Origin of the sequence: Bradyrhizobium guangxiense, from assembly GCF_004114915.1 — a bacterium.
GTDB lineage: Bacteria > Pseudomonadota > Alphaproteobacteria > Rhizobiales > Xanthobacteraceae > Bradyrhizobium > Bradyrhizobium guangxiense.
The window spans coordinates 6,876,197-6,932,949 of record NZ_CP022219.1 but is presented as its reverse complement, the minus strand read 5'-3'; the positions used below and the strand labels follow the sequence as shown (position 1 = coordinate 6,932,949).

Annotated in this window: 52 protein-coding genes, 2 tRNA genes and 1 riboswitch (2 of these 55 running past the window's edge); of the genes, 31 read left to right on the top strand and 23 right to left on the bottom strand. The window is 65.3% G+C overall.

Annotation, left to right across the window (positions count from 1 at the left end; genetic code table 11):
- A protein-coding gene (locus X268_RS33210) for a polysaccharide deacetylase family protein (protein WP_128928853.1) crosses the window boundary here: on the top strand, positions 1-284 show its 3' end. The gene continues 772 nt to the left of window position 1, outside the view; the window shows 284 of its 1,056 coding nt (coding positions 773-1,056); its start codon lies beyond the left edge, outside the window; its stop codon occupies positions 282-284.
- A gap of 136 nt (positions 285-420) precedes the next feature.
- Here the strand turns inward: X268_RS33210 and X268_RS33205 are convergent.
- From X268_RS33205 to X268_RS33190, 4 genes are all read right to left on the bottom strand, one after another.
- Positions 421-496, bottom strand: a tRNA-Thr gene (locus X268_RS33205).
- Between the two features lie 100 nt (positions 497-596).
- The gene (locus X268_RS33200) at positions 597-2,399 is read right to left on the bottom strand and encodes a heme biosynthesis protein HemY (protein ID WP_128928852.1); all 1,803 of its coding nucleotides are present in this window, start codon (positions 2,397-2,399) and stop codon (positions 597-599) included.
- A 36-nt stretch (positions 2,400-2,435) separates the two neighbouring features.
- A complete protein-coding gene (locus X268_RS33195) occupies positions 2,436-3,644 on the bottom strand; it encodes a COG4223 family protein (RefSeq protein ID WP_128928851.1) in 1,209 nt (402 codons plus the stop codon).
- A gap of 65 nt (positions 3,645-3,709) precedes the next feature.
- Positions 3,710-4,456, bottom strand: a complete 747-nt coding sequence (locus X268_RS33190; RefSeq protein ID WP_128928850.1) for a uroporphyrinogen-III synthase — start codon at positions 4,454-4,456, stop codon at positions 3,710-3,712.
- 156 nt (positions 4,457-4,612) lie between these two features.
- Here X268_RS33190 and tsaD point away from each other — a divergent pair, with 156 nt between their 5' ends.
- From tsaD to X268_RS33175, 3 genes are read left to right on the top strand one after another with little or no spacing between them, the layout of a single operon-like run.
- Positions 4,613-5,680: a tRNA (adenosine(37)-N6)-threonylcarbamoyltransferase complex transferase subunit TsaD gene (tsaD, locus tag X268_RS33185; protein WP_208764481.1), complete on the top strand. Its 1,068-nt coding sequence runs from the start codon at positions 4,613-4,615 to the stop codon at positions 5,678-5,680.
- Position 5,681: 1 nt separating this feature from the next.
- On the top strand, positions 5,682-6,662 hold the full coding sequence (locus tag X268_RS33180) for an NAD(P)H-dependent glycerol-3-phosphate dehydrogenase (RefSeq protein ID WP_128928849.1): 981 nt from the start codon (positions 5,682-5,684) through the stop codon (positions 6,660-6,662).
- Between the two features lie 2 nt (positions 6,663-6,664).
- Positions 6,665-7,078, top strand: coding sequence for an EVE domain-containing protein (locus X268_RS33175; RefSeq protein ID WP_128928848.1), 414 nt, complete (start codon positions 6,665-6,667; stop codon positions 7,076-7,078).
- A gap of 4 nt (positions 7,079-7,082) precedes the next feature.
- On the opposite strand, the gene X268_RS33170 is transcribed toward X268_RS33175, so the two are convergent.
- On the bottom strand, positions 7,083-8,162 hold the full coding sequence (locus X268_RS33170) for an adenylate/guanylate cyclase domain-containing protein (RefSeq protein ID WP_164938211.1): 1,080 nt from the start codon (positions 8,160-8,162) through the stop codon (positions 7,083-7,085).
- 101 nt (positions 8,163-8,263) lie between these two features.
- Here X268_RS33170 and X268_RS33165 point away from each other — a divergent pair, with 101 nt between their 5' ends.
- Positions 8,264-8,719: an SRPBCC family protein gene (locus X268_RS33165; RefSeq protein WP_128928846.1), complete on the top strand. Its 456-nt coding sequence runs from the start codon at positions 8,264-8,266 to the stop codon at positions 8,717-8,719.
- A 121-nt stretch (positions 8,720-8,840) separates the two neighbouring features.
- Here the strand turns inward: X268_RS33165 and X268_RS33160 are convergent, their stop codons facing one another.
- Positions 8,841-10,010: a DNA topoisomerase IB gene (locus tag X268_RS33160; protein WP_128928845.1), complete on the bottom strand. Its 1,170-nt coding sequence runs from the start codon at positions 10,008-10,010 to the stop codon at positions 8,841-8,843.
- A gap of 400 nt (positions 10,011-10,410) precedes the next feature.
- On the opposite strand from X268_RS33160, the gene acs reads away from it, so the two are divergent.
- Both acs and X268_RS33150 read left to right on the top strand, forming a co-directional pair.
- On the top strand, positions 10,411-12,357 hold the full coding sequence (gene acs / locus X268_RS33155; RefSeq protein WP_128928844.1) for an acetate--CoA ligase: 1,947 nt from the start codon (positions 10,411-10,413) through the stop codon (positions 12,355-12,357).
- Positions 12,358-12,768: 411 nt separating this feature from the next.
- The gene (locus X268_RS33150) at positions 12,769-13,284 is read left to right on the top strand and encodes a L,D-transpeptidase (RefSeq protein WP_128928843.1); all 516 of its coding nucleotides are present in this window, start codon (positions 12,769-12,771) and stop codon (positions 13,282-13,284) included.
- 55 nt (positions 13,285-13,339) lie between these two features.
- Here X268_RS33150 and X268_RS33145 read toward each other — a convergent pair whose 3' ends face one another.
- Both X268_RS33145 and X268_RS33140 read right to left on the bottom strand, forming a co-directional pair.
- Positions 13,340-13,930, bottom strand: coding sequence for a thermonuclease family protein (locus tag X268_RS33145; protein ID WP_128928842.1), 591 nt, complete (start codon positions 13,928-13,930; stop codon positions 13,340-13,342).
- 168 nt (positions 13,931-14,098) lie between these two features.
- Complete coding sequence (locus X268_RS33140; RefSeq protein WP_128928841.1) at positions 14,099-14,998, bottom strand: methyltransferase domain-containing protein; 900 nt, start codon at positions 14,996-14,998, stop codon at positions 14,099-14,101.
- A gap of 62 nt (positions 14,999-15,060) precedes the next feature.
- On the opposite strand from X268_RS33140, the gene X268_RS33135 reads away from it, so the two are divergent.
- The 3 genes from X268_RS33135 to cysN are packed head-to-tail and all read left to right on the top strand — an operon-like array spanning position 15,061 to position 18,595.
- Positions 15,061-15,732: a hypothetical protein gene (locus X268_RS33135; protein ID WP_347341905.1), complete on the top strand. Its 672-nt coding sequence runs from the start codon at positions 15,061-15,063 to the stop codon at positions 15,730-15,732.
- A complete protein-coding gene (gene cysD, locus X268_RS33130) occupies positions 15,729-16,700 on the top strand; it encodes a sulfate adenylyltransferase subunit CysD (RefSeq protein ID WP_430648243.1) in 972 nt (323 codons plus the stop codon). Before X268_RS33135 ends, cysD begins: the two co-directional genes overlap by 4 nt.
- Positions 16,700-18,595 (top strand): sulfate adenylyltransferase subunit CysN, encoded by a 1,896-nt coding sequence (cysN, locus tag X268_RS33125; protein WP_128928840.1) that lies wholly within the window; start codon positions 16,700-16,702, stop codon positions 18,593-18,595. Before cysD ends, cysN begins: the two co-directional genes overlap by 1 nt.
- A gap of 52 nt (positions 18,596-18,647) precedes the next feature.
- On the opposite strand, the gene X268_RS33120 is transcribed toward cysN, so the two are convergent.
- A complete protein-coding gene (locus tag X268_RS33120; RefSeq protein ID WP_128928839.1) occupies positions 18,648-18,851 on the bottom strand; it encodes a DUF1674 domain-containing protein in 204 nt (67 codons plus the stop codon).
- A 188-nt stretch (positions 18,852-19,039) separates the two neighbouring features.
- Between X268_RS33120 and X268_RS33115 the strand changes: the two genes are divergently transcribed.
- The 3 genes from X268_RS33115 (at position 19,040) to purH (ending at position 24,019) form a co-directional block, all read left to right on the top strand.
- Entirely contained in the window at positions 19,040-20,386 is a 1,347-nt protein-coding gene (locus X268_RS33115) for an RsmB/NOP family class I SAM-dependent RNA methyltransferase (protein WP_128928838.1), read from the top strand.
- Between the two features lie 156 nt (positions 20,387-20,542).
- Entirely contained in the window at positions 20,543-22,261 is a 1,719-nt protein-coding gene (locus X268_RS33110; protein ID WP_164938059.1) for a heparinase II/III family protein, read from the top strand.
- Between the two features lie 59 nt (positions 22,262-22,320).
- A riboswitch (ZMP/ZTP riboswitch) is annotated at positions 22,321-22,402 on the top strand.
- Positions 22,403-22,426: 24 nt separating this feature from the next.
- Complete coding sequence (gene purH / locus X268_RS33105; RefSeq protein ID WP_128928836.1) at positions 22,427-24,019, top strand: bifunctional phosphoribosylaminoimidazolecarboxamide formyltransferase/IMP cyclohydrolase; 1,593 nt, start codon at positions 22,427-22,429, stop codon at positions 24,017-24,019.
- A gap of 115 nt (positions 24,020-24,134) precedes the next feature.
- On the opposite strand, the gene X268_RS33100 is transcribed toward purH, so the two are convergent.
- Complete coding sequence (locus tag X268_RS33100) at positions 24,135-25,523, bottom strand: MFS transporter (RefSeq protein ID WP_128928835.1); 1,389 nt, start codon at positions 25,521-25,523, stop codon at positions 24,135-24,137.
- Positions 25,524-25,623: 100 nt separating this feature from the next.
- Here X268_RS33100 and ggt point away from each other — a divergent pair, with 100 nt between their 5' ends.
- Both ggt and X268_RS33090 read left to right on the top strand, forming a co-directional pair.
- Entirely contained in the window at positions 25,624-27,375 is a 1,752-nt protein-coding gene (gene ggt, locus X268_RS33095) for a gamma-glutamyltransferase (RefSeq protein WP_128928834.1), read from the top strand.
- A gap of 200 nt (positions 27,376-27,575) precedes the next feature.
- A complete protein-coding gene (locus X268_RS33090) occupies positions 27,576-28,871 on the top strand; it encodes an MFS transporter (protein WP_128928833.1) in 1,296 nt (431 codons plus the stop codon).
- 94 nt (positions 28,872-28,965) lie between these two features.
- On the opposite strand, the gene X268_RS33085 is transcribed toward X268_RS33090, so the two are convergent.
- On the bottom strand, positions 28,966-29,631 hold the full coding sequence (locus tag X268_RS33085) for a glutathione S-transferase family protein (protein WP_128928832.1): 666 nt from the start codon (positions 29,629-29,631) through the stop codon (positions 28,966-28,968).
- A 152-nt stretch (positions 29,632-29,783) separates the two neighbouring features.
- Between X268_RS33085 and X268_RS33080 the strand changes: the two genes are divergently transcribed.
- The 4 genes from X268_RS33080 (at position 29,784) to panE (ending at position 33,542) form a co-directional block, all read left to right on the top strand.
- Positions 29,784-30,380 carry a DUF2239 family protein gene (locus X268_RS33080; RefSeq protein ID WP_128928831.1) on the top strand — a complete coding sequence of 199 codons (597 nt, stop codon included), beginning with the start codon at positions 29,784-29,786 and terminating at the stop codon, positions 30,378-30,380.
- 66 nt (positions 30,381-30,446) lie between these two features.
- On the top strand, positions 30,447-31,811 hold the full coding sequence (locus tag X268_RS33075) for an MATE family efflux transporter (RefSeq protein WP_128928830.1): 1,365 nt from the start codon (positions 30,447-30,449) through the stop codon (positions 31,809-31,811).
- A 90-nt stretch (positions 31,812-31,901) separates the two neighbouring features.
- Positions 31,902-32,516, top strand: a complete 615-nt coding sequence (locus tag X268_RS33070; protein WP_128928829.1) for a 2-hydroxychromene-2-carboxylate isomerase — start codon at positions 31,902-31,904, stop codon at positions 32,514-32,516.
- A gap of 102 nt (positions 32,517-32,618) precedes the next feature.
- A complete protein-coding gene (panE, locus tag X268_RS33065; protein ID WP_128928828.1) occupies positions 32,619-33,542 on the top strand; it encodes a 2-dehydropantoate 2-reductase in 924 nt (307 codons plus the stop codon).
- Between the two features lie 209 nt (positions 33,543-33,751).
- On the opposite strand, the gene X268_RS33060 is transcribed toward panE, so the two are convergent.
- The 4 genes from X268_RS33060 to X268_RS33040 all read right to left on the bottom strand — a co-directional run bounded on the left by X268_RS33060 (position 33,752) and on the right by X268_RS33040 (position 37,348).
- Positions 33,752-34,330 carry a c-type cytochrome gene (locus X268_RS33060; RefSeq protein WP_128928827.1) on the bottom strand — a complete coding sequence of 193 codons (579 nt, stop codon included), beginning with the start codon at positions 34,328-34,330 and terminating at the stop codon, positions 33,752-33,754.
- A gap of 224 nt (positions 34,331-34,554) precedes the next feature.
- On the bottom strand, positions 34,555-35,829 hold the full coding sequence (locus X268_RS33055; protein ID WP_128928826.1) for a PQQ-dependent sugar dehydrogenase: 1,275 nt from the start codon (positions 35,827-35,829) through the stop codon (positions 34,555-34,557).
- Between the two features lie 384 nt (positions 35,830-36,213).
- Positions 36,214-37,197, bottom strand: coding sequence for an NAD-dependent epimerase/dehydratase family protein (locus X268_RS33045; protein WP_164938057.1), 984 nt, complete (start codon positions 37,195-37,197; stop codon positions 36,214-36,216).
- A 76-nt stretch (positions 37,198-37,273) separates the two neighbouring features.
- Positions 37,274-37,348: transfer RNA gene (locus tag X268_RS33040), tRNA-Gly, on the bottom strand.
- A gap of 274 nt (positions 37,349-37,622) precedes the next feature.
- Between X268_RS33040 and trxA the strand changes: the two genes are divergently transcribed.
- Both trxA and X268_RS33030 read left to right on the top strand, forming a co-directional pair.
- On the top strand, positions 37,623-38,546 hold the full coding sequence (trxA, locus tag X268_RS33035) for a thioredoxin (RefSeq protein ID WP_164938056.1): 924 nt from the start codon (positions 37,623-37,625) through the stop codon (positions 38,544-38,546).
- A gap of 104 nt (positions 38,547-38,650) precedes the next feature.
- Positions 38,651-39,328, top strand: coding sequence for an LON peptidase substrate-binding domain-containing protein (locus X268_RS33030; RefSeq protein WP_128928824.1), 678 nt, complete (start codon positions 38,651-38,653; stop codon positions 39,326-39,328).
- Between the two features lie 120 nt (positions 39,329-39,448).
- Here the strand turns inward: X268_RS33030 and X268_RS33025 are convergent, their stop codons facing one another.
- The 6 genes from X268_RS33025 to X268_RS33000 all read right to left on the bottom strand — a co-directional run bounded on the left by X268_RS33025 (position 39,449) and on the right by X268_RS33000 (position 45,311).
- Complete coding sequence (locus X268_RS33025; RefSeq protein ID WP_128928823.1) at positions 39,449-41,950, bottom strand: EAL domain-containing protein; 2,502 nt, start codon at positions 41,948-41,950, stop codon at positions 39,449-39,451.
- Between the two features lie 202 nt (positions 41,951-42,152).
- Positions 42,153-42,746 (bottom strand): cytochrome b/b6 domain-containing protein, encoded by a 594-nt coding sequence (locus tag X268_RS33020; protein WP_208764405.1) that lies wholly within the window; start codon positions 42,744-42,746, stop codon positions 42,153-42,155.
- 52 nt (positions 42,747-42,798) lie between these two features.
- Positions 42,799-43,077, bottom strand: a complete 279-nt coding sequence (locus X268_RS33015; protein WP_164938055.1) for a PepSY domain-containing protein — start codon at positions 43,075-43,077, stop codon at positions 42,799-42,801.
- Between the two features lie 176 nt (positions 43,078-43,253).
- Positions 43,254-44,081, bottom strand: coding sequence for an SDR family oxidoreductase (locus X268_RS33010; protein ID WP_128928820.1), 828 nt, complete (start codon positions 44,079-44,081; stop codon positions 43,254-43,256).
- A gap of 45 nt (positions 44,082-44,126) precedes the next feature.
- Complete coding sequence (locus X268_RS33005) at positions 44,127-44,930, bottom strand: crotonase/enoyl-CoA hydratase family protein (protein ID WP_128928819.1); 804 nt, start codon at positions 44,928-44,930, stop codon at positions 44,127-44,129.
- Positions 44,931-44,960: 30 nt separating this feature from the next.
- Positions 44,961-45,311, bottom strand: coding sequence for a hypothetical protein (locus tag X268_RS33000; RefSeq protein ID WP_128928818.1), 351 nt, complete (start codon positions 45,309-45,311; stop codon positions 44,961-44,963).
- 101 nt (positions 45,312-45,412) lie between these two features.
- On the opposite strand from X268_RS33000, the gene X268_RS32995 reads away from it, so the two are divergent.
- A complete protein-coding gene (locus X268_RS32995; protein ID WP_128928817.1) occupies positions 45,413-45,943 on the top strand; it encodes a TetR/AcrR family transcriptional regulator in 531 nt (176 codons plus the stop codon).
- A gap of 123 nt (positions 45,944-46,066) precedes the next feature.
- Positions 46,067-46,264 carry a Trm112 family protein gene (locus X268_RS32990; RefSeq protein WP_007598651.1) on the top strand — a complete coding sequence of 66 codons (198 nt, stop codon included), beginning with the start codon at positions 46,067-46,069 and terminating at the stop codon, positions 46,262-46,264.
- A 47-nt stretch (positions 46,265-46,311) separates the two neighbouring features.
- On the opposite strand, the gene X268_RS32985 is transcribed toward X268_RS32990, so the two are convergent.
- Positions 46,312-47,532: a ubiquinone biosynthesis hydroxylase gene (locus tag X268_RS32985; RefSeq protein ID WP_128928816.1), complete on the bottom strand. Its 1,221-nt coding sequence runs from the start codon at positions 47,530-47,532 to the stop codon at positions 46,312-46,314.
- A 223-nt stretch (positions 47,533-47,755) separates the two neighbouring features.
- Here X268_RS32985 and tesB point away from each other — a divergent pair, with 223 nt between their 5' ends.
- On the top strand, positions 47,756-48,619 hold the full coding sequence (tesB, locus tag X268_RS32980; protein ID WP_128928815.1) for an acyl-CoA thioesterase II: 864 nt from the start codon (positions 47,756-47,758) through the stop codon (positions 48,617-48,619).
- A gap of 37 nt (positions 48,620-48,656) precedes the next feature.
- Here the strand turns inward: tesB and X268_RS32975 are convergent, their stop codons facing one another.
- Positions 48,657-49,538, bottom strand: a complete 882-nt coding sequence (locus tag X268_RS32975; protein WP_128928814.1) for a DUF4339 domain-containing protein — start codon at positions 49,536-49,538, stop codon at positions 48,657-48,659.
- A 246-nt stretch (positions 49,539-49,784) separates the two neighbouring features.
- On the opposite strand from X268_RS32975, the gene X268_RS32970 reads away from it, so the two are divergent.
- From X268_RS32970 to X268_RS32940, 7 genes are all read left to right on the top strand, one after another.
- A complete protein-coding gene (locus X268_RS32970) occupies positions 49,785-50,123 on the top strand; it encodes a P-II family nitrogen regulator (protein ID WP_128928813.1) in 339 nt (112 codons plus the stop codon).
- Between the two features lie 73 nt (positions 50,124-50,196).
- Positions 50,197-51,498: an ammonium transporter gene (locus X268_RS32965; RefSeq protein WP_128928812.1), complete on the top strand. Its 1,302-nt coding sequence runs from the start codon at positions 50,197-50,199 to the stop codon at positions 51,496-51,498.
- Positions 51,499-51,810: 312 nt separating this feature from the next.
- Positions 51,811-52,149, top strand: a complete 339-nt coding sequence (locus X268_RS32960) for a P-II family nitrogen regulator (RefSeq protein ID WP_008142813.1) — start codon at positions 51,811-51,813, stop codon at positions 52,147-52,149.
- Between the two features lie 37 nt (positions 52,150-52,186).
- The gene (locus X268_RS32955; RefSeq protein WP_128928811.1) at positions 52,187-53,635 is read left to right on the top strand and encodes an ammonium transporter; all 1,449 of its coding nucleotides are present in this window, start codon (positions 52,187-52,189) and stop codon (positions 53,633-53,635) included.
- A 203-nt stretch (positions 53,636-53,838) separates the two neighbouring features.
- A complete protein-coding gene (locus tag X268_RS32950; RefSeq protein ID WP_128928810.1) occupies positions 53,839-54,243 on the top strand; it encodes a GFA family protein in 405 nt (134 codons plus the stop codon).
- 260 nt (positions 54,244-54,503) lie between these two features.
- Positions 54,504-55,718 (top strand): aminotransferase class I/II-fold pyridoxal phosphate-dependent enzyme, encoded by a 1,215-nt coding sequence (locus tag X268_RS32945; protein WP_128928809.1) that lies wholly within the window; start codon positions 54,504-54,506, stop codon positions 55,716-55,718.
- Positions 55,719-55,726: 8 nt separating this feature from the next.
- Positions 55,727-56,753 carry the beginning of a DNA translocase FtsK gene (locus tag X268_RS32940; protein WP_128928808.1) on the top strand. Its footprint extends 1,454 nt past the window's final position, so only the first 1,027 of its 2,481 coding nucleotides appear in the window; it begins with the start codon at positions 55,727-55,729; the stop codon falls past the right edge of the window.

Sequence of the window (56,753 nt, the reverse complement as noted above, 5' to 3'; positions counted from 1 at the left end):
GCGCCACGCCGGAGAAGATCATCGAGACGGTGATGACGCGGCTCGACAAGCTCGGCAAGGGCATCATCCTGATGCACGATTTCCAGAAGAATACCGGCATCGCGCTGCCGACGCTGCTCGCGCGGCTGAAGGCCGGCGGCTACAAGATCGTGCAGATGAAGGCCAAGACGACGCTGCAGACGCTGCCGGAATATGACGAGGCGCTGATGAAGGACATGAAGGTGCCGACCGCGAGCACCACCACGCGTCCGATCTCGAGCGTGGTGCAGACCGTGTCGCAGTAAGCTCGATCACAGCTTCAAGAATGCGCATGGCCGGGCTTCTGCCCGGCCATTTGCTTTGCGCGCGTGGCTTACCAATAGATGCCGTGGGCAGTGCAGGCAAAGCGTTCGATGATGGCGATGGGAACAACGTGAGCGCTGGTGCCGCAAGAGGGATTCGAACCCCCGACCCCGTCATTACGAATGACGTGCTCTACCGACTGAGCTATTGCGGCGAACCCTGCCGGAGCCTGAGCGATGCCGGCCCCGATACGCGCGCTCCTGATATCGGGCATGGCCCGAATTGGCAAGGACAAGCCGGGTTCGAAATGCGGTTCACGCGCCCCAGCGGGACCAGAATCCGCGCCAGCCGCCGGCCTGGGCCTTGGCATGGGCCCTGGGCGTGCCGATTTGTTCCGTAAATTCATCGCTCGGACCCTCGTCATCGATCCCGGGATCGTCGGGGGCCCGGACGATCGGGATGACCGCGGGAATCGGCGCAGACGCGGGCTTACCGAGGTCGGCCCGGGTCCGGAACACCGGCGTGGCCGCCGGCGGCGATGATTCGGCGGGCTCGGAGGCCGGTTCGACGGGCGTTACCGCGGGCTCGTCCCTGGGGACTTCCTGGATGATGTCTTTGGCGGCTGCTTCCTTGGCAGATTCCTGGGCAGATTCCTTGGCCTCAGGAGGCGAATTGTCCTGGGCGGCCGGCATTGGGGCTGGGGCCGTCACCGGCGGTTCCGCCGGGGCATCGCTCGGAGCCGCCGTCACACGCTTCGGCGGCGGCGCCGCCAGCATGGCTTCCTCGAAGGCCGAGGATTCGATCGTGGTGCCCTTGTCCGAGGGCAGGCTGGCGACCGGTGTCTGCCACTGGAACGCATCGAGCCGGCCGGTGACCGGGGAGACCGGGCGCCAGCGATCGCTGACATAACCGTCCGCAGTCCAGGCCGGATCGTGACGGGCGCGCACCGCGCGCAAGGTCCAGGCGCGGGCACGGCCGCTATCGCCATGCTCGGCGCGCTCGATCTCGGCCATCAGCAGCGCGACGCGCTGGGTGGGATCGCCGACATAGGGCGCAAGCACCTCGCGCGCGCGGGCGAACTCGGAAGCGTCGATCGCGGCCCGCGCAATCGCGAGCTGGCCCTCGATATGGCCGGGCTTGTCGGCCGGCGTCTTGGCGGCGAGCGTCTCGACCCGCTGCAGGCGCTGCCGCGCGGAATCGCCGAGCTTCACATGCGCATAGGCTTCCGCAAGGTCGGGATGCGGGTTGGCCAGCCAGGCGGCCTCGACCAGCTTCATGGCGCGGCGCACCTGATGCGCCTCGCTCTCGAATTTCGCAGCAAGCACCGCGGCCGGCACCAGGGTCGGCGCCAGCTTGACCGCTTCCATCACGCTCTCGCGCGCGACGTCGCGGTCCATGGTCTGCAGTTCCAGCGCGCGCGCCGTGAGCAGCACCCCGCGCTGGCGGCGATAGGCCTGCTTGTCGATCAGGCCCGCGGACAGATTCGAATCGAGGATCGCAAGCGCGCCGCCCCAGTCGCCGCGCGCGCAGCGGAAGCCGAGCACCGCATGCGAGGCCCAGGTCGAGGACGGCGACAGCTTGATCGCTTCCTCGGCGATCATCACGGCGCCGACCGCATCGTCGGCGCGCTGTGCCTCGATGAACAGGCCGCGCAGGCCGAGCAGGCGCGTGTCCTCGCGTTCGGCCATGGCGCGGAAGACGCGCTGTGCCTCGTCGCGATTGCCTTCGAGCTGAGCCGACTGCGCATGCAGGAGCAGCGCGAGCGGATCATTCGGTGCGTGCCGCCTCGCCGCCTCGGCGTGACGGCGGGCAAGCGCGGTGTCGCCATGACCGATCGCGAGCAGGCCGTGGGTGATGGCGTGGCGGCCGCGGGCGTGGCGCTTGTCCTGGCGGCGGCGCCGCAGACGCCCCGGCGTGCGCCAGATCGTCGTCACGATGCTCCAGACCAGCACCACGGCCGCAGCAAACAGGCCAAGCAGGAACACGAATCTGGGAAGCGTCGTCGAGATGCGGAAACCGCCCGCGGTCAGGACGAGATCGCCAGGCTGGTCGGCGACCCAGGCCGCGCCGGCCGCCGCCAGTGCAATCAGGACGAGGAAGAGGACGATGCGAAGCATGACGATCCCTATTACGCGCCGATTGTTGCGCGAATCTTATTGAGCAGATTTGGCCGGATCAGATTTGGCGAGATCCGCCATCGCATCGTCGGCGAATTTGCGGGACGCGGCGAGCGCGGCGTCGCGGGCATCGGCCTTGTCGAGCCAGGCCTGCGCCGGCGCGCGATCAGCCTCCGCCAGCGTCTTGAGCTCGCGCCGCGCCTCCACGAAATCGTTGCGGAGCGCCGCCGCCGTCACCCGCGCGACGATGGCACCGCGATCGTTGCCGACCCCATCGGTCCGCTCGATGCGGACGAGTTTCGACGCGCCAGCCTGAAGACGCTCGACGATGCCGGCATTGGCGGCCGGGGCTTCCGCCGGCGGCGACAGTTTCGGCACGATGTTGAGGAGCTCGCGGCTCAATGCGACCGGCGTCGGGATGCCCGACGATGCAAACGCATCGAGCGGTTTCAGCGCATCGGGCTTGGCGGCGAACGAACGCGCTGCGGATAGCTGCGACTGATAGGGGTCGCCATGACGAACGGCGACGTCGAGCAGGGCGGCCGCAACGACGTGACGCAGCGGCCTGTCATCTGCCGCCTTGGCTTCGGCGATCTTCTCGCCCTGCTGCACGAGCTCGGCGCGCTCCGCCTTGCTGGCGCGCTCGAGCTGCGCGATGCGGTCGTTGAGAGCGGCCAGATCAGGCCCGGCAGCGCGCGGCGCTGATTTGGTATCGTTCAGGGCGCTCGCGGTCTTGTCGGACTGCGCGCGCAGATTGGCGATGTCGCTGCGCAAGCTGCCGACGGACTTTTCCAGCGCATCGATCCGCGCGGCCATGGCCGGATCGACGACGGGCTTGCCGGCTTTGGCTTCGACCGCCGCAACACGGCCGCTCAGCGCGTCGACCGTCGCGCTGGTGACTTGCGGCGCGGCCGGCGGCGCCTGCACGGCAGGCCAGCCCAGCATCCAGCCCACTGCAATCACGACCGCCGCCGCCACGGCACCGGAGAACGGCGCCACGACCCAGGGCGAAATCGGTGACGCGGGAGCCTGCGCTTCGACACGCTCCGGCTCTGCGTCCATCGGATCGGATTTTGCCTGCTCAGGCTCGGCGCGCTCCGACTCCGGCTGGGCCTCGGGCTCGACCGTCGCCTCCTGCGGCTGGGTCGAGACTTCGGTGGCTTCGAGATCGATGGTGGGCGGCGTGCGCTTGGCACGACCAGCGTCGGGCGCCAATCCTGCGTCTTCAGGCTTGTCGTCGGCCATCGTGACGGTTCCTCACACTTCCATACCAGGGGTGGACCAGATTGCGTCGGATTCGGCCCGACCTCTTACGCCAAACGGGTCCGCAAAGCACGCTCCAAGGTGACAAACAAGGCATTTTCGTCCGGTGTCGCGGCGACCAGAACCTGTGACGCGCCGGCCTCGCGCAGCGCGCTCGCAACCGCTTCCGACAGGCAGCATTGCGGTATCGCCAGCGCCGAAATCTCCACGCCTTCGTCCCGCGCCGCATCCAGGAACGCGCGGGCGCTGCGTCGGGAGTAGTGCAGCACCGCCTCGACCCCGTGGGCGGCGAAGCCCTCGCAAACCTCGCGCGGCAGATGCGTGACCGGCGCCATGCGATAGGTCGTCTGCGTGACCACGGAGAAGCCCTCCGCATCAAGCTCGCCGCCGAGGTCACGCGACAGATCCGCGCCCGCGAGATACAGCAGCGTGCTTTTCTTCTTCAGCACCTTGTCGCGCGCGCTCTGCATCACCGTGTCGCGCAGGGACGCGGCATCGCCGCCGGCGACGATCACCTTGGCAAAGCCGGCGTCACGCGCCGCCGCGGCCGTATGCTCGCCGACCGCGAACAACGGCAGCTGCAGCAGACCAAGGTCGCGCAATTGCGGTGCGGCGGCCCGGATCGCGTTGGCCGACGTGACGAGGATGGCACCGTACGGAGCTGCACCCGTGTCATGGAAGGCAACCGGCTCGAACTTGAGCGCCGGGGCAAGCAGCACCGCATGCCCCCGCGCGCGCAGACTTGCCGCCGTCGCTTCATTGTCGGGATGCGGCCGTGTGACAAGAATGGACATCGCTGGTGTTCCCGAACCACGTGGCGTGACGCAAGACCGGGACGGGGTGCGCGTGACGATTGCGCAATCTGGCCCCGGAATGCTACCGGACGTACCAGAACTCTGCTTTACGGATGAGCGCAAGGGCGCAAATTGGATAACAATTCGCCAATGCTGGTGCTGGGCATCGAAACCACCTGCGACGAGACCGCCGCGGCCGTGATCGAGCGCGCGTGCGACGGCAGCGGCAAGATCCTGTCCAACATCGTGCGGTCGCAGATCGAGGAGCACGCCCGCTTCGGCGGCGTGGTGCCGGAGATCGCCGCCCGCGCCCATGTCGACCTGCTCGACGGCATCGTCGATCGCGCCATGCGCGAGGCCGGCATCGGCTTCGGTGAGCTCGGCGGCGTCGCGGCCGCCGCGGGGCCGGGCCTGATCGGCGGCGTCATCGTCGGGCTCACCACCGCGAAGGCAATCGCGATGGTGCACGACACGCCGCTGGTTGCGGTGAACCATCTGGAGGCGCACGCGCTGACGCCGCGCCTCACCGATGGAATCGAATTTCCCTATTGCCTGTTTCTCGCCTCCGGCGGCCATACCCAGATCGTCGCGGTCACCGGCGTCGGACAATATGCGCGGCTCGGCACCACCGTTGACGACGCGATCGGCGAGGCCTTCGACAAGGTCGCGAAGATGCTGGGCCTGCCCTACCCCGGTGGACCGCAGGTCGAGCGTGCGGCGGCAAGCGGCGATGCCACGCGCTTTGCGTTTCCGCGCCCGATGCAGGGGCGCCCCGATGCCAATTTCTCGCTGTCGGGATTGAAGACTGCGGTGCGGACCGAGGCGAGCCGTCTGGCTGAGATCACGCCGCAGGACATCAGCGATCTCTGCGCGAGCTTCCAGGCCGCCGTGCTCGATTCGACGGCCGACCGGTTGAGCGTCGGTCTCAGGCTGTTCCACGAAAGATTCGGCGCGCCGCGCGCCCTGGTCGCGGCCGGCGGCGTCGCCGCCAATCAGGCGATCCGCGGCGCTCTCGACGAGGTCGCGCAGCAGGCCGGTACGCAATTGATCATGCCGCCGCCGGCGCTCTGCACCGACAACGGCGCAATGATCGCCTGGGCCGGTGCCGAGCGCCTTGCGCTCGGCATGACCGACACGATGGATGCGCAGCCGCGCGCGCGCTGGCTGCTCGACGCCAATGCGTCGGCGCCGGCAGGCTACGGCAAGACGCGGGCGGGATACTAGAATGTCCGGATTCCAATCCGTCGCGGTGATCGGCGCGGGTGCCTGGGGCACGGCGCTGGCGACCGTGGCAGCACGGGCAGGACGCGCCGTGACGCTGTGGGCGCGCAATGCCGAGCACGCCGCGCGGATCGCATCGACCCGCGACAACCCGCGGCTGGCTGGTATGCGGATCGCCTCCGAGATCGTTGTCACGAGCGATCTCGCCGAGGCGTCGCGCGCGGAGATGCTGCTGATCGCGACGCCGGCGCAGCATCTGCGCGGCGCGGTCAACATGCTCGCCTCGCATCTGGCAGGGCCCGCGCCGATCATTGCCTGCGCCAAGGGCATCGAGCACGGCACCCACAAATTCATGACCGACGTGATTGCGGAAGCCGCACCGGGCGCGCAGCCGGCGATCCTGTCGGGACCGAGCTTCGCCGATGACGTCGCGCGCGGCCTGCCGACGGCGGTGACGCTGGCGGCGAAGGACGAAGCGCTGGCCAGCGGCCTGGTTCGGGCGCTGGGCTCGGCGACGTTCCGGCCCTATCACACGACGGATGTCCGCGGCGTCGAGATCGGCGGCGCCGCCAAGAACGTACTGGCGATCGCGGTCGGCATTGCGGTCGGGCGCAACCTCGGTGCCTCGGCGCAGGCCGCGCTGACGACCCGGGGCTTTGCCGAGCTGACGCGCCTCGGCCGCGCGCTCGGCGCGCGCAGCGAGACGCTCACCGGCCTGTCCGGTCTTGGCGATCTCATTCTGACCTGCTCGAGCCCGCAATCGCGCAACTTTGCGCTCGGCCTCGCCCTCGGGCGCGGCGAGCAGCCGTCCGCCGGCAAGCTTGCCGAAGGCGAATTCACCGCGCCGGTATTGATCGAACTCGCAGCTTCGCAAAACATCGAGATGCCGGTATCAGAAGCGGTCGCGTCGATCCTGAGCGGCCGCAGCACGATCGACGGCGCGATCTCGGGGCTGTTGACGCGGCCCTTCAAGGCAGAGGAATGAGCATGGCGTACTGGCTGGGGAAATCCGAACCATCGGTGTGGTCCTGGGACCAGCAGGTGGCGAAGGGCGCCAAGGGCGAGGCCTGGACCGGCGTGCGTAACTACACCGCGCGCCAGAACCTCGTCGCCATGAAGAAGGGCGACAAGGCGTTCTATTATCATTCCAACGAGGGCAAGGAGATCGTCGGCATCGCCGAGATCATCAAGGAAGCCTATCCCGATCCGACCGACAAGACGGGCAAGTTCGTCTGCGTCGACATCAAGGCCGACAAGCCCTTGAAGACGCCGGTGACGATGGCCTCGATCAAGGCCGAGAAGAAACTTGTCGACATGGCGCTGGTGAAATATTCGCGCCTCTCGGTGCAGCCGGTGACGGAGGAGGAGTGGAAGCTCGTCTGCAAGATGGGCGGGATGTAGTTTCTTACGTTTCCGGCAAAGCAAACACCTCACACGGCGCAGCAATCCCGCGCAGCGGATGCGATCCGAGCGCGACCAGTGGCATCTCCGTCTCGGCGGCAAGCGCGCCAGAGACCAGCACCGTCCTGCCGAGCGGCTTGCACAATCCCTCGAGCCGGCTGGCGAGGGTGACGGCGGGGCCGATCGCGGTGAAGTCCAGCCGATTGGCCGCGCCGATATTGCCCCAAAGCATCTCGCCGAGATGCAGCGCGGCGCCGAACGCGAGCGGCGGCAGGCCCTTGGCAGCGCGCTCCGCGTTGAGATAGGCCATCCCGGCCTCGGCTGCGCCTGCAGCACGCAGAGCGGCCTCGCAGGCGCGGCGCGGCGAGGCCTCGAGCACTGGAAAGATCGCGAGCACGCCGTCGCCGATGAATTTCAGCACTTCGCCGCCGAAGGCGTGGACGGCCCCGGCGATGCGATCGAACCAGGCGTCGAGCGCGGCAATGACCTCGCCAGGCGGTGAGGTGTCCGACAGAAGCGTGAAATTGCGCAAATCCGCATAGAGCAGCGCGGCCTGAATGGTCTCGCCGAGATCGCGCCGCAACGGCGCCGCCAGCACCCGCTCCGCACTGCGCTTGCCGAGATAGGCGTCGAGCGTTGCCCGTAACGTGGCGCGCGCGGCGAGCGCGGCAAGCGGCGTTGCGGCAAAACGCGCCGCCTGGCGCAATTGCTCGATGTCGTCCGCGGTGAACGGATGCGGCCCGATCCAGCCGAGCAGCGGCCCATCTTGCCGCCCCACGATGTCTTCGTGCACCTCGCCGCGCGCGATGTCGCGCAACCAGCGGCGACCGGCATCGTTCGGCGGATCCGGCGCCAGCCCGCCCGGGGCAAAGCCGAGCGCTTCGATCACCTGGCCATTGTCGGCACGCCACAGCCAGGTCCGCTTCGCGATCAACGGATGCGGCACCTCCAGCGTCAGGGCGCCCGCTGCGAGCGGGACGCCATCGGCGACGAGATGAGCGCCGAGTTCCGCAAGCAGGCGGTCCGCTCCGGGACAATCCGAGGCGGCATCGACGAGCCAGGCGAGGGTCGGGGACAGCTGCATGGCCCGATGATGACGAAGCAGGGCCGTCTTTGTCACGGGCAATCCTTGACGGAGCGCAGGGCCGCCGCCATGTCCCATCGTCAGACCAGGGATGATCGCCGATGACCGAACCGTTCATAGTGCGACGCGAGACCCAGATCGCGGCCCCGCGCGCCACCGTCTTCGCCTATCTCACCGATCCCGAGAAAATTCTGAGCTGGATGGGGTCCGAAGCGACCACGGAACTGCACCCGGGCGGGCTCTATCTGCTGAAGGGTGTCGGCCCGCGCGCCGCCGCCGCCCGTGGCGCCTTCCGCGAGGTCGTGCCGGTGCATCGCCTGGCCTACACGTTCGGCTGGGAGGGCGGTCAGGAAGTGCCGCCCGGCTCGAGCCTGATCGAGATCGATCTGATCGAGCGCGACGGCGGCACGCTGCTGCGCATGACCCATAGCGGCCTGCCCAATGCGGAACAGGTGGCGGCACATGCCAAGGGATGGGCGCACTATCTGGAACGGCTCACGAGCGCAGCCGCTGGCAGCGATCCCGGTCCCGACAGGGGTGTGTCCGCGAAGACGTAGCTCTCGTGGGGGGGACAAAGGCGCACTTGCGCGTACCCACCATCTATCTCGGCGCCTTAACAGAATTGGTGGGCGCGGCGCTTCGTGCCCTTTGCCCACCCCACGGCAGCGCGACGTGTCGTTACACCGCCGCGGTGGCCACCACCTGCGCCAGCAGCTGCTCGCGCCGCGCCTGCGAGCGCTGGCCCTTCATGGTAGCTGCGAAGCGCTCGAGGATGCCTTCCTCGAAGGCAGTAACGATGGTGTCGTGGACGTAGCTCTTGCGGCAGATCGCCGGCGTGTTGGAGAGCTTGTCGGCGGCGGCGCGGATCGCGTCCAATACCTGCTTCTTGCGGCCGCGCTGGCTGGTTGCCGGCGTGATCCGCGACAAGGATTCCACGACCACGGCAGAGGCCATCAGCGTACGAAAATCCTTCAGCGAGATCTTGATGCCGGCGATCTCGCGCAAGAACGCGTTCACCTGCGTGGTGTTGACCGCGCGCACGATGCCGTAGGCATCGCGGTACTGGAACATGCGCTTGCCGGGCACGCCCTGCAAAATACCGATGGCACGCACCAGCTTGGCCGCGTCGCACTCCTTGCGCACGGCCTTGCCGCCCTTCGCCTTGAAGGTCAGCACGAAGCTGTCCTCTTCGAGCGTGACATTGGCCTTCAGCAAAGTGGTCGCGCCGCGGGTGCCGTTGAGGCGGGCATAGGATTCGTTGCCGGGACGGATCGCGGTGCGGGCAATCAGCTCGATGACGGCCGAGAGCGCGAATTCACGCGTCGGCTCGTCGCCCGACAGAAACGCCGAGACCTTGCGCCGGATTTTTGGCAGCGCGCCGACGAGCTTCTCCAGGCGATGCGCCTTGCGGTGCTCGCGGACCTTCTCCCAATCGGCGTGATAGCGATATTGCAGCCGGCCCGCGGCATCGCGGCCCACGGCCTGGAGATGCGAGTTCGGATCGGCCGAGTAGCGCACTTCGCGATAGGCCGGCGGCACCGCCATGGCGTGCAGCCGGCGGATGGTGCGGGCGTCGCGGATATGCGCGCCGTTGGGACGGACGAAGGAATAGCCCTTGCCGCGCTTGATGCGCCGAATGGTCAGCTCGTTCTGATCGCCGAGCCGCAGGCCGAGCTCCTTGGCGAGCGCCTCGACCGTCGCCGCCGGCGCCGTGTCGAAGACCTTTTTCGGGCTCGGACGCCGGAAAGGGGCCGGTTTCGGCCATTGTCCGAGGGCTTTGGCCAGTGCAATGGCGGCAGGATCGGCTGAAGCGGGCCGCATCGTCCCGAAATTCCGCTGATCCATCATAACCTTACGCCTTAGCCCTGTTGGTATCGATCAATGCCGCTGTTCTGATTTTTGTTCCGAGGGGTCTCTTTGGACCCGGGTTGGCCATTTAGGGTGTTCCGAACCGCATTGCGAGTCCCGAATCGGTGAAAGGCGGTTCCTAAATACCTCCCACGACGCATGGGCGCCCTGCTCGGGCCTGTTCCGGTGATTTGGGTAAAGAGCCGAAAGCGTCCCGCTCCGCCTGTTTCAGATTTGCGACAGCCGACTCGCGTGGCTTGATCCTCCGCATGGCCGGCAGCCCGCCGAAGGTCCAGCTTGTGCTCCTTGTCGGGCCCGGTTAGCCCGACGCATAATCAGTCAATGATCAAGTCGGCTCGCCAATCGCTAGCGTGGGGCCTGCCGTATGTGGAGGGAAAGCATGTCCGAGAAGATCTACGACGTCCCCGCGGAATGGGCGAAGCGCGCCTGGGTCGACCAGGCCAAGTACAAGGAGATGTACGCTCGCTCGATCTCGGACCCGAACGGTTTCTGGGCGGAGCAGGCCAAGCGCATCGACTGGATGCACGCGCCGACAAAAATCGAGAACGTCTCGTTCGCGCCGGGCAACATCTCGATCAAATGGTTCGAGGACGGTGTGCTCAACGTCGCCTACAACTGCATCGACCGGCATCTCGCCAAGCGCGCCAACCAGACCGCGATCATCTGGGAAGGCGACGATCCCTCGCAGTCCAAGCACATCACCTATCAGGAGCTGCACGACGAGGTCTGCAAGATGGCCAACATCCTGCGCACCCGTAACGTGAAGAAGGGCGATCGCGTCACCATCTCCCTGCCGATGATTCCGGAAGCGGCTTATGCGATGCTCGCCTGCGCACGCATCGGCGCGATCCACTCCGTGGTGTTCGCGGGCTTCTCGCCCGACAGCCTCGCCCAGCGCATCAATGACTGCCAATCGAAGGTCATCATCACCGCGGACGAAGGCCTGCGTGGCGGCAAGAAAGTGCCGTTGAAGGCCAATGTCGACGCGGCGCTCGCCAAGGCCGACGGCGTCGACTGGGTCGTCGTGGTCAAGCGCACTGGCGGCAAGATCGACATGAACCCGACGCGCGACCTCTGGTACCACGAGGCGGCGGCGATGGTGACGACGGAATGCCCGGTCGAGCACATGCACGCCGAGGACCCGCTGTTCATCCTCTACACCTCAGGTTCGACCGGCCAGCCCAAGGGCGTGCTGCACACCACGGGCGGCTATCTCGTGTTCGCCTCGATGACGCATCAATACGTCTTCGACTATCACGACGGCGACATCTACTGGTGCACCGCGGACGTCGGCTGGGTCACCGGTCACAGCTACATCCTCTACGGGCCGCTGGCGAACGGTGCGACCACCCTGATGTTCGAGGGCGTGCCGAATTACCCCGATAATTCCAGGTTCTGGAGCGTCATCGACAAGCACAAGGTCAACATCTTCTACACCGCACCGACCGCGATCCGTGCGCTGATGCGGGGCGGCGAGGAGCCGGTGAAGAAGACCTCGCGCGCCTCGCTCCGCCTGCTCGGCTCGGTCGGCGAGCCCATCAACCCGGAAGCATGGGAGTGGTATCACCGTGTCGTCGGCGACGACCGCTGCCCGATCGTCGACACCTGGTGGCAGACCGAGACCGGCGGCATCCTGATCACGCCGCTGCCGGGCGCGACCAAGCTGAAGCCCGGCTCAGCCACCCAGCCGTTCTTCGGCGTGGTTCCCGAGATCGTCGACGCCGACGGCAAGGTGCTGGAAGGTGAGACCACCGGCAATCTGTGCCTGACCCGCTCGTGGCCGGGCCAGATGCGCACGGTCTACGGCGATCACGCCCGCTTCGAGCAAACCTATTTCTCGACCTACAAGGGCAAGTATTTCACCGGCGACGGCTGCCGGCGCGATGCCGACGGCTATTACTGGATCACCGGTCGCGTCGACGACGTCATCAACGTGTCCGGCCACCGCATGGGCACCGCGGAAGTCGAGAGCGCGCTGGTCGCGCATGACAAGGTGTCGGAGGCCGCAGTGGTCGGCTTCCCGCACGACATCAAGGGCCAGGGCATCTACGCCTATGTCACGCTGATGGCCGGCGTGCAGCCGACCGAGGACCTGCGCAAGGAGCTCGTCGCCTGGGTGCGCAAGGAGATCGGCCCGATCGCCTCGCCCGACCAGATCCAGTTCGCACCGGGCCTGCCCAAGACCCGCTCCGGCAAGATCATGCGCCGCATTCTGCGCAAGATTGCCGAGGACGAGCCGGGCAGCCTGGGCGACCCCTCGACACTGGCCGATCCCGCCGTGGTCGACGATCTCGTCAGGAACCGGCAGAACCGCAAGCAGGCGTAACGCTCTGATCTCATGCCCCGGACGCAGCGCAGCACGCGAGTGATGCGCTGCCGAGCCGGGGACCTGCGATCGACGGAAAGAAAGAACTGGGTCCGGATCGGCGCTCCGTTTCGCTGCCCTTGTCCGGGACACGAGGCGCGTGTCGCGCTCCCTCTCAACAACAGCCATTCACACCCTCACACTCTTGTCAGCGCACGCGGTGGCGCGGTCGCATCTTTCCCCGGTGAGTGTTGTTTTCGGGTCATTTACTTTATTTCGAACATTTCCTTTGTTGCCCCTGCTGGCTGGCCCCTGGCGCCCGCGCGTGGAAACCATCCGGTTAACGGGCGCGGTTAGGATTGTCGGGACGAGCGGGCAATTGCCGGTTCTGCGTAGATTTTGGACGACCCGTTCGGGGCAAGGGGAAGATTGATGGCGATGAGGATTGCTGTGGCGCTGGCCGCAACCATCGGGGCGGGGATCTTGATGTCGACGGCGGCCGAGGCGCGGCCGGAAATGGTGGGGACGCATCTGGCCGACTATTCACCGGGCACCATCGTGGTCAAGACCAGCGAACGACGGCTCTATCTCATCATCGGCAACGGCCAGGCCGTGCGTTATCCGGTCGGCGTCGGCAAGTCCGGCAAGCAATGGGCCGGCACCACGCGCATCGACGGCAAGTACCGCACCCCGGCCTGGTCGCCGCCCGCCGAGGTGAAACGCGACAAGCCGAGCATTCCGGACGTCATTCCGGGCGGCTCGCCGCGCAATCCGATGGGCGTTGCGGCGATGACGCTGGCCGGCGGCGAATACGCCATCCACGGCACCAACGTGCCGGGCTCGATCGGCGGCTTTGTTTCCTACGGCTGCATCCGCATGCTCAACGACGACATCACCGATCTCTACGGCCGCGTCTCCGTCGGCACCACGGTGGTCGTGACGCGCTGATCGCCGCGACCAGGCAAGACAACAAACGGCCGCGTCTTTGAGCGCGGCTTTTTTGTTACCAGAAGCGCCAGCCGCGTGCGCACCAGCCGTCGCGATGGCCACCATTATAGCTTCGCGCAAAACCGCCGGCGAGCAGCGCTGCCGAAACGTTCGCGGTTCGCCGGGTCGCGACGTCGGCGAGAACGCGGCCGTATTTGTCGGGACCGAGATTGGTGATGGTGACGCCGCCCTGACCGAGCAGATCGCGCAACGCGCGAGCCGCGGCTTCCGCCTTGTCGAGCTCCTCCTGGCACGACGCCTTCAGCTCGGGTGCGTCGATGCCGCGCAGACGAATCCGCGCGACGAGATCGCGTCCGTCGCGTTGATGTACGCGCGCCAGAAAAGTGTCACCATCGATGGTGCGGATAACATCGATCGGCAGGCGTTCGCCGGGATTGCCTGAGTGCTGGAGGATGATCTCGGCGTCCTGCGCGCGCTCGTCTCCCGGATGCGGAACCGGCCAGTTGGTGCCGTGTCGGAATGTGAGCACGATCGACACGACAAGCCCGGTCACGAACATCCACGGCACCAGTCCGGCAAAGCGACGGCCGAACGGCGAGCCGCCGAACCGCGGCCGATAAGCATTGGGGCGATCCTGGAAACGCATCAACCGACGCTAGCGCTGAGTCGGGGATGGCGGCAAGGCACGGTCGGACGCGCGGCCTGCTGCCACCGCGCGCCTCGTTCGGATCGTGGCCGGTCGTGAATTCCGGCTATGCAGAGAACTCTATTCCAAGCGCGTCGGATAAGGCAGTCACAACGCTCCCGTTGTCGATTAACTCACCCGCTCTACGCGCGCTGCATCTCCGATCGAATTGGTTTTGCGCCAAGCTGAATCGAGCTTTACCACGAGCCGATCGCTAGCTTCGAGGGTGACGGCCGTGGCTAGAGTGCTCATATGCTCTGCCGTCCACAGCAGATGGCTGTCGGACCACAGTTCTTGTGTCCAAGGGATGGCATTGCATAAGCCCGGCGCGACAAGGTCCAGGCTCAACTCGCTTGGATAAGGTGCCGTTTGCGTCTCAGCACCGTAGTTGATGTCGGCAACCTGGCTTTCTCTGCTCAGTTTGCGGAATGCGCCGCGCAGATAACGATAACCTCCACTTCCCCACGATGGAGACCATTCGTAGTCAGCGCTGATGCGCGGCCGCGCCATCGTGTGCTGTAACTCCATGCGTGCCGTCTCGAACAGCGTCGTCAAGCTAAGCTGATATCGGCTTTCCATATCGGAAATAGTGCGGCGCAGATCATCTAGTTCGGTACCGGCGTCGACACCGGGCCATTCACAAGCAACACCGGAATAGCGAACCCGGTCCGGTATGATGATGCAATTCGGCCTGCCGAATTGCTCGCGCAAGGCGTAAACAAGCGTTGAGCGAGCCTCGTCGACAACGAGATGATTCGTATAGACGAAGGCGATAATGGCATCGAAGCCACCATTGAGCGTGTCGCGCGACTGAGTTGTGAGATCGCCTTCGACGAAGCGGATCTTGTTTGAAAGTCCATTCTCCTCCGCGAGGGCGCGCGCGAGCTCCACGTTCTCGCGATCGATCGCAGCGACCTCAGAAGCGCCCGCCTTCGCAGCGAGGAACGACATGAGCCCGGTACCGCAGCCGGCGTCGAGCACGCGCATTCCGGGTCGGATGAGCCGTTCGATGGCGCGTGCAACGGCCATGGTGCGATCGACTCGTGCGAGCAGTCTGACATGAGTAATACTGGAGAACACTGGGTTGTGAATTGAATGGGCAGGTTTCGTGGCTGTCGATCTTCAGCAAGGAGACGATGGGGCCCTATGTGCTCGCGGAAAGTCTGTTCAATCCGCTACAGATATTGATTGATGCGGGCTATCCGCGACACCGGCTCCATTGCATCATGCTCGATCGCGAGCCGGCAAGTTCACTGGCGTCGTGGATGGAAAAATGGTCGGACCGCGCTTCTGAAAAAGCGCTGATCCACAATTACGTTGCCGCCGCGCTCAACGCCGTGCGGGTGGAGAATTATGCCAGGCGACACGGCGTTCCGGTCACCCGTTACGTGTATGAAGTGAGCAAGGAGCCAGTATCATCGGTGCGCGTCCTCTTCGATCGGCTCGGTCTTTCGAACAGCTTTGCCGAAAAGGCGGTGACGTGCTGGCGGGAGAAGGGACCGGACCAAGCGGATAACGCACGAGTTATATGGCCCAGTGAGGCGATTGTTTACGACGTCCCCAATCTGCATACCTCCGATACGGCCTACCGCTACCAACGCCGCGCGACGTCCTCGCTGAGCCAGACGGTGCTGGACGTTCTTGAGTGTTGCGGCGTCAATGACGTCTATCGCGCTTCGGTTGCAGGCTGTGTTGGCGATCTCGGCCTCACTCGGGCGACGTCGGCGAAGTTGTTTGGCGATTGGTTCGCTGCGACCGCATGACCATGTTGGAAGTGCCCACAATCGCCGCGCCGGCCGTCCCCGGCATGGCCGATGGCAAGCAGCGGCGTATCACCCTCAGCCACCTTCGGCGCCTGGAGGCGGAAAGCATCCATATCCTGCGGGAACCCGCGGCCGAGTTCCGAAAGCCGGTCATGCTGTATTCGATCGGAAAGGACTCGTCGGTGCTGCTGCATCTGGCGATGAAGGCCTTTCATCCCGGCAAGCTGCCGTTCCCGCTGCTACACGTCGACACGACCTGGAAGTTCCGCGAGATGATCGCGTTTCGCGACCGCCGCGCGCGCGAGCTCGGCATCGACCTGATCGTCCACACCAACAAGGACGGATTGAGCCAGGGCATCGACCCTTTCACCCACGGCTCGGCGCGCTACACCGACGTCATGAAGACGCAGGCGTTGCGGCAGGGGCTCGATCTTCACGGCTTCGACGCCGCGATCGGGGGAGCGCGGCGCGACGAGGAAAAATCGCGTGCCAAGGAGCGCGTGTTCTCGCACCGAAGCGCGGCGCATCGCTGGGATCCGAAGAACCAGCGGCCCGAGCTGTGGAGCCTATACAACACGATGCTCGCAACCGGCGAGAGCATGCGGGTGTTTCCGCTCTCGAACTGGACCGAGCTCGACGTCTGGGACTACATCCTGCTCGAGGACATCCCGATCGTTCCGCTCTATCTGGCGGCTTCGCGCCCGGTGGTCGAGCGCGACGGCGCGTTGATCATGGTGGACGACGAGCGGATGCCGCTGCTTGCAGGCGAAGAGCCGCAATGGCGCTCGGTCAGATTTCGGACCCTGGGCTGCTATCCGCTCAGCGGCGCCACGCTCTCGACGGCAGCAACCCTGCCCGAGATCGTGCGGGAGATGACGGCCTCGCGCACCTCCGAGCGGCAGGGACGCATGATCGACCGGGACAGTCCGGCATCGATGGAGCGCAAGAAAGCGGAAGGCTACTTCTGATGTCCTATCACGAGGCCCCCACGATCGCCGCCTCCGACGCGCGGCGGCTGGATCAGGACGACCGTCCGACGCTGCGTTTCGTCACTTGCGGCAGCGTCGACGATGGCAAGAGCACGCTGGTCGGTCGCCTGCTCTATGATTCCAAGACGCTGCTCGACGACCAGCTCGACGCGCTGGCATCCGAGAGCCGGACGGTCGGCACCACCGGCGGCGATCTCGACTTCGCGCTGCTTGTCGACGGCTTGCAGGCCGAACGCGAGCAGGGCATCACCATTGACGTCGCCTACCGCTTCTTTGCCACCAGGCTCCGCCGCTTCATCGTCGCCGACACGCCGGGGCACGCGCAATATACGCGCAACATGGCGACCGGCGCCTCCAACGCCGAGCTCGCCGTGGTGCTGGTCGACGCCCGCAAGGGCGTGATCACGCAGACGCGGCGTCACAGTCACATCCTGTCGCTGCTGGGCATCCGTCACGCCGTGCTCGCCGTGAACAAGATGGACCTGATCGGCTTCGACGGGAATCGCTTTGCGGCCATCACTGCCGAATATCTGACCATGGCCGGTCAGCTCGGGATCTCGCAGGTCCAATGCATTCCCGTCGTGGCGCCCGACGGCGACAACATCGTCGCGGCGAGCGCGCGGATGCCCTGGTACAGCGGGCCGACCGTTACGGCCTATCTGGAATCGGTCGACGTTTCCGGCGATGTCTCGCAGCGGCCATTCCGGCTGCCGGTGCAATGGGTCAACCGGCCGAAAGCGGAGTTTCGCGGCTTCTGCGGGCGCATCGCGAGCGGAACGATTGCGGCCGGCGAGACCATCGCCGTGCAGCCCTCGGGCCGCCAGAGTCGCGTCGCGCGCATTCTCACGCCCGGCGGCGAGCGCGATCGCGCCGCGGCGGGCGAATCGGTCACCCTCACATTGTCCGATGAGATCGACGTCAGCCGCGGCGACGTGCTGACGGCGGGAGCTGCGGCGCAGGTTACCGATCAACTGGCGGCACATCTCGTCTGGTTCGATGACGAGGCCATGGTCGCAGGCCGCCGTTATCTGCTCAAATGCGGCGCGGCCTCGACCGGCGCGGTGATCACGACACTCAGTCACCGTATCGCCATCGACACCATGGCACAGGAAAGCGCCGAGATGCTCGACGCCAATCAGATCGGCTATGTCCATCTCAGCCTCGACCGCCCATTGGTGTTCGAGGCCTATCGCGACAACCGCGACATGGGCAGCTTCATTCTCGTCGATCCGATCAGCCACCGCACGGCCGCAGCGGGAATGATCGATCTTTCGCTCCGACGCGCCACCAACATTCATTGGCAGCAGCGCGCCGTCGACAAATCGGTGCGGGCGCGGCTGAAGCAGCAACGGCCCTGCGTGCTCTGGTTCACCGGGCTGAGCGGTGCCGGCAAATCGACGATCGCCGATCTCGTCGACCGCAGGCTTGCCGAGCTCGGCCGCCACGCCGCGCTGCTCGACGGCGACAATCTTCGCCACGGCATCAACCGCGACCTCGGCTTCTCCACCGCGGATCGGGCGGAGAACGTCCGGCGCGCCGCGGAGATCGCCGCGTTATTCGTCGACGCCGGCATGATCGCGCTGGTCGCGCTGATCTCGCCGTTCCGCAGCGAGCGGGAGCTGGCACGCCAGCGGGTCGAGGCGGGCGAGTTCATCGAGATCCATGTCGCCACCCCGCTCGCCGAATGCGAGCGTCGCGATCCCAAGGGACTTTATCGCAAGGCACGGGCCGGCGAACTGCCGGCATTCACCGGCATCGATCAGGCCTATGAGCCGCCGCAATCGCCGGAGATCATCATCGACACGTCAGAACTGTCGACCGAGACGGCTTGCGAGCGCATCATCGGTTACCTCCGCGACAATCACTATCTGTAGCGCGCACTATCTGTATCGCGCGGCGGACCCAATCTGCCGGTCCGGCGACGGCTCAGAAGTCGGAGGCGATGCCCTTGCGCTCCCAGTCGCCGTAGCGGGTCGGCTCGGGCCCCTGCGGTCCCTGCAACTCCCTCGCCTTGGCCGCGCTCTTGGCCTGCGCGGCTGCGGCCTGCCGGCGCGCCTCAGCTTCGGCCAGCGCGCGCTGGGCTGCCGGCGTGAGCTGCTTGCGATCGGGAACGGGAGGCTGGTCACTCATGGTCCGGTCTTCTAGCGCAGGACGCGCCGCGAAGCGACGTCCAATAACGCATTCCTGAAATCGTTCCGCGGAGCTGAAAAAACCGGAAGCCATTCTTACATTTGGCATATTCGCGTGCCAGAGATCGTGTTCTCAAGGCATGCGCCCATTGCGGCGGAACTGCCGCTCGCTCAGAACCTTGCTTCCGCATGCCATCTCAACGTTTCGCCCCTCCGTCCGAAGTGCCCGGCCTTGCAGCACGACGGATTGCCGCCGACATCGTCGACGGCGTGCTGCACAAGCACCGCACGCTTGACGACCAGCTCGACGGCGGCGGCGCCCATCCCGGACTGAAGACGCTGGCCGACCGCGACCGCGCGCTGATGCGGCGCCTGGTCGCCACCGTGCTGCGCCGGCTCGGCACGCTCGGCCATGTGCTGTCCCGCCTGCTCGACAAGGGCATCCCCTCCGATGCGCCGCGCGCGCAGAGCGCGCTTCTGATCGGCGCCGCGCAGATCCTCTGGATGGACGTGCCGGATCACGCGGCCGTCGACCTCTCCGTTCGCCTCGTGCAATCCGACCGCCGCGCCGCGCGCTATGCCGGCCTCGTCAATGCCGTGCTGCGCCGCTGCGCGCGCGAGGGCAAGGCGCTGGTCGAAGAGGTCGCCACGCAATCGCTGGACCTGCCGCCATGGCTGCTCGCGCGCTGGAGCGCGCATTATGGCGAGGCGACCGCACGAGAGATGGCGCTGGCGCTTGGCCACGAGCCTTCGCTCGATCTCACCGTGAAGTCGGATCCCGCGCAATGGGCGAGCCGCCTGCATGGCGAGACGTTGCCGACCGGAACGGTGCGGATGCTGCTGCACGGCTCGGTGACCATGCTGCCCGGCTTCAGCGAGGGACAATGGTGGGTGCAGGACGCCGCCGCAGCGCTGCCGGCGCGGCTGTTCGGCGACGTCAAAGGCAAGTCCATCGCCGACCTCTGTGCCGCCCCCGGCGGCAAGACCGCGCAACTGGCGCATGCCGGCGCACAGGTCACGGCGATCGACCGCTCGCCCGCCCGGGTGGCACGGCTGCGCGAAAATCTGGCGCGGCTGTCGCTCCAGGCCGAGACCGTCGTCGCTGACGCCGTGGAATGGGCCGGCCCCGCCGAGGGCTTCGACGGCATTTTGATCGATGCACCCTGCACCTCGACCGGCACGATCCGGCGCCATCCCGATGTCGCCTGGCTGCGGCAGGAATCTGACATCGCCGCGCTGACCGCACTCCAGGGGCGGCTGCTGCGAAAATCAGTGTCGCTGCTCAAGCCCGGCGGTACGCTGATCTATTGCACCTGCTCGCTGGAACCCGAGGAAGGCGAGCACGCCGTGGCGGCGTTGCTGGCGGCGGAGCCCGCGCTTCGGCGCGTCCCGATCGAGGCCTCGGAGGTCGCGGGTCTCGACGAAATCATCACGGCCGACGGTGATCTGCGCCCCCTGCCCTGCCATCTGCCGAACGCCGATCCCAAGCTCGGCGGGCTCGACGGATTCTTCGCAAGCCGACTCGTTAAATCCTGATTTTGCACCGGTTTGTGCAACTCCGACACTGATTCGTCCCGTTCAGGGTGGTGTCAGGCGGTCGATTTTGGGATTAATAAGGATTCGTCGGAATCCTCTCCCCCTTCAAGGCAAGGCGTGTCGGTCGCTCAACGCAGACATATCTCGACGCTGGTCATGAACCGCTTCGCGCGGAACATGCTCGCGCGCGCGAGCGGCGGTTCCGTTGCGCTGTCCAGGGTCTGGCCGAGCCGCACCGACCGGTTGATCATCGCGCCGCACGACTTACGCACCGCGGATGCGACCCGCGCCGCCGAGATCTATGCCGGCCGCTTCGTCTTCGCCGGCAAGATCGTCAATTGCCACGGCCGCTCGATCTTCGATCTCGAGCCGCCGTCGGAGGATTGGGAGGTCGCGCTGCTCGGTTTCGGCTGGCTGCGCCATTTGCGCGCCGCCGACACTGCGCTGACACGGGCGAATGCGCGCGCCCTGATCGAAGACTGGATCGCCAACCCCGCCAACAAGCGTCGACCGGTCGCGCGCCGCGCCGACGTGCTGGCGCGGCGCGTGATTTCGCTGCTGTCCCAGGCGCCGCTGGTGCTCAACGAGACCGACAACAAATTCTACCGCCGCTATTTACGCGCCCTCGCGCGCGAGATCCGCTTCCTGCGCTACACCATGGTCGACATTCCCGACGGGGTGCCGAAGCTGCAGGTGCTGATCGCGCTCTGCTATGCGGCGCTGTGCCTCGCCAACCAGGCAGGCCACATCCGCAGCGCATCGAAGAAGCTGTCGGACGAATTGCAGCGGCAGATCCTGCCCGACGGCGGCCACATATCCCGCAACCCGGGCGCGCTGATCGAGCTCCTGATCGACCTGTTGCCGCTGCGACAGACTTTTGCCGCGCGCAACATCGCGCCGCCGCCGGCACTGCTCAACGCGATCGATCGCATGATGCCGATGCTGCGCTTCTTCCGACACGGCGACGGCAATTTCGCGCTGTTCAACGGCATGAGCGCGACGTCTTCGGACCTGCTCGCCACGCTGCTCGCCTATGACGACACCCACGGCGCGCCGATGGCCAACATGCCGCATACCGGCTTTCAGCGCCTCGATGCGGGCCAGACCACCGTGATCATCGACCCCGGCCCGCCGCCGCCCGCCGGCGTCAGTCACGACGCCCATGCCGGCTGCCTGTCGTTCGAGCTGTCCTCCGGCATTAGCCGCATCGTCACCAATTGCGGCATGCCGACCACGGGCCGGGACAATTGGCGGCCGTTCGCGCGCAGCACCGCGGCGCATTCGACGCTGACCTATCACGACACCTCGTCCTGCCAGTTCGTGGAGATGTCGGCGATGAAGCGGCTCTTGCACGGCGCACCCGTCACCAGCGGGCCCGTCGAGGTCGAAAGCTATCGGGAAGTCGTGCAGAACGGCACGCTGCTCACGACCTCGCATGACGGCTATCTCGCCAAGTTCGGCGCGATCCACCGCCGCGTGCTGATGATCGCCAATGACGGCGCGCGCATCGACGGTGAAGACACGCTGTCGCCGCCGCAAGGCGGACGCTTCAAGGGGGCGGATGCCGATTTCGCGCTGCGCTTCCATCTCCATCCGGCGGTGAAGGCGAGCCGGCTGTCGGATGCGCGCGGCGTCATGCTGGTGCTGCCGAACCGCGACGTCTGGACCTTCGAAGCGCTCGACGACAAGGTCGACCTCGATGACAGTGTGTTCCTGGCCGGCAATGACGGCCCCCGCCGCACCGCGCAGATCGTGATCCGGCAGGATGCGCGGCAGGCACCCTCGATCCGCTGGAGCTTTGTCCGCTCCACCGCCTCGCCCGCGGTCACCAATGCCCGCCGCAACGCCCGGCGTGAGCCGGAACTTCCGTTGTAAACAGGCGCGATCCGGCCCTATCTCGTCGTTGTGAAAGTGGCCAAAAGCTGCTATCGAGCGCTCGTTCGCGCGACTGGCGACCTTGGATGGAGCACCATCGGGAAGCGCGACACATATCCGCCGCGCGCCTGGGCATAGACACTCCCTGAACAGAGGATCTTGCTCATGACTGACCATCCCCGCCGCGTCACCCGCGCTCTTCTCTCCGTTTCCGACAAGACCGGCTTGATCGAATTCGCCAAAGCGCTGGCCGCGCATGATGTCGAGCTGGTCTCGACCGGCGGCACAGCGAAGGCGATCGCCGCCGCAGGCCTCAAGGTGAAGGACGTTTCCGACCTCACCGGCTTTCCCGAGATGATGGACGGCCGCGTCAAGACGCTGCATCCGAAGGTGCATGGCGGCCTGCTCGCGATCCGGGACAACAAGGAACACGCGGAGGCGATGAAGGCGCACGGCATCGCGCCGATCGATCTCCTCGTCGTCAATCTCTATCCATTCGAAGCCACCGTCGACAAAGGTGCAGGCTTCGAGGACTGCATCGAGAACATCGACATCGGCGGCCCCGCGATGATCCGCGCCGCCGCCAAGAACCATGACGACGTCGCCGTCGTGGTCGAGGCACAGGACTATCAGGCCGTGCTCGACGAGCTCGCTGCCAACCAGGGCGCCACCACGCTGAAGCTGCGTCGGCGGCTGGCCGCAAAGGCCTATGCCCGCACCGCGGCCTATGACGCCGCGATCTCGAACTGGTTCAACCGTCAGCTCGAGATCGACGCGCCCGACTTCCGCGCCTTCGGCGGCAGGCTGATCCAGTCGCTGCGTTACGGCGAGAACCCGCACCAGACCGCGGCATTCTACGCGACGCCCGACAAGCGCCCGGGCGTCTCGACCGCGCGGCAGCTGCAGGGCAAGGAGCTCTCCTACAACAACATCAACGACACCGATGCGGCCTATGAATGCATCGGCGAGTTCGACGCCAAGCGCACGGCGGCCTGCGTCATCGTCAAGCACGCCAATCCCTGCGGCGTCGCGGAGGGTTCGAACCTCGTCGAAGCCTACCGCCGGGCGCTGGCCTGCGATTCCACCTCGGCCTTCGGCGGCATCATCGCGATGAACCGCGCGCTCGACGCCGACACCGCGCGCGAGATCACCAAGATCTTCACCGAGGTGATCATCGCACCCGACGCGACCGAGGAAGCGATCGCGATCATCGGCGGCAAGAAGAACCTGCGCCTGCTGCTCGCCGGCAGCCTGCCCGATCCCCGCGCGCCCGGCCTCACCGCCAAGACGGTGGCGGGCGGTCTGCTCGTGCAGAGCCGCGACAACGCCGTGGTCGACGACATGACGTTCAAGGTCGTGACCAAGCGCGCGCCGACCGATGCAGAAATGCGCGACCTCAAATTCGCGTTCCGGGTGGCAAAGCACGTCAAGTCCAACACCATCATTTACGCCAAGGATCTCGCCACCGTCGGCATCGGTGCGGGCCAGATGAGCCGGGTGGACTCAGCCCGGATCGCGGCGCGCAAGGCGCAGGATGCCGCCAACGAGCTGAAGCTTGCCGAGCCGCTCACCAAGGGCTCGGTGGTGGCCTCGGATGCGTTCTTCCCGTTCGCCGACGGCATGCTCGCCTGCATCGAGGCCGGCGCCACCGCGGTGGTGCAGCCCGGCGGCTCCATGCGCGACGACGAGGTGATCAAGGCCGCCGACGAGCACGGCATCGCCATGGTGTTCACGGGCACGCGGCACTTCCGGCACTGAGCCACACCAAGACCGTAGCCCGGATGGAGCACAGCGAAGTCCGGGTTCTCGCCCCGTGGAAAGACCGCCCCGGATTGCGCGCAGCGTAATCCGGGCGACGAACGATGGCGGGAGTTTACGGCGCCCGCACCCGCATCAACAGCCCCAGGCCTGCGACGAAGAACACCACCAGCACGGCCATGCCGGCTTTCTGGCTCGCGGTCGCCGCCGTGATCATGCCGATCAAGAGCGGTCCGATGAAGGACGTCACTTTCCCGGTCAGGGCGAACAAGCCGAAATATTGCGCGATGCGATCTTTCGGTGCGAGGCGGATCAAGAGTGTGCGCGAGGCGGCCTGCAATGGGCCGCCGGCCGCACCGATCAGGCAGCCCAGCACGAGATAGGCGCGCTCGGCCGCACTCGAGAACAGGGCCGCACCCGCTTGCAGCGGTGCGACCTTGACGAACAACACACTGTCCTTGTCGACCAGCAGGATCGCCGCCACCGACAGGAGCAGGACCAGCAGGCTGCCGGTGATGACGCGCTTCGGCCCGAGACGATCGTCGAGCTTGCCGCCGAGCCAGGCGCCGAACGCACCCGCAATTGCGAGCATGATGCCGAACGTGCCGATCTGGATCGTGTGCCAGCCGAAGGTGCCCGCGGCATAGATGCCGCCGAACGCGAACAGCGATACCAGTCCGTCGGTGTAGATCATGTTGGCGAGCAGGAATGCCGCCAGGGATCTTTGCTGCGGCAGGCCCTTGATCGATTGCTTGAGCTCCGCCAGCCCTTCACGCAGCGCCTCGCGGATGGGCCGCTTTGCCGGATAGTCCGGCGTGAACAGGAACATCGGCGTCACGAAGATGATGAACCACAGCCCGGTCAATGGCCCCGCGGCACGGTCGCCCTGATGCGTGACGGGATCGAGCCCGAACAGCGGCGTGAGGCCGAGCAGCGTGCGGCCGGTCTCGGGATTTGCGGCGAGCAGGCCGAGCACGACGATCAGGCTGACGATGCCGCCGATATAGCCCGTCGCCCAGCCGGTGCCGGAGAGGCGGCCGATCCGCTCCGGCGGCACCAGGGTCGGCATCATCGCGTTGTTGAAGAGCGTGGCGAATTCCGCACCCACGCTGGCGAGCGCGACGGCCGTGAGCAGCGGCGGAATCACGGCGCTATCGCCGGGCTTGCCGATCCACAGCGCGCACGACGCCAACACCAGCACCGCGCCGAAGCCTGCGATCCACGGCTTCCTTCGGCCGGAGGCATCCGCGATCGCTCCCAACACCGGCGACAGCAGCGCGATCGCAAGGCCCGCAGCCGCCATCGCAAATCCCCACAGCGACTGGCCGGCGGCAGGATTCGGCGCAACGCTGGTGGCGAAATAAGGCGCGAACACGAAGGTCGTGATCAACGTGAAATAGGGTTGGGCGGCCCAATCGAAGAAGATCCAGCTGACGACGGCAGCGCGCGGCGGATAGGCACGCTGCGCGGCCGCCATGCGCATATCCGGAGCGATCGTCGTCATCACGCAGTCCTCATCACGAACAGTTTTGCCTCTGTTGGCGCAAACGGTATAGCATTGCCGCGAGGCGTGTGAACCGGTCCGAAGCCGCCGCGGAAATTTGATGATGTCGTCACGTTCGACACGGCGGGCATTTTTCGCCGTCATCGCCACCCTGGCGTTTACTCTCGCAACAGCAACCGCTCAGGATGCGCGGCGCGCCTATGTTCCAGCAGCGCCCGACACCGTGCGCGCGATTGCCGCCGAGCACGGCATGGTGGTCGCGCAGGAGAAGATATCCGCGCAAGTTGGCGCCGAGATCCTGCGCCGCGGCGGCAATGCGGTCGACGCAGCGGTCGCGACCGGCTTTGCGATGGCCGTGACCTATCCGCGCGCCGGCAATATCGGCGGCGGCGGCTTCATGGTGATCCATTCCGCTGACCGCAACGACGACATCGCGATCGATTACCGCGAGACGGCGCCAGCGGCGACCACGCCGCAGATCTTCCTCGGCGCCGATGGCAAGCCCGATCCGGCGAAGTCACGGGATTCCCCGCTCGGCGTCGGTGTGCCCGGCACGGTCGCAGGGCTTAGCCTGGCACTGGAGAAATACGGCTCCGGCCAGTTCACGCTGGCGCAATTGCTCGAGCCTGCGATTGCGCTCGCCCGCGATGGTTTCGCCGTCGGCGACGACATCGCCGATACGCTGCCCGGCTGGCACCGGCGGCTGGCGCGCTGGCCTTCTTCCGCCAGGATCTTCTCGCGGCCCGATGGCACGCCGATCGGTGAAGGCGACAGGCTGGTGCAGACCGATCTCGCTGAAACGCTGTCGGCCGTCGCGGCACAGGGGCCGCGCGGTTTCTATGAGGGGCCGGTCGCGGAAAGACTGGCCAAGGCCGTGGCTGATGCGGGCGGCATCATGACGCCGGCTGATTTGAAGACCTATCAGCCCGTGGTCCGCGCGCCGGTGCGCGGCACCTATCGCGGCTATGACATCGTGTCGATGCCGCTGCCTTCGTCCGGCGGCGTCGTGCTGGTCGAAACGCTCAACATTCTCGAGGGCTTTCAGCTTGCCGATCTGAAGCAGGGATCGCCGGCCTCGCTGCATCTCCTCATCGAGGCGATGAAGCGCGCCTATGCGGACCGCGCGCGCTATCTCGGCGATCCCGCCTTCGTCAATGCACCGATCGAGACACTGATCGCAAAGGACTACGCGGCCAAGCTGCGCTCCGGAATCTCCTCCGACCGCGCCACGCCGTCCCAGGAGCTGGTTTCCGCGGTCTCCTCGCCGCGCGAGGGCAGCAACACCACGCATTTCTCGGTCGTCGATTCCCGCGGCAACGCCGTCAGCAACACCTACACACTGAACTTCAGCTACGGCGTCGGCCTCATTGCCGAGGGCACCGGCGTGCTGCTCAACAACGAGCTGGACGACTTCACCGCCGCTGTCGGCGCCTCCAATGCCTACGGACTCGTCGGCTTCGAGCCCAATCTGCCCGGACCCGGCAAACGTCCGCTCTCGTCGATGTCACCGACCATCGTGCTCAGGGACGGCAAGCCGGTGCTGGTGACGGGCTCGCCCGGCGGCAGCCGCATCATTTCCAGCGTGCTGCAGGTCATCGTCGACGTGCTCGATTACAAGATGGACGTCGCGGCCGCCGTCGCGGCGCCACGGCTGCATCACCAATGGTTACCCGACGAGGTGCGCGTCGAGCATGGCTTTCCCGATGATGTGCTGCTCAAGTTGAAGGCGATGGGCCATCACGTCGTGGAGCCGATGGGGCAGACATCGGCCAATTCGATTCTCGTGACGCCGAACGGGCCGCTCGGCGCGCCCGACCCGCGCACCCGCGGCGCGGAAGCCGCGGGACACTAGAGCATTTTCGGTTCTGATTGAATCAGAACCGATGCTCTAGATTCTTGTTTTGACGCGTTTTCGTCACGCGAACCGGTGTCCACTTCGCTCGAAAGCGCTCTGGTCCCGTCATTTGCATGGCACGGGAGCGCGGGCCCGCTAGCTCTCGCGGCTACGCGTGCTACCAAGGCGCAGCCTAGAAACTGCCGGGGAAAGCGCCCATGACGACAACCGATCCGCTCCAGCGCATCGAGCGCGCCGAGATCGAGGACACCAGCCTTCTCGCGTTCTATCGCGACATGAACACGCCGGAGCGCCGGACGTTCTGGGCGTGCGCGGCGGGCTGGGCGCTCGACGGCATGGACTTCATGATTTATCCACTGGTGATCGGCACCATCATCGCGCTGTGGAAGGTCGATGCGGCGTCCGCCGGCCTCGCCGGAACAGTGACGCTGCTCGCCTCCGCGATCGGCGGCTGGCTTGGCGGCTATCTCTCCGATCACATCGGGCGGGTCAGGACGCTCCAGATCACCATCATCTGGTTCTCGTTCTTCTCGCTGGTCTGCGCGGTCGTGCAGAATTTCGATCAGCTCCTGATTGCGCGCGCCGTGCTCGGCCTCGGCTTTGGCGGCGAATGGGCCGCCGGCGCAGTTCTGATGGGCGAAGCGATCCGGCCGCAATATCGCGGGCGCGCCGTCGGATCGGTGCAGTCCGGCTGGGCGGTCGGCTGGGGCCTCGCGGTGCTGTCGCAGGCGATCCTGTTCTCGATCCTGCCGGCGGAGACGGCCTGGCGCTGGATGTTCGTGATCGGCGCGCTGCCCGCGCTGCTGGTGTTCTACACCCGCCGCTCCGTCACCGAGCCGGAGATCGCGGCCGAGGCGCGCGCCAGGCACGCGGAGACCGGCAGTCATCCAAAGCTTTGGGAGATCTTCACCTTCCCGATCGCGAAGACCACGGTGCTTGCGTCGCTGATGGCGACGGGCTGCCAGGGCGGCTACTACGCCGTCACGTTCTGGGTGCCGCAATTCCTCACCAAGGAGCGACATCTGTCGATCGTCGGCTCGACCGGTTATCTCTCGACGCTGATCATCGGCTCCTTCATCGGCTATCTCACGGGGGCCTGGCTCGCTGACCGGATCGGACGTCGTAATCTGTTCCTGATCTTCTCGATCGGCGCCATGGCGGTGGTGCTGCTTTATACGCAGCTGCCGCTCACCAACGAGATCCTCTGGATTCTGGGTTTCCCGCTCGGCTTCTTCGCCTCGGGCTATTTCTCCGGGGTCGGCGCGTTCCTGACAGAGCTCTATCCGACGCGCCTACGCGGCTCCGGCCAGGGCTTCTGCTACAATTTCGGCCGCGGCATCGGCGCGCTGTTTCCGTTCCTGGTCGGCGCGCTCTCGGCAACGACGTCGCTTGCGAATGCGATCGCGATCTTTGCGGTGGTGGCATACGCAGTGTTCTTCATTGCCGCCTTCGCGCTGCCCGAGACGCGCGGACGCGTGCTGCATGCGCACTGATAGTCATCCCAGGGCGGCTCGCAGAGCCGAACCCGGGATCTCGAGATTCTCAGGCGCGCAATTCCACACCGCCTCGGAATGACAGTGAAAAAGACTACCGTCCCACCTGGTAGGGCCCGCCCTTTTCCAGCGCTCTGGCGTAAGCCGGCCGCGCGTGGATGCGATCGAGGAATGCCATCGCCTTGGGATGACCCTGCTCAAGCCCGCCGCGCGCTTGCGCAGCCTCGAGTGGGAAGCTCATCTGGATGTCTGCCGCGGTGAACTCGTTGCCGGCGAACCACTCGCTCTTCGCAAGCTCGCCTTCCCAGTAATCCATGTGCTGCTTGAGCTGCGGATTGACCAGCGTGGTCAGCGCCTGGTTCGAGACCTTTCGCACCAGCGGACGAAGCAGCGCGGGTGCGCGCTTCGGCATCAGCGTGAACAGCAGCTTCAGCAGCAGCGGCTGCATCGCAGACCCTTCGGCGTAATGCAGCCAATAGGTGAAGCGCAGCCGCTCCGGCGTGTTCGGCGGCGGAATCAGCCGGCCGTTGCCGTAGGTCGCGAGGATGTATTCGATGATCGCACCGGACTCCGCGATGGTGTTGCCGTTGTCGGTGATGACGGGCGACTTGCCGAGCGGATGGATGGCGTGCAGCTCCTTCGGCGCGCGCATGTCCGGCTGGCGCTGATAGCGCACGATCTCGTAAGGGACGCCCAACTCTTCGAGCAGCCACAGCACGCGCTGCGAGCGGGAATTATTGAGGTGGTGAACGGTCAGCATCGGCAAGATCCCCTGGGCTAGGCGTGGCCAGTCGGTCGCGCGTTGGTGCCAGCCCGGGAACACAATGTCGAGCCGCCGGTGCGGATATTTTCATCCGGGTGTATTGACCCCTGTAATTTACCCGGGTATTAAACCATCCCAGCGTCTTCAATATGGCAATGATTTCAATGCAAAAAACCTTCACCGCCTTCCAAGGGCAGCGCCGCCTGGTGTCGGGATCGGCAGGCGAAGTCGCGCTCGTCGTCAAGCGGGTGGCGCCGCGGCCGGACGAGTCCATCATCATCTTCGAGGACGCGACGGGTCGCTCGATCGATTTCGATCTGCGCGGCGGGGATCGCGAGGTGCTGGCGCGGTTGGCGAAGCTCGTCCCGCCGTCGGTGGAGGAGAGCACGCCACCGAGCGAGCCGCGCGGCCGCGGCCGGCCCAAGCTCGGCGTGGTCGCGCGCGAGGTGACGCTTTTGCCGCGGCACTGGGAGTGGCTCGGCGCGCAACCGGGCGGCGCCTCGGTCGCGCTGCGCAAGCTGGTCGACGAGGCCCGGCGCATCAGCGGCGACAAGGACCGCGAGCGGCAGGCACGCGATGCCGCCTATCACTTCATGTCGACCATGGCGGGCAACCTGCCGCAGTTCGAGGAAGCCTCGCGCGCGCTGTTTGCGGATGACCGGCGGCGCTTCACCGCACTGATCGCGGACTGGCCGACCGACGTCCGCGACCACATCGTCAAGCTCGCCTACAGCGACCGCGCGTAAAGCGCGCGTCTTCCCCTCATCGACGGCCGAGCCGCGCATCGCGCGGCAACGGCTCCGCACGCCCTGATGAAAGACACATCCATGTCCGCCGCCACGCCGCTCTGGAAGACATTCTTGCGCTTCCTCGCGCCCTTGATACTGAGCAGTGCGCTGCAATCGCTGTTCGGCACCGTCAGCAACGTCTATCTCGGCCAGATGATCGGCGTCGATGCGCTGGCCGCCGTTTCGGTGTTCTTCCCCGTGATGTTCTTCCTGTTCGCCTTCGTCTTGGGCCTCAGCACCGGCGCGACCGTCTTGATCGGTCAGGCCTTCGGCGCGGGCGAGCACGACAAGATCAAGATCGTTGCAGGCACCACGCTGGCGATCGGCCTGTTGTTCTCCATCTCGGTTGCGCTGGTCGGCGGACTATTCAGCCGCCAGCTGATGATGGCGCTCGCCACGCCCGCGGACATTCTCGACCAGACCAGCGCCTATGCGCGGATCATGCTGCTCACCATGCCGCTCGGCTTCGTCTTCCTGCTGGCGACGGCAATGATCCGCGGCGTCGGCGACACGCTCACGCCGCTGCTGGCGCTGGCGTTGTCGACCGTGATCGGCCTGGTCCTGACGCCGGTGCTGATACGCGGATCGTTCGGATTGCCGGCGGCCGGCATCACCAGTCCGGTATGGGCGGCGGCGATCTCGAACGCGCTCACATTGATCGCGCTCGCTCTCCATCTGCTATGGAGGAAGCACGCGCTGGCACCGGATGCTACGCTGCTGCGTCAGTTGCGGCTCAACGGCGCCATGCTCGGCAAGATTCTCGGCATTGGATTGCCGAGCGCCGTCGGCATGGTGGTGATGGCGATCGCCGAGCTTGTGCTGCTCGGCCTCGTCAATGGCTTTGGGTCGGACGCCACCGCGGCCTACGGCGCCGTCAATCAGGTGATGGGGTATACGCAGTTCACGGCGATGTCGATTTCGATCGCGGTCTCGATCCTCGGCGCGCAGGCCGTCGGCGGCGGCGACAGAGCCCGGCTCGACGGCATCGTGCGGACCGGCCTCGCCTTCAACCTCGTCCTGACCGGCGGGCTCGTGGCGCTGATCCATCTCGCGCCGCGCGCCATCCTCGGCCTCTTCATCACCGACGCCGCCGTGCTCGATCTGGCGAATGGCCTGCTCGACATCGCGCTGTGGAGCTCGGTGCCGTTCGGCCTCGCCACGGTGTTTTCCGGAGCGATGCGCGCGGCCGGCGTCGCGCTGACGCCGATGCTGCTCTCGATCTTCGCGATTGTCGCAATCGAGCTGCCTGCCGCGGTGATCCTCAGTCGCACGATTGGCCTGCAGGGCGTGTGGGCCGCCTACCCCATCGTGTTCTGCGCCATGTTCGTTTTGCAGATGGGCTATTACCTCATGGTCTGGCGCAAGCGGGCGATCCGTCGTCTGGTCTGATCTTCAAAGTATTATGACCATCATTAAACGGTGGACCTGCGGGTCACGCTGCGTCACAATGGGTGAAAAGCGAGATCAGGGAGAACGAGTTTGACCCGCATTGCCCCGCAGTTTCTGTTCGATTTCGGCAGCCCGAACGCCTATCTCAGTCATCTCGCGATTCCCGCGATCGAGCAGCGTATCGGCGTCAAGTTCGAATATGTTCCGATCCTGCTCGGCGGCATCTTCAAGTCGACCAACAACAGATCGCCGGCCGAGACGCTGGCCGGCATCAAGAACAAGCGCGAATTCCAGCAGATCGAGACCGAGCGCTTCATCAAGCGCTTCAAGGTCCAACCCTATGTCTGGAATCCGCATTTTCCGGTCAACACGCTGAACCTGATGCGCGCGGCGATCGCGGCCCAGCTCGAAGGCGTGTTCGAGGCCTATGTCGAGGCGGCCTTCCACCACATGTGGCGCGAGCCGAAGAAGATGGACGACCCCGAGATCGCGGCGAAGGCGCTGGCCTCCTCCGGCCTCGATGCCGAGAAGCTGTTTGCCCGCAGCCAGGAGCCCGAGGTGAAGGCGAGGCTGATCAAGAACACCGAAGAGGCCGTGGCCCGCGGCGCGTTCGGCTCGCCGACTTTCTTCGTCGGCAACGAGATGTTCTTCGGCAAGGAGCAGCTCCGCGAGGTCGAGGAGATGGTGCTGGAGAAGGGCGAGTAGGAAACGGCGAGTAGAGGAAACGTTACTCGCGTTTCGTCATCTGCTATCCTATTCGCTATTCGCCTTCTTACTGAAGAACAACAACAATAACGGAGCTCTCTCATGCGCATCCTCGTGGTCGGCGCCGGCGCCATCGGCGGCTATTTTGGTGGCAGGCTGTTGCAGGCCGGCCGCGACGTCACCTTCCTGGTCCGGCCGCGCCGGGCCGGCGAGCTCGCGAGCGCCGGGCTCGTCATCAAGAGCCCGAACGGCGATGTGACGTTGAAGAACCCGCCGACCGTGCAGGCCGACACGCTCAAGGACAAGTTCGACGTCGTTCTGCTCAGCTGCAAGGCGTTCGATCTCGACGACGCCATCAAATCGTTTGCGCCGGCGGTCGGACCGAACACGGCGATCATCCCGATGCTCAACGGCATGAAGCATCTCGACATCCTCGATGCCAAATTCGGCAAGGAGCGCGTGCTCGGCGGGCTCTGTGCCATCGCCGCGACCCTGAACGAGAAGCGCGAGGTGGTGCAGCTCCAGCCGATGCAGTCGCTGAATTACGGCGAGCGCGACGGCAAGCTGTCGGAGCGCGTCAAGGCGATCGATGAAGCCTTCAGGAGCGGCGTCAATGGCGCCGCCGCCAGCCAGAACATCATGCAGGACATGTGGGAGAAGTGGGTGTTCCTCTCCTCACTCGCAGCATCCACCAGCCTGATGCGCACCTCTGTCGGCAACATCCTCGCAGCTCCCGGCGGCCGGGACTTCCTGCTCGGCATGCTGGATGAGACCAGCGCGATCGCCACCGCGTCGGGATATCCGCCGGGCGGGCCGTTCTTCGAGCGGGTGAAGGGCAACCTCACCACCGAAGGCTCGCCGATGACGGCCTCGATGTTCCGCGACATCAAGGCAGGCCTGCCGGTCGAGGCCGATCATGTCATCGGCGATCTCATTGCCCGCGCCGACGCCGCCAAGGTGCCGGTGCCAAAGTTGCGCATCGCCTACACGCATTTGAAGGCGTATGAGAAGCAGCGAGCGGGATAGATAGTAGCCACACACTCGGTGTCGTCCCGGACAAGTGCAGCGAGCGGAGCGCCGATCCGGGGCCCATAACCACAGGAAGTAATTGGCGCGCAAGCCGGTCACTCCAAGTCTTCGCAAAACATGGTCCTGTGGCTATGGGTCCCGGATCTGCGCGCGCTTGAGGCGCGCTTGTCCGGGACGACAGCGGAGCTTGTTGCGCTCGCTCCACACTATTTCAAATGCGCCAGATAGTGCGAGACCGCTGTGATCTCCTCATCGCTCATGTGATAGGCGACATCGGCCATGGCCGCGACGCCGCCGCCGACGCGCTGGCCCGCCTTGTAGTCGTGCAGCGCCTTGATCAGATATTCCTCGCGTTGACCCGCGAGCCGCGCGACGCCCTTGGTGCCGGCAAAACTGTCCGTGTGGCATGAGGCGCAACGGCGGCCGGCGGCGACTTGCGCGCCCTTTTTCGACAGCTCCGGATCTCCGTCTTCCGCTCCCTTCGGCGGTGTCAGTTGCGAGAAATAGGCGCCGAAAGCGCGGATGTCCTCGTTGGTGATCTCCTCGACGATCGGCTGCATCTGGTCGTTCTTGCGCGAGCCGGCGCGGAAGAACACCAGCTGCCACTGGATGAACTGGTCAGGCTGGCCGGCGAGGGAGGGGACGTTCTCGGTTTGCGAGATGCCGTTCTCACCGTGACAGCCAGAGCAGACAGAGGCTTTCTCCTTGATCGCGGCATTGTCGGCGGCCTGGGCCGGGATGAACAGTAGCGTCGCGGATAGAATTCCGAACCGAACGGCCCGCATGGCTGACTTCTCCAGTTGTCATCGCCGGGCTGCCCCGCCTGCGAAGCCGAAGCCTCTTCGGCGTGGTGTAGCCCCGGCAATCCATCCTTGTTGCAAAAGGTTTCTCGTATGATGGATGCCCGGATCAAGTCCGGGCATGACGAACCTGTTCCGCGGCGAGCACGCCGCATCAAGCAAAGAGGCTGCGGCCATCGCGCGGTCGCAGCCTCACATCGTGTTGCGCGCTACTTCTTGCTGTAGCTGATGCGATAGATCGCGCCGGCCCAGTCGTCGGCGACCAGGATCGACCCGTCCTTGGCGAGGATGATGTCGTCGGGACGACCGAGATAGCCCTGATCGCCTTCGATCCAGCCGGAGGCGAACACCTCCTGCTTGGGGTTCTTGCCGTCAGGCCCGACGATCACGCGCATGATGCGGCCGCCCTGGTACTTGTGCCTATTCCAGGAGCCGTGCTCGGCGATCAGGATGTTGTTCTTGTACTCGGCGGGGAACTGGTCGCCGGTATAGAACTTCATGCCGAGCGGAGCGACGTGGGCGCCGAGATTCAGCACCGGCGGCGTGAACTCGGAGCACTTGTGGCCCATCGCGAACTTGTCATCCGGCAGGTTGCCTTGATGGCAATAGGGGTAGCCGAAGTGCTCGCCGATCCGGTTGATCATGTTCAGCTTGTCTGAGGGCAGATCATCGCTGATCCAGTCTCGGGCATTCTCGGTGAACCAGTACTTGCCGGTGCGCGGATCGACGTCGCCGCCGACCGAGTTGCGAACGCCGAGCGCCCAGATTTCTGCATTGCCGGTCTTGGGATCGACGCGCCGGATCTGCGAGACGCTGGTCGGCGGGATGCCGACGTTGAAGGGCGGTCCGAACGGAATGTAGAACCAGCCTTCCTTGTCGACCGCGATGTATTTCCAGCCATGCGCGGCATAGGACGGCATGTCATCATAGACGACCTTGCCGTCGCCGAGCTTGTCGAGATTGGCCTCCGCATTGTCGTAGCGGATCAGCTTGTCGACGGCGATGACGTAGAGCGCGCCGTCCTTGAAGGCGAGACCGGTGGGCATGTTGAGGCCCTTGAGGACGGTCTTGACCTCCTTCTTCCCGTTGTTGTCCTTGACGGCGTAGACGTTGCCGAGGCCGAACGAGCCGACGAAGAGGGTGCCCTTGTCACCCCAGGCCATCTGCCGCGCGGCCAGCACGCCCGAGGCGTAGACCTCGATTTTGAATCCCGGCGGCAGCTTGATCTTCTTGACGATGTTGGCGAGCTCGGCATCGGAGGCGCCGGTCGGCGGCCCCGACGGCGGCGCGAGCCCCTTCTGCGCTTCGGTCTCGTCGCCGAGGAACCAGTCATCCGGCGGATGGGTCCAGAACTCCTTGGTGCCGGATTCGTATTTCTTCAACGCCCTGTTCTTGTCCTGTTGTTGCGCGCTGCCGGCGCCGGTCCCCGCAAGAAGGGCCACGGCCGCAAGCGCCAACACGGATCGATGGAACATCGATGTCATCGCGTCACTCCCCTAAGGCAGCCGTCAGGGCTGCGATTTATTTTGTTTTGATAGTCGAGAGGCGAAGTTTGGGATCTGCCGAGCGGCAGACGCAAAAAGGCTAGCACATCTGCGCCCGCTGAGAAGGGCATCGCGTGCGCTGCGGTTGCGCTCATTAAAAATTGAGACGGAGTGTCAATGAGCACGAACGCCGCGCCGACAGCGCTCTCGCTGCAACGCGGAATCAGACCGCCGGACGGCTCGCTTTGGACTGCGCGAGAGACGGGTCAAAACCAAAACTGCGAAAACAACCCCATGCACAGTAGAACGGCTGAGCCCGCGGCGCGCGCGGTGACACCCGACAGGCATTTGATGCATCGCGCAAAATGACGAGCGCGGCGCCGATCAGGCGACGGGGTAGGGCCCGTCGTCAAGCCGCACATCATGATAGCCTTTCGAGCCGACCTCGCGCGCCAGCGCACTGCGAAAATCGCGCCCCTCGCGAACGCAGCTCAGCACATGCGCGAAGTCGAATTCGGGGCGCCAGCCCAGCCCGCGGCGGGCGCGCTCGTTGACATAGACGCGGTCGATCTCGGGGAAGAGCCGCCAGCCGCGCGACGCATAGAGCTCTGCGCAATCCGGATAGAGCTCACGCACGACACCGGCGGCATCGCGCGCCAGCGCAGCGAGATGGCGCGGCTCGAACGGGCTGGTGGCCGAGACGATGTAGCGGGCGAAACCAATTCTTGCCGCTCGCTCGACAGCAAGCAGATGGGCGCTCACGGCATCTGCGATATCCAGCCGGCGATAGAGCAGCTCGTTGGCCTGCGCGTTCTCCAGCGTGTAGGCCGAGCGCATCACGGGATCGTCGTCGTCCTCGGGAAAGAAGCGTGAGGTGCGCAACACCACCACCGGCAGGGCACGCTCGCGGAAGAACAGCTCGCACAGGGTCTCCGCCATCAGTTTCGTCGTGCCGTAGATGTTCTTCGGCACCGGCGGCAGGTCCTCGGTGACCCACACCGCCGCCTGTCCGGCCTCGGGGCGGAGCTGCGAACCGAACGCGCTGGTCGTGCTGGTGAAGACGAAGCTCTTCACGCCGGCCGCCGCCGCTGCCTCGAGCAGGTTAAGCGTGCCGGTGACGTTGGTGTCGATGAAGTCCTGCTTGGAATGGGTCGCCACATGCGGCTTGTGCAGCGTCGCGGTGTGGATGACGGCGGAAACGCCGTCCATCTGACCGCGCACGAAATCGGGATCGACGATCGAGCCGACGGCGTCGGTGAAGGGAGATGGCTTCAGATCGACCCCGCGCGCGGGTGAACTCCGCACCCGGAGCGTCCGCAAGATGGCCTCCCCGAGGTGCCCCGCGCTGCCAGTAATCAGGATTGTCATTGCGAACCCAACGCAGCCGCCAGCGGCGTGGAGAACCACGGCCCGACCCGGTTTGGCGGGATGCTCTGGGAAAAATTGGAGCGGGCGAAGGGGCTCGAACCCTCGACCCCGACCTTGGCAAGGTCGTGCTCTACCACTGAGCTACACCCGCATCCTGTGTCGGCCGCGTGACGCGCCGGCAACGGCTGTCGTATGCCAAAAGCGGGAGGGGAATGCAACAGCTACCGGCGGCATAGATGTGCAATCCGAGACCCAATATGGACCCCGAATGCGGGCAAATCGACCGAAATGGGCCCGGAACCGCCGAATCGCCCGCGGTGGATTGAAATTCGGCCCCTTCGGCCCAATTTAGGAGCCGACAGCGAAGCATAGGCGGCGGCGACGTGCTAAAGACCCCGCCTCCAGACATCAGACGAGGGGATCCCGTGACGATCATCGACCAGGGTAACGGAGCGGCAAACCCGGCTGCGGCCGATCTGATCAAGGACACCACGACCCAGAGCTTCGTGAAGGACGTCATCGAGGAATCGAAGCGCCAGCCGGTGCTGATCGACTTCTGGGCGGAGTGGTGCGGCCCGTGCAAGCAGCTCACCCCCGTGCTGGAAAAGGCGGTCAAGGCGGCCAAGGGCAAGGTCAAGCTGGTCAAGATGAACATCGACCAGCCCCCGGCGATCCCGGGCCAGATGGGCATCCAGTCGATCCCCGCCGTGATCGCCTTCGTCAACGGCCAGCCGGCCGACGGCTTCATGGGCGCGGTGCCCGAGAGCCAGCTCAACGCCTTCATCGAAAAGCTGACCAAGGGCGTGACTGCGCCGGGCGAGCCCAACATCGCCGAGATCCTGCAGGAGGCTGAGGCCGTGCTCGCCGAGGGCGACACGGCCGCCGCCGCGCAGATCTATGCCGAGGTGCTCCAGTACGATGCGACCAACATCGCGGCGCTCGCGGGCCTCGCAAAATGCTATGCTGTTTCCGGCGCGATGGAGCAGGCCAAGCAGACGCTGGCCATGGTGCCGGAATCCAAGCGCAACGACCCCGCGGTGAAGGCCGTGCAGACCACGATCGATCTCGCCGAGCAGGCCCAGTCGCTCGGACCGGTCGCGGAGCTGGAACAGAAAGTCGCCGCAAACCCGCTCGATCATCAGGCCCGATTCGACCTGGCGACCGCGCTCAACGCGCAAGGCGACCGCACTGCTGCCACCGCGCAGCTGCTCGAGATCGTCAAGCGCGACCGCAAATGGAACGATGACGGCGCCCGCAAGCAGCTGGTTCAGTTCTTCGAGGCCTGGGGCGGCACGGATGATGCAACCGTCGAGGGACGCAAGCGTTTGTCGACGATCCTGTTTTCGTAGGGACTTTTGAGCATGATCCGTTCGGAGAACCGCTGCAAACTTTGCGCTGACGCGGTCCTCCGGGCCCGGATCATGCGCTAGCAAGTCCAGGGGGGACCGGGCAGATGCCGATCAATATCGAATATCGCGGCCCCGCCGACCTTCCGGAGATCATTCCGGTGTTTCCGCTGCCGGGTGCGCTGCTGCTGCCCCGCGGCCAGATGCCGCTCAACATCTTTGAGCCACGCTACCTTGCGATGGTCGACGACAGCTTCCGCGACGGCCATCGCCTGATCGGCATGATCCAGCCTGACGTCGCGCACTCGCCGAAGGATTCCGACAAGCCGACGCTGTTCCGCGTCGGCTGCGTCGGCCGCATCACCCAGCTCGCCGAGTCCGGCGACGGCCGCTACATCCTCGAGCTCACCGGCGTCTCGCGCTTCAAGGTGGTCGAGGAGCTCGACGTGCTCACCGCCTACCGGCAATGCAAGGTCGATTTCTTCGCCTACGCCAACGACTTCACCGCCCGCATGGGCGAGGACCAGGTCGACCGCGAGGCGCTGCTGGCCGTGCTGGCGGACTTCTTGAAAGCCAACAATCTCAAGGTCGACTGGGAAGGCGTCGAAAGCGCGCCCAACGAAGCGCTCGTCAATGCGCTGGCCATGATGTCGCCCTATGGCCCCGCGGAGAAGCAGGCCATGCTGGAGGCGCCTGACCTGAAGACCCGCGCCGAGATTCTGATCGCGGTCACCGAGATGGATCTCGCCAAGAAGCGCACCAGCGGCGATCCGCCGTTGCAGTGAGGTCGGTCGCGAAGCGCACCCAAAGCGCGATGAGATTTAGACGAATCGTCATCGCGCTTTAAGTTGTTGTTTGCGCAGGATCTTTCTGGAGAATCGCTTCGCACTTTCCCGGATCATGCTTTAGGCAGCGCACACGTCGGCCTCGGCCCTTGGACCGCTCAGCTGCGTGATCGCTGAGGCCAGGATCGGCGGACTGAGGTGGTAGCCCTGCCCCTCGACACATCCTTCTTCGCGCAGAATGTCCAGCTGTTCGGCGCTTTCAACGCCTTCGGCGGTGGACGTCTTGCCGAGACTCGTGGCGAATTGCACAACTGCGCGGGCAATCCGATGAGGTTCTTCCACGGTGCTGGACAGTTCGCTAACGAAGCTGCGATCGATCTTGACCTTGTCGAAGGGAAACTTCTGCAGAAAGCTGAGCGACGAACAGCCGGTGCCGAAATCGTCGAGGGCAATTCGCACACCGAGCTCGCGCAGCTGGCTGAGTGCTGCGAATACGGCCGCACAGTCATGCATGATCACGGTTTCGGTGACCTCGAGCTCGAGCCTGTCCGCCGCAATGCCGGAAGTTGCCAACGCGCCGACGATCGTCGACACCAGCTCCCTGCTCCTGAACTGCGCCGGAGAGAGGTTGATCGCGATCTTCAGATCGGAATGCCATTTGGCGGCTTCGGCGCAGGCGGTTCTCAACACCCATTCCCCCAACGGAAGGATCAAACCGGTCTCCTCCGCAAGAGGAATGAATTCGGCGGGCGAGACCAGGCCTTGCTCCGGATGATGCCAGCGCAACAGTGCCTCAAAGCCGCGGGTTTCGCCGCTCTTCAGATCGACGAACGGCTGATAATGCAACTCGAATTCGCCTCTCGCGAGGGCCTTCCGCATATCGCGTTCAAGGTCGCGACGTGCGCGTATGAGCTCGTTTAGCTCCGGTTCGAAGAAGCGGAATCCACCGCGTCCGCGGGTCTTTGCCGAGTACAGCGCTATATCGGCGCTCTTGAGGATCATGTCGGAATCAGCGCCATCCCCCGGCGCTATGGCGATCCCGATGCTGGTGCCAACAGTGACCTGATGATCGCCGAGATCGAACGGTTCGCAGAGCGCGCCTTTGATCGCCTCGGCGAGGGACGCCGCTTCCACCGCTGGATTCGTCACGTACTCGACGACGGCGAATTCGTCCCCGCCCAATCGAGCGACGAACGTTGTCTCGCTGCCACAACCCAGCAAACGTGCTGCCACTGAACGCAGCAGCGAATCCCCTGCGGGATGTCCAAGCGTGTCGTTGACCTCCTTGAAGCGGTCGAGGTCGAGCATGAGGACGGCCAAATGGAGATCTCTGTCGCGCACATCGACGAGAGCATCCTCCAGACGTGCGCGCAGCAGCACGCGGTTCGGCAGATCAGTCAGGGCATCGTGTTGCGCCATATAGGTGATCTTCGCCTGAGACCGGCGTTGCTCCGTGACATCGAGATGGGTGGCCACCCAGCCGCCGCCAGCCATCGGCTGTCGCGTCACGCAGATCAGTCGACCGTCCGAGAACTCGTCGATCCGGCTCGACACCACATCGACCGGCAGGGCATCGAGTTTCGAGACCAACTGCTCGGCAGCAATGTCGCTGGTGTCGCCTTTGAGCGTGCCGCTTGTGACGCGATGCTTGATGATGTCACGGTGCGCAGCTCCTGGGCGCAGCAGCTCCGGCGGCAGCCGGTACAATTTGGCGTAGCGCTCGTTGCAGATGACAAGACGTTTTTCGGCGTCGAACATGCAGAGGCCCTCGACCATGTGGTTGATGGCCGTATCGAGCCGGAGCGTCTGTTCCCTGAGTTCGTTCTGCGAGCCTTCGAGCTGCTGCCGGGCATTCGAGAGCTGGCCGATGATCTCCTCGAACTTGGCGGTTCTGCTTGCCAGGCGCCGATCGGCCAGCACGCCGATCAAGCTCATCCCCAGCACCGATAGCGCCACACCTGCGATAGCAAGTGCGAGCACGGCCGGAGACAACGACAGGGCGCTCGTGGCACGCGTCGGATCCGGCGTAATCTGCACCGCACCCATCGCCGTGAAGTGATGCGACACGATTGCGAGCGTCAGCAGGACCGCAGCTGCGAGCGTGCCGCGATAGCCCCGGCAAGTGAGTGCGACCGCCAGCGCGGCATAGCCGAGACACATGCCCAGAATGATCGAGATCAGCACGAGATCCACTGACCAGGCGACCCGACCCGGCACTTCGAGGGCCCACATGCCGAGATAGTGCATGCTGGCAATGCCGCCCCCGATGATGACGCCGCCTGCCATCGCGCCCCAACGGCCCGAGGCGCCGACCGCAACGCCGAAGCCGAGCGAGGTCAGGAGCATCGCCGCAGCGAGCGAGAACGCCGTCAGCGCAACGCCGTAGCCCGTCGTCACGCCGGGCTCGTAGGCCAGCATCGCGACGAAATGCGTTGCCCAGATGCCATATCCGATCGCCGCGCCGGCGATCGGGATCCATATCCACCGCGTTCTTGCGCGGGTCGCGATCGCACGGTGAAAGATAGTAATAGCGACGATACTGGCGACGAAGCAGCCCGAGCCGGCGAGCACGACGAGCCGCCAATCGTGCTCAGCCGTAAGGCAGGAAAAAACGCGGAACATCCAATATCGCTCCATCGTCAATTGGGTCGATGGTGGATGGGCTAAACGTGCTTCGCGTTAATTTTGTGCAACGCCCGATTGCATGCTTAGCAGCAGGCTAACGTCGGCCGCACAATTTGATCTGTCGCCTGTTTGCGCAAGAGGTCGTAGCGTGAGCGCGCCCGAACAGAGCAGCGAAACGCGGGCACGATCAGCAATGTACTCAGAGGTGGCCGCGGATGCGCTTGCGTCCGGTGATCATCGCGCGGATCAGGCTCTCGCGCTGGAGGATCCCCATCAGCAGCACGCCCAGCACATGCAACACGACCAGCACCATGACCGCGTCCGATGAATAGTGGTGGGTATCTTCGACCCACCAGACGCCGAAGAAGGTGGTGGTGACCGACATCGCGCCGGTGACCGCCGAGACGGTGAGCGAGACCAGCAGCGCCACCAGCATCAACGTGCCGGCGGGATTGAGCCCGATATAGCGGCCGGTGATGCCGCGGCGCAGATTCCAGAGATAGCCGGGCGCGGCCCTGAGCCTGACCCTGATCATGCGAAAGCGCGAATAGCGGCTTCCCCAAAAGCCCCAGACCAGGCGGAAGATAAGCAATCCGAGCACCGCATAACCGACCACGCGGTGAAGCCGATCATAGACGGTGGGCGTGAACCACGCGGCCAGAACGCAAGCCGCGAGAGTCCAATGCCAGAGGCGCAGCGGGAGGTCCCAGACTGCAACCGTCCGCGAAACGGTTCGATCCGCGGGTGTCCCGCCGGACACGCCGCGCGCTTCTGGCATCGCTTCTTCAATCAAGCAAAGACCATCCTCAAGCCCTGCTTTGCGCAGATCGCGTCGCGCAGCCGACCTACTTGGCGACCGTCTTCTTCAGGCTGAGATCCTCGGGGCTGTAGAACAGCTCGTAAAGCTTGCCTTCCTTGACGCCGTAGACCTCGTAGCACGAGCCTTCCACCTTGGACCGCCGCACCTCGTAACCCAGGGCCTTGGCCTTGGCTTCGGCTTCGCTGGCCGGCTTCCACGACGCCTTGTCGAGCTTTGTGCAGTCCTTGAAACCGTCGGCCATGGCCGCCGACCCCATGCCGATCCCGACCGTCAGTGCAACGGCAACAACACGAATGACCTTCACGAAAATCTCCTCCTTTGTCGTGCGCGCTACGCAAGCGGCGAAGCGGGACTGAAGGAAGCAAAGGGGGGTATGAAGTCAATCGGGTTCGGGCCGAATCGCTTTAGATAAGTTCTAACGTCGGCGAAAAGGCGAATGCTCTCCGAGCGCGGCGCGCATTTGAAACGGCTGCTGCGGCCTTAAGCCTCACGGGCGGGGACGCGCGCTCGCTCGGCGGATTCGTTGCGTTGCAGCCAGTCCGCCCAGGAGAGCCGTCCGCGAACGCCCCGGCTGACGACGAAGCCCATGCCGCGCGCCTTCGCATCCGAAAGCTCGATCGGCAGGATCTTTCGACGCAGCCTTCGCGCGTCCTGATACTGGCGGGCCAGCGAGACAAGCGTCAGATCTTCCGGACCGCCAATCTCGGGACGTTCGCCGCGTCGCTGGTCGAACGCACAGGACACGACGTGATCGGCGACATCGGAGGTATCGACCGGATTGAACAGCGTCGTCGGCACCGGCCACACCGGAAGCCAGGCAAGGCCGGCAAGCAGCCTGTCGAGCAGATAGTAGAATGGCATCGCGCGGACGATTGACCAGGACAATGCTGACGCGCGGACCAGCCGTTCTCCCGCGAGCTTGATCCGCGCATAGGGCAGGGTTGCGTCATCGAGGCCGACGATGGAGACGTGAAGGAAGTGCCGCACTTTGGCATCCCCGCAGCACGACAACAGCCGCCCGGTGCCCTCGACGTCCACCGCGGAGGGCGACGTGAAGAAATCGGTCGGGCGAATGCCGCCACGCCGCGCGATCGGCGAGCAGGTCGCAGCGTGAATGACCGTATCGACGTCGCGCAACGCGTCCTGCAAACCCGCGCCCGTCGCAAGATCGCCGATCGCCCATTCGACATCCGATCGCGTTCCGCGCGATCGCGCAAGCACCCGGACAGGGCGCCCCTCGCGAACCAGACGATCAACGATATCGCGGCCGAGGTGGCCCGTGCCTCCGGTGACGAGTGTCAACACCATGCCTCAGGCTCCATTCGTCTCGAGTTGCGGCGCACCCGCGGACGCTTAGCTACAGCTCCATCGCGGTGCCCGCTGCCCGAGATTGCTCGCGACCGCTTCGATATGGTTGGCCGAGCCGAGCAGCGCGGCCTGCGCGGCGGTCTCGGCGGCAAGACCGGTGGCCGGGTCGCAAATGGCCGCGAGATTGAGGAGACGCTTGGCGGCGCGGATCGCATCCGGGCTTCGGCGCGCAATGTCGTGCGCAATCGACAGCGCCGCTGCGACCGGGTCATCGGCAAGACCGGTCGCAAATCCGAACGCAAGCGCCTCCTCGGCCGAAAACACACGTCCGGTATAAGTGAGCTCCCGCACGACATCTTCGCGCGCGAGATGGCGCATCAGTTGCGTGCCGCCCATGTCCGGCACGAGGCCCCATTTGGTCTCGATGACGGCAAGCTGCGTGGTCGGCGCGAGATAGCGGAGATCGGCACCAAGTGCGAGCTGGAAGCCGCCGCCGAAAGCGATGCCGTGCACCGCGGCGATGACAGGCATGGGCAGCTCTCGCCAGAGCCAGACCAGATGCTGCGCATAGTTCGCGATGCCGTGACTTCGCCGCGTCAAATCGATCCCCGGGATCAATGCATCGCCTTGCGCCGTGGCTATGAGCCGATCGAGGTCGAGGCCGGCACAGAACGCGCCCCCTTCGCCGGAGAGTACGACCGTACGGACATCCCTGCGTTCGCCAATCCGGGTGCCGGCCTCGATGACAGCCTCGAACATCGCCGGATCGAGCGCATTCATCTTGTCCGGGCGGTTCAAGCGAACGTGGGCGACGTCGTTCTCGACAGTCACGCGGACACGATCGGTCATCGTGCTTCTCCCTTGGCTCGCAGCGCAGGTTCAGTATCCGGCGACCGCCAGCGCGACCACGGCGGCGAGAGCCTTCCAGCCAAAGCCGCGTCCGCGCGACCACCAGGCGTTGGCGACGGCCGCAAAGCCGTAGACGGCGACGATCGTCGCGACGATCCAGTGCCGCGCGCTGTCCGATCCCAGTAACGGTGCGGCAAGCAGGAGCACGCCGCCGCCGATCCAAGCGACCGTGCCGGCCTGCCAGACCAGGCGGATCAAGGTGCGCAGGCTCTCCGGGGTGATGGTCGCTTTGGCGAACACCTTGGTTTCGCCCAGCACGCCATGGATCAGGGCGACCAGGATTCCCGCGGCGCCTGCACATTGCAGCAGCAGATCACGCATCGGCAGACCTCGCCCGGCTATCCATACAGTACCGTATGGAGAGATAGGCGCTGGCCGCCGGCGTGTCAATACACTAGTGTATGGTGGACCTGGGAACCGACATGACCGAGCAGCTCTCCGCCGACGACTGGATCAAGGAAGGCCTCAAGGCGCTGGCCAGGAGCGGGTTCACCGCGCTCAAGGCCGACCCGCTTGCAAAGGCCATGGGCGTGTCGCGCGGCAGCTTCTATTGGCATTTCGCCGATCTCGGGGCCTTCCAGGCCGCCGTGCTGAAACGCTGGCGCGAGATCGCGGCGGAGCAGATCATCGCCGACGTCGAGGCGACCGGCGCCGAGCCGCTGAAGGCGCTGCTGCACAGGTCGTTCGGGGCGCGGCTCGATCTCGAGCGCGCGGTGCGGAACTGGGCGGCCTTCGATGCGGCGGCGCAAGGGGCGGTGCGCGCAATCGACCGCCGCAGGCTCGACTATATCGAGCAGCTGCTGGCGAAGCGCGGGCTCGCGGCGGCGACGGCGCAGGCCCGCGCCCAGATCCTCTATTGGACGTTTCTCGGCTTTGCCCTGTCGGGCGCGCCGGTGCCGGCAGCACGGCTCCAGATCCTGCTCGACGAGGTCTCAACGATGCTCTCCGCGTAGGGTCTTGCTGTGCCGGGTTTTGTTGCCGCGAAGCAGTATGCAGTTCGCCGGAAGGCGCCTTAGCGGGTGCAATGGGCGGACGCAAATTTCTATGCTAGAGGCAACCGATTGCCGGAGACCCCCATGAACGCGCCCACCGAACGTCCAGAAGCCAGCGTCGATCCCAAACTGCTGGAGATTCTTGTCTGCCCGCTGACCAAGGGACCGCTGGAGTTCGACTCGGCGAAGCAGGAGCTGATCTCGCGCAGCGCCAAGCTGGCTTATCCGATCCGTGACGGCATCCCGATCATGCTGCCGGAAGAGGCGCGCAAGATCGATTGAGAACAGCGAATAGCGAATGGATACCACTCGCCACTCACCATTCGCCCTTACAGTGCCTCGCCCTTCAACAGCCGCGGCACCTCGCCAGTGAGCCCAGCGGCCTGGCGGATGAAGAGGTTCTTCAGCGGCGGGGCGCGGTCGACGAGGCCGAGACCGATGTCGCGGACGGTGCGCAGCAGCGTCGACTGGTTCGAGAACAGGAAGTTCAGCGAATTGGTGGCGACGCCCATCGCCATGGTGTCGAAGCGGCGCCAGCGCTGGTAGCGCTCGAGCACGTCGGCCGCGCCGAGATCCATGCCGAGCCGCGCGGCATCGACGACGACTTCGGCCAGCGCAGCAACGTCCTTCAACCCCATGTTGAGGCCCTGGCCCGCGATGGGGTGGATGACGTGGGCGGCGTCGCCAACCAGCGCGAGGCGCTCGGCGATGAAGGAGCGCGCGACGAAATAGGACAGCGGAAACGCGCGCGGCTCGTCGAGCGCCTTGACCTCGCCGAGATGCAGGCCGAAACGCTGCTCGAGCTCGGCGTGGAACTCCTCGTCACCGAGCGCGACGATGCGCGCGGCCTCGGCGCGGCGCTCGGTCCACACCAGGGACGAACGCTTGCCCGAGAGCGGCAGGATCGCGAAGGGACCTGCGGGCAGGAAGTGCTCCTCGGCGCGGCCCTCGTGATCGCGCTCATGGCCGACGGTGACGACGATGCCGGATTGGTCATACTCCCAGCCATGGGTCGCGATGCCGGCGCGCTCGCGCAATCTTGACCGCGCGCCATCGGCGGCGACCAGCAGGCTCGCCGCAATCCCGCTGCCGTCGCCGAGCGTCACATCGATGCCTTCGGCGTGCGCGTCGTAGGACACCACGGGGGTGGCACGAAGATCGATGCCCTCGGCTTCCGCACGCGCCGTCAGCGCATCGATCAGGCGGCGGTTCTCGACCATGTGCGCAAAGGGTTCGCCGGGCGCGACATCGCCGGCGAAGTTCAGGAAGACCGGACGGGTGGCGTCCTCCAGCTTGGAATCGGTGACGACCATGTCGAGGATCGGCTGCGCCTCGGCCCTGACGTCGTCCCAGGCACCGATCGCCTCGAACAGGCGGCGGCAGGCGGCCACGATCGCGGTGGCGCGGGGGTCGCGGCTCGGCCGCGTACCAAGCGCGGGATCGGCGACAATGACGGGAATCTCGGGCCCGAGCCCCTGTCGCAGCGCCAGGGCCAGCGCAAGCCCTGCAAACGCGCCGCCACCAATGACAATGCTACCCTGTACCGACATACCCAAATTCCCGGCCAATTCTTGGTCTTGCTAGCAGACTTGAGCTGGGCGAAACAGTGCGGTGAAACAAGGGCGGAACGGCCCGATCCCGTCATTCCGCGGCGCGGGCCAGCGCGAACCCGGAATCCAGAGGTTATCACCTCGAGATTCTCTGGTGCGCACTTGCGCACCAGAGTTCGCACTGCGTGCGCCCCGGAATGACGTAGCACCAGAAAGAACCATCATGTCCAAAGGCCTGATCGACCTGATTGCGATCCTCGACCTCGAACAGCTCGAGGTGAACCTGTTCCGCGGCAACAGTCCGAAGACGAGCTGGCAGCGGGTGTTCGGCGGTCAGGTGATCGGACAGGCGATGGTCGCGGCCTGCCGCACCGTCGAGGGCCGGCTGCCGCATTCGCTGCATTGTTATTTCATCCTGCCGGGCGATCCGCAGATTCCGATTATCTATCAGGTCGAGCGCCTGCGCGACGGCAAGAGCTATTCGACTCGCCGCGTCACCGCGATCCAGCATGGCAATGCGATCTTCTCGATCATGGTGTCCTTCCATGCCGAGGAAGAGAGTGCCTTCGACCATCAGGACAAGATGCCCGACGTGCCGCCACCGGAAAAGCTCACGGCGGAGGAGGTGGCGAAGCAGCCGATGTTCAAGGAGATGCCGGAGTTCATCCGCCGCTACTATGAATCCGATCGGCCGATCGAGCTGCGTCCGGTCGAGCTCGGCCGCTATTTCGGCCAGAAGATCGACGACGGCCGCATCCATGTCTGGATCAAGACCGCGGCCACGCTGCCGGACGACCCGGCGCTGCACATGTGCGCGCTCGCCTACGCCTCGGACTTCTCGCTGCTCGACGCGATCATGGCCCGCTACGGCCGCACGCTGTTCGACAAGCGCATGATGCCGGCGAGCCTCGACCACGCGATGTGGTTTCACCGCCCGTTCCGCGCCGACGAATGGCTGCTCTATGCCCAGGATTCGCCGAGCGCGCGCGGCGGCCGCGGCTTGACGCGCGGCTCGATCTTCAAACCCGACGGCACGCTGGTCGCCTCCGTCGCGCAGGAAGGCTCGGTGCGCGAGCGGAGGAGCTGATCACCTCAAGCGCGATGGAAGCGTTTGAGATTTCCGGTCACACCGACCCGCGCGGCGCGAGCTCGGTCTGCGACGCGAACCAGTTCATGATCCAGCGATACACCCACGGGATCGGGATGATCAGGCTGCACAGGATCGCCGCCACAATGCCGCGCCAGAGGATGTCGAGGCCGCTGCCCTTGAACACGATCTCGCGCCGCGTGCCTTCGATGCTGCGGCAGAACCAGCGCATCTGCGCCGCGGCCACCCAGGCCCAACCGATGATGGTGATGATGAAAATCGCAAACAGCAGATTCCAGCCGATATAGGCCCAGACCGAGCCGGTGAAGCTCAGGCCCAGCGGCTGCCCGTTGGAGGCGAGGTTCGCGATCATCCATTTGATCAGCAGCCAATAGAGCACGATCTGGACGATGAATAGCAAATTGCTCAGCAACTGGCTGCCGACGAAGCCGAGCGCGATCGCCAGAACGATGAAGCCGAAGAACCAGGGCACCAGCGTCATCGCGCTGCCGGTGAAGCTGAGATTGGGGCGCCCGGGGACCTTGATGCAGGGCACGATCCATTTCGTGTACCAGACGAACAGCCACGGCACCGGGATGATGAAGCACGAGCCGATCGCGAGCACCAGCGTGCGCCAGGTGAAGTCCCAGATGCCAAAATCGATCGACAGCGATCCGCCGCTGGTTGCGCCGCCATAACCACCAGCACCCATCATCGGGGGCCCGCCGCCCGGAACCATCGGCGGCGCGCCGCCGCCAATCAGGCCGGGAATTTCGGCGGCCTTCTGCCAGCCGGCCATGCCCTCGGTCCACACCAGCGTGTCCAGGCGCACGACGCCCTGGGCGATGAGATCGCGAAATTGCCCTTCCGGAAAGGGCCCCTGCTGCTTGCCCTCGGACGCGTAGAACCAACTCGCCATGAAGTCCCCCTCGAACATACTTATGTCCCGGCCGGGACGCCTGGGTTCACCGCATCCATGCCAAAAATGCATTGTGAAGGATGGACGGCTGCCCTGTACAGAGGCGGCCGTTCACATGACCGCCCTCGGCCAAACGTTTTTCCGCTTCAATCTGCAACTTTTTTGTGCCATTTGCCCGGAAAGATGCCAGATTGACGCAGCGCCGGGGACATACGGCGCGGCGTAGCCCGGGGAATAGGCCTGACCATGAAACTCGTCGTCGCGATCATCAAACCCTTCAAGCTCGATGAGGTCCGTCAGGCCCTGACGGCGATCGGCGTCCACGGCATGACCGTGACCGAGGTGAAGGGCTATGGCCGTCAGAAGGGCCACACCGAGATCTATCGCGGCGCCGAATATGTCGTGAACTTCCTGCCGAAGCTGCGCATCGAGATCGCGGTCGCCTCCGACGTCGCCGACAAGGCGGTCGCCGTGATCACCTCGACGGCCCGCACCGGGCAGATCGGCGACGGCAAGATCTTCGTCACGCCGATCGATAACGCGGTGCGCATCCGCACCGGCGAAACCGACAGCGACGCGCTCTAACATAACTTACTCTTCGATCGCACAGGGCAACGACGCCACAGCGTGCGACGTCATCACTGCTGGGGGAAACGACATGGCGGGATTGTTGCGCCGCGCGGCCGTAATGGCTGCGCCGATCGGATTTGTGTCGGTCATGGCCGCACCCGCCTACGCGGCGGAGTCCCAGATCAACACCGCAGACACCGCCTGGATGATCGTCGCCACCGCGCTGGTGCTGATGATGACGATCCCGGGGCTTGCGCTGTTCTATTCCGGCATGGTGCGCAAGAAGAACGTGCTCGCCACCATGGCGCAGAGCCTGGCGGCGGTGACGCTGATCTCCATTCTCTGGGTCGCGTTCGGCTATTCGCTGTGCTTCGTCGGCGACGGCCCGTGGATCGGCACGCTCGACCGCTGGTTCCTGGCCGGCATGACCATGGACAGTGTCAATCCGGCGGCGAAGACCATCCCGGAAGCGCTGTTCATGCTGTACCAGATGACGTTTGCCATCATCACAGTGGCGCTGGTCGCTGGCTCGGTCGCCGACCGGATGCGGTTCTCCGCCTACCTCCTGTTCTCGGTCGCCTGGTTCATCTTCGTCTACATTCCGCTGGCGCATTGGGTATGGGGCGGCGGTTTTCTCAACAGCATGGGCGTGCTCGACTTCGCTGGCGGTCTCGTGGTGCACCTGTCGGCCGGCACCGGCGGCCTCGTTGCCGCCAAGGTGATGGGGCGTCGCCACGGCTACGGCACCGAAAACCTCTCGCCGTTCGATCTCTCGCTCGCGGTGATGGGCACCGGCCTGTTGTGGGTCGGCTGGTTCGGCTTCAACGGCGGCTCGGCGGGCGCCGCCAATTCGCGCGCGGTGTTGGCGATCATCGCCACCCATCTCGCCGCCTGCGCCGGCGCGCTGACCTGGGGCGCGATCGAATGGTCGACGCGGCGCAAGCCCTCGGTTCTCGGCATGATCTCCGGCGCGGTGGCCGGGCTCGGCACCATCACGCCGGCCTCCGGATTCGTCGCACCCTGGCACGGCATCGTCATCGGCATCATCGCAGGTGCGGTTTGCTACTGGGCCTGCACCTGGCTGAAGCACCGTTTCGACTATGACGATTCGCTCGACGTGTTCGGCGTCCACGGCATCGGAGGCCTGACCGGCACCCTGCTTGGCGGTGTGTTCGCGACCAGCGCCATCGGCGGCACCGCCGGCCTCCTCGAGGGCCATCCCCAGCAATTGCTGATCCAGTTCTACGGCGTCGCCGTCACCTTCGTCTGGTCGGCGGGCGTGAGCTTCATCCTGCTCAAGCTGGTCGGCCTGTTCGTGCCCTTGCGCGTATCCCGTGAGCACGAGCTCGAGGGGCTCGATATTTCGCAGCACGGCGAAGCCTTGCAATAGAGCGCCGACGCTACTTAATTACCTTTCAGCTGCCCGACACATGAGCAACATTGTGTCGGCAGCCTGTCGTGCTTTTGTTTTGAGCAGGCATGACCACGTTTTGGGCGCGACGGAATGGCGCACCGCACCGCGGCACCCGTCTAACGCGAAAACCCCCGTTTTCATAATCCGTTAGGCAATACGCCTGATCTGGCACGGCATTTGATTCTAGGGGTCCCGGCTGTGCCCGCGTAGTGAAACTTCTCCCTCGTGGCGAACCAGTCGAGAAACGCCCGGCCACGTCCGGACCGGGCCCAAGCGGGGATAGGACCCATGAAAATTGTTATGGCGATTATCAAGCCATTCAAGCTGGAAGAAGTCCGTGACGCCCTGACCGCCATCGGCGTTCACGGTCTCACGGTGACGGAAGTCAAGGGGTATGGCCGCCAGAAAGGCCATACGGAAATCTATCGCGGCGCCGAATATGCCGTGAGCTTCCTGCCCAAGATCAAGATCGAGGTCGCTGTCGCCTCCGACCAGGTCGACAAGACCATCGACGCCATCACGTCCGCTGCGAAAACCGGACAGATCGGCGACGGCAAGATCTTCGTCATCAACCTCGACCATGCGGTTCGCATCCGCACCGGCGAGGCCGATGCCGCGGCCCTCTGATTTCGCGCTCAACCTTATCCAAGCAGGAGTGAATATTATGACGTTCAAGCGTCCCTATGGCGCGGGATTGGCGGCTCTCGCAGTCGGCCTGTTCGCTGCGACCGCAGCCTACGCCGAGCCAACGGTCAACAAGGGAGACAACGCCTGGATGCTGACATCGACAGTGCTCGTGCTGTTGATGACGATCCCCGGCCTCGCGCTGTTCTACGGCGGTCTCGTCCGTTCCAAGAACATGCTCTCCGTCCTGATGCAGGTGTTCTACACCGTCTGCGTCGTCACCGTGATCTGGGCCGTGTACGGCTACAGCCTCGCCTTCACCGGCGGCTCCGACTTCATCGGCGGCTTCTCCAAGGCCTTCATGATGGGCGTCACCACCGACTCGAAGGCCGCGACCTTCTCGGTCGATGCCAACATCTCGGAGCTCATCTACATGTGCTTCCAGATGACCTTCGCGGCGATCACGCCCGCCCTCATCGTCGGCGCCTTCGCCGAGCGCATGAAGTTCTCGGCGATCGCGCTCTTCATCCCGCTCTGGGTCACGCTGATCTACTTCCCGATCGCGCACATGGTCTGGTACTGGCCGGGCCCGGACGCGATTCAGGATGCTGCCAAGGCTCTTGCTGCGGCGGGGGATGCGGCGGCGAAGACCGCGGCGCAGGCCAAGCTCGACGAAATCAACGCCGACGCCGGCTGGATCTTCAAGAAGGGCGCGATCGACTTCGCGGGCGGCACGGTGGTGCACATCAACGCCGGCATCGCAGGTCTCGTCGGCGCCCTCCTGATCGGCAAGCGCGTCGGTTACGGCAAGGAGCTGATGGCTCCGCACTCGCTGACCATGTCGATGATCGGCGCCTCGCTGCTCTGGGTCGGCTGGTTCGGCTTCAACGCCGGCTCCAACCTCGAAGCCAATGGCGGCGCAGCCCTCGCCATGACCAACTCCTTTGTCGCCACCGCAGCCGCCGCGCTGTCGTGGATGTTCGCGGAGTGGATCGTGAAGGGTCACCCGTCGGTGCTCGGCGTCATCTCGGGCGCCGTCGCGGGTCTCGTGGCCGTCACGCCTGCCGCCGGCTTCGCCGGTGTGATGGGTGCGATCGTCCTCGGCCTCGTGGTCGGCGTGGTCTGCCTGTTCTTCTGCACCGTCGTGAAGAACGCGCTCGGTTACGATGACAGCCTCGACGTGTTCGGCGTGCACTGCATCGGCGGCATCGTCGGCGCTCTCGGCACCGGCATCCTGGTGAACCCGGCCCTCGGCGGCGCCGGCATCATCGACTACACCGCGATCCCGCCGAAGGTTGCCGATTACGACTTCGCGGCGCAGATGGTCTCCCAGATCTGGGGCGTCTGCACCACGCTGGTGTGGTCGGGCGTCGGTTCGGCGATCCTCTACAAGGTCGTCGATGTGATCGTTGGCCTCCGCGCCAATGTCGAGAGCGAGCGTGAAGGCCTCGACATCACCGAGCACACCGAGCGCGCCTACAACATGTAACTCCTCCCGGGGCGCGGTTGCTTCGGCAATCGCGTCCACAACTACGGTTCGGGCACATACCCGGCAATGCCCAGACCGTTGAGGGGCTCCAGCGCAAGCTGGAGCCCCTTTCTTTTTGGTCAGGGCGTTGAAGAAAAGCATTGCCATTCCGCACCACCGGCGCAGAAATATCGACCACAAGAAACAACAAGCGGGAGGTCGTCATGCGTTTGGAAGGCGGATGCTATTGCGGCGAAGTGCGCTACGTGGCCGAGGGCGAGGCGATGATGCAGGCCCAGTGTCATTGCCGCGAGTGCCAGTACATCTCGGGCGGTGCACCCAACACCTTCATCGCGATGCCGGCGGCCGGCTTCAGCTACATTTTGGGTCAGCCCAAGCAGTTCACGCGCAAGGATCTCGAGCGCGCCGTCACGCGCGAGTTCTGCGCCGAGTGCGGCACGCATCTGGTGACCAAGGTTCCGGGATTGCCGGCGGCAATCCTGAAAGTCGGCACCCTCGACGAGCCCAAGCAGTTCCAGCCGCAGATGGCGATCTACACCTGCGACATGCAGGAATTCCACGCGATTCCAGCGGGCATGAAGACATTCGAGAGGCTGCCGGGGCGCTGAGCTGCATCGGGACAGTCTCTACGTGGACTCTCACCCGCGCCTTCGGCGCGACCTCTCCCGCAAGCGGGAGAGGTGAGGAACCGGCGCGGCCCGGTAATCCCGCATCCCGTTGTTATCCGGTCTCAATATTCCTGCTCTGGACGCAGGCGGCGGCCGATGGTTAATCGCGTCTTAACCTCGCCCTATCTATGGTGAACTGAACCGCTTCCCGCCGGCGCCTATGGTAGCGACCGGCCGTTCCAAGAGTACTGGCGCCCAGAATGGTCATGACCGCTTCATCCCGCGCGCCGCAGGCCGGTGGAAGCTCCAACAACGAACGCTCCCCCTTCGTCCGGCTGAACGAGCTGCTGGCGCCGCATCAACCCGGCAAGCCCTTGATTTCGCTCGCGGTTGGCGAACCGCAGCATCCGGTGCCTGATTTCGTCGGCCCGGTGCTGGCCAAGCACATCGCCGATTTCGGCCGGTACCCGATGAACCAGGGTACCGAGCCGTTCCGCCAGGCAGCGAGCACCTGGCTGTCGTCGCGCTTCAAACTGCCGCGGCCGCTCGACCACCGAAGCGAAATTCTCGTCCTCAATGGCAGCCGCGAGGGACTGTTCCTCGCCGCGATCGCGGCAGCGCGCTATGTCGGCCCGCGCCCCGGCAAGCCGGCCATCCTGATGCCGAACCCGTTCTATCCGGTCTACGGCGCCGGTGCCCTCGCAGCCGCGTGCGAGCCGGTCTATCTGCCGACCACTGTCGAGAACGGCTTCCTGCCCGATCTCGATGCCATCGACGAGGCGACGTTGGCGCGCACCGTGGCGTTCTATCTGGCCTCGCCTGCCAATCCGCAGGGCTCGGTCGCCTCGCGCGACTACTTCACACGCCTGAAGGGTCTCGCCGACCGCTACGGCTTCATGGTCCTCAGCGACGAATGTTATTCCGAGATCTACACCCGCGAAGCACCGGGCAGCGCGCTCGAATGCGCGGGTGCGGATTTCACCCGCGTGGCCGCGTTCCAGTCGCTCTCGAAGCGCTCGAACCTGCCGGGCCTGCGCGTCGGCTTCGCCGCCGGCGATAAGAGGTTCATCGGCATGTTCCTGGAATTGCGCAACATCGCCGCACCGCAGGTACCGGTGCCGCTCCAGCACGTCGCGACCTTTGCCTATGGCGACGAGGCACATGTCGAGGAGAACCGCAGGCTCTACCGGATCAAGTTCGATCTCGCCGACCAGATCATCGGCAATCGCTACGGCTATCGCCGGCCCGATGCCGGCTTCTGCGTCTGGCTCAACACGTCCGCGATCGGCGACGACGTGTCCGTGACGCTCAAGCTCTTTAGGGAAGCCGGCGTGCGCGTAGTGCCCGGCAGCTTTTTGGCGCGGCAGCAGCCCGACGGATTCAATCCCGGCGCGGGCTACATTCGCCTCGCGCTGGTGCAGGATAGCGAGACCACGGCGCAGGCGCTGCATCGCCTGGTCGAGACTCTGGGTTAGGCGGGCCCATGAGCATGTCGGCAATCGAACGTGTCATTCCACTGGTCGGCCATCTGCCGCCGTCGATCCGCGAGGGTCTGGCGCGGCGCATGCGCGAGCTCAGTGGCCTTGGCCTGATCGCGCTTGCGGGCGTCGCCTCGGCCGCACTGATGACCTGGTCGGTGCAGGATCCCAGCCTCAGCCATGCCACCTCGCGGCCGATCCGCAACATCCTCGGTTATGCCGGCGCGATCGGCGCCGATCTCGCGATGCAGATCCTCGGGCTCGGCGCCATCATGCTGGTCCTGACCGTTGCGGTCTGGGGCTGGCGCATGATGACGCATCGGCCGTTCGACCGCGAAGCGCTGCGGCTCGGCGCCTGGATTCTCTGCACGGTGATCGCAGCGGGCTTCGTCAGCTGTTGGCCGCATGGCGGCGCCTGGCCGCTGCCGACCGGCCTCGGCGGCGTGGTCGGCGACGCCCTGGTGCGTGCGCCCGCGGTGATTTTCGGGCCGCCCGGCACGATCTATCGCATCGTGCTGGGCACGATCCTGTTCGCCGCGATGGCGGCGACCTTCCTGATCGCCTGTGGTCTCGGCGCCCGCGAGCGAGACGAGGAGTTCGCGGCGATCGAGGATGACGACAAGCCGCTCGACGAAGACGAGGAGGGCGATCGGGGCTCGGTGTCGCTGGGCTGGTTGTTCCATGCGCTGATGAGTACGAAGGCGCGTCTGATCTGGCTGTGTGGTGCCGCCTACCGCTCGCTGGTTTCGAGCGCTCCGAAGAGCAAGGCCGCACAGTTCAGCCGCCAGGAGCCGAATCTCGGCGGCGGCCGCGCCGCGCCCTCGATCTCGCCGCAGTCCGAAGACGAGGACGACGAGGGTTACCGCGAGGAGGAGGAAGAAGAGGAGCAGGAGGAGGAAGAGGAGCCCGCCGCACGCGCGCCGCGCAAGAAGGCTGCGCCGAAGACTCCCGCCAAGAAATCCTCCGATAAGTTCGATCTTCCCTCCGTCTCCATGCTGGCTGCGCCGAAGGCCGGCGATCGCCAGCCGCTCA

Bases quoted from the DNA above. Each gene is read 5' to 3' on its own strand.
- X268_RS33200 (WP_128928852.1), bottom strand. From the start codon at position 2,399: ATGCTTCGCATCGTCCTCTTCCTCGTCCTGATTGCACTGGCGGCGGCC.
- X268_RS33195 (WP_128928851.1), bottom strand. From the start codon at position 3,644: ATGGCCGACGACAAGCCTGAAGACGCAGGATTGGCGCCCGACGCTGGT.
- X268_RS33190 (WP_128928850.1), bottom strand. From the start codon at position 4,456: ATGTCCATTCTTGTCACACGGCCGCATCCCGACAATGAAGCGACGGCG.
- X268_RS33180 (WP_128928849.1), top strand. From the start codon at position 5,682: ATGTCCGGATTCCAATCCGTCGCGGTGATCGGCGCGGGTGCCTGGGGC.
- X268_RS33175 (WP_128928848.1), top strand. From the start codon at position 6,665: ATGGCGTACTGGCTGGGGAAATCCGAACCATCGGTGTGGTCCTGGGAC.
- X268_RS33170 (WP_164938211.1), bottom strand. From the start codon at position 8,162: ATGCAGCTGTCCCCGACCCTCGCCTGGCTCGTCGATGCCGCCTCGGAT.
- X268_RS33165 (WP_128928846.1), top strand. From the start codon at position 8,264: ATGACCGAACCGTTCATAGTGCGACGCGAGACCCAGATCGCGGCCCCG.
- X268_RS33160 (WP_128928845.1), bottom strand. From the start codon at position 10,010: ATGATGGATCAGCGGAATTTCGGGACGATGCGGCCCGCTTCAGCCGAT.
- acs (WP_128928844.1), top strand. From the start codon at position 10,411: ATGTCCGAGAAGATCTACGACGTCCCCGCGGAATGGGCGAAGCGCGCC.
- X268_RS33150 (WP_128928843.1), top strand. From the start codon at position 12,769: ATGGCGATGAGGATTGCTGTGGCGCTGGCCGCAACCATCGGGGCGGGG.
- X268_RS33145 (WP_128928842.1), bottom strand. From the start codon at position 13,930: ATGCGTTTCCAGGATCGCCCCAATGCTTATCGGCCGCGGTTCGGCGGC.
- X268_RS33140 (WP_128928841.1), bottom strand. From the start codon at position 14,998: ATGGCCGTTGCACGCGCCATCGAACGGCTCATCCGACCCGGAATGCGC.
- cysD (WP_430648243.1), top strand. From the start codon at position 15,729: ATGACCATGTTGGAAGTGCCCACAATCGCCGCGCCGGCCGTCCCCGGC.
- cysN (WP_128928840.1), top strand. From the start codon at position 16,700: ATGTCCTATCACGAGGCCCCCACGATCGCCGCCTCCGACGCGCGGCGG.
- X268_RS33120 (WP_128928839.1), bottom strand. From the start codon at position 18,851: ATGAGTGACCAGCCTCCCGTTCCCGATCGCAAGCAGCTCACGCCGGCA.
- X268_RS33115 (WP_128928838.1), top strand. From the start codon at position 19,040: ATGCCATCTCAACGTTTCGCCCCTCCGTCCGAAGTGCCCGGCCTTGCA.
- X268_RS33110 (WP_164938059.1), top strand. From the start codon at position 20,543: ATGAACCGCTTCGCGCGGAACATGCTCGCGCGCGCGAGCGGCGGTTCC.
- purH (WP_128928836.1), top strand. From the start codon at position 22,427: ATGACTGACCATCCCCGCCGCGTCACCCGCGCTCTTCTCTCCGTTTCC.
- X268_RS33100 (WP_128928835.1), bottom strand. From the start codon at position 25,523: ATGACGACGATCGCTCCGGATATGCGCATGGCGGCCGCGCAGCGTGCC.
- ggt (WP_128928834.1), top strand. From the start codon at position 25,624: ATGATGTCGTCACGTTCGACACGGCGGGCATTTTTCGCCGTCATCGCC.
- X268_RS33090 (WP_128928833.1), top strand. From the start codon at position 27,576: ATGACGACAACCGATCCGCTCCAGCGCATCGAGCGCGCCGAGATCGAG.
- X268_RS33085 (WP_128928832.1), bottom strand. From the start codon at position 29,631: ATGCTGACCGTTCACCACCTCAATAATTCCCGCTCGCAGCGCGTGCTG.
- X268_RS33080 (WP_128928831.1), top strand. From the start codon at position 29,784: ATGGCAATGATTTCAATGCAAAAAACCTTCACCGCCTTCCAAGGGCAG.
- X268_RS33075 (WP_128928830.1), top strand. From the start codon at position 30,447: ATGAAAGACACATCCATGTCCGCCGCCACGCCGCTCTGGAAGACATTC.
- panE (WP_128928828.1), top strand. From the start codon at position 32,619: ATGCGCATCCTCGTGGTCGGCGCCGGCGCCATCGGCGGCTATTTTGGT.
- X268_RS33060 (WP_128928827.1), bottom strand. From the start codon at position 34,330: ATGCGGGCCGTTCGGTTCGGAATTCTATCCGCGACGCTACTGTTCATC.
- X268_RS33055 (WP_128928826.1), bottom strand. From the start codon at position 35,829: ATGACATCGATGTTCCATCGATCCGTGTTGGCGCTTGCGGCCGTGGCC.
- X268_RS33045 (WP_164938057.1), bottom strand. From the start codon at position 37,197: ATGACAATCCTGATTACTGGCAGCGCGGGGCACCTCGGGGAGGCCATC.
- X268_RS33030 (WP_128928824.1), top strand. From the start codon at position 38,651: ATGCCGATCAATATCGAATATCGCGGCCCCGCCGACCTTCCGGAGATC.
- X268_RS33025 (WP_128928823.1), bottom strand. From the start codon at position 41,950: ATGTTCCGCGTTTTTTCCTGCCTTACGGCTGAGCACGATTGGCGGCTC.
- X268_RS33010 (WP_128928820.1), bottom strand. From the start codon at position 44,081: ATGGTGTTGACACTCGTCACCGGAGGCACGGGCCACCTCGGCCGCGAT.
- X268_RS33005 (WP_128928819.1), bottom strand. From the start codon at position 44,930: ATGACCGATCGTGTCCGCGTGACTGTCGAGAACGACGTCGCCCACGTT.
- X268_RS33000 (WP_128928818.1), bottom strand. From the start codon at position 45,311: ATGCGTGATCTGCTGCTGCAATGTGCAGGCGCCGCGGGAATCCTGGTC.
- X268_RS32995 (WP_128928817.1), top strand. From the start codon at position 45,413: ATGACCGAGCAGCTCTCCGCCGACGACTGGATCAAGGAAGGCCTCAAG.
- X268_RS32990 (WP_007598651.1), top strand. From the start codon at position 46,067: ATGAACGCGCCCACCGAACGTCCAGAAGCCAGCGTCGATCCCAAACTG.
- X268_RS32985 (WP_128928816.1), bottom strand. From the start codon at position 47,532: ATGTCGGTACAGGGTAGCATTGTCATTGGTGGCGGCGCGTTTGCAGGG.
- tesB (WP_128928815.1), top strand. From the start codon at position 47,756: ATGTCCAAAGGCCTGATCGACCTGATTGCGATCCTCGACCTCGAACAG.
- X268_RS32975 (WP_128928814.1), bottom strand. From the start codon at position 49,538: ATGGCGAGTTGGTTCTACGCGTCCGAGGGCAAGCAGCAGGGGCCCTTT.
- X268_RS32970 (WP_128928813.1), top strand. From the start codon at position 49,785: ATGAAACTCGTCGTCGCGATCATCAAACCCTTCAAGCTCGATGAGGTC.
- X268_RS32965 (WP_128928812.1), top strand. From the start codon at position 50,197: ATGGCGGGATTGTTGCGCCGCGCGGCCGTAATGGCTGCGCCGATCGGA.
- X268_RS32960 (WP_008142813.1), top strand. From the start codon at position 51,811: ATGAAAATTGTTATGGCGATTATCAAGCCATTCAAGCTGGAAGAAGTC.
- X268_RS32955 (WP_128928811.1), top strand. From the start codon at position 52,187: ATGACGTTCAAGCGTCCCTATGGCGCGGGATTGGCGGCTCTCGCAGTC.
- X268_RS32950 (WP_128928810.1), top strand. From the start codon at position 53,839: ATGCGTTTGGAAGGCGGATGCTATTGCGGCGAAGTGCGCTACGTGGCC.
- X268_RS32945 (WP_128928809.1), top strand. From the start codon at position 54,504: ATGGTCATGACCGCTTCATCCCGCGCGCCGCAGGCCGGTGGAAGCTCC.